At 64.0% G+C, this 54,122-nt stretch carries 61 protein-coding genes and 1 tRNA gene (2 of these 62 running past the window's edge); 37 read left to right on the forward strand and 25 right to left on the reverse strand.

Features of this window, described 5'->3' with window-relative positions; all coding sequences use genetic code 11:
* On the forward strand, window positions 1-57 hold the 3' portion of the coding sequence (locus F812_RS24000) for an SH3 domain-containing protein (RefSeq protein ID WP_198011206.1). 534 nt of this gene lie to the left of the window's left edge; only the last 57 of its 591 coding nucleotides appear in the window; the start codon falls outside the window, past its left edge; it ends in the stop codon at window positions 55-57.
* A gap of 76 nt (window positions 58-133) precedes the next feature.
* Here F812_RS24000 and F812_RS0114540 read toward each other — a convergent pair whose 3' ends face one another.
* A complete protein-coding gene (locus F812_RS0114540) occupies window positions 134-2,224 on the reverse strand; it encodes an elongation factor G (RefSeq protein ID WP_026868143.1) in 2,091 nt (696 codons plus the stop codon).
* A 497-nt stretch (window positions 2,225-2,721) separates the two neighbouring features.
* On the opposite strand from F812_RS0114540, the gene F812_RS0114545 reads away from it, so the two are divergent.
* The 3 genes from F812_RS0114545 (at window position 2,722) to F812_RS0114555 (ending at window position 4,405) form a co-directional block, all read left to right on the forward strand.
* Window positions 2,722-2,982, forward strand: coding sequence for a hypothetical protein (locus F812_RS0114545; protein WP_156827437.1), 261 nt, complete (start codon window positions 2,722-2,724; stop codon window positions 2,980-2,982).
* A gap of 209 nt (window positions 2,983-3,191) precedes the next feature.
* Entirely contained in the window at window positions 3,192-3,632 is a 441-nt protein-coding gene (locus tag F812_RS0114550; protein WP_020086714.1) for a c-type cytochrome, read from the forward strand.
* A gap of 44 nt (window positions 3,633-3,676) precedes the next feature.
* Complete coding sequence (locus F812_RS0114555) at window positions 3,677-4,405, forward strand: cytochrome b/b6 domain-containing protein (RefSeq protein ID WP_020086715.1); 729 nt, start codon at window positions 3,677-3,679, stop codon at window positions 4,403-4,405.
* Between the two features lie 450 nt (window positions 4,406-4,855).
* Here F812_RS0114555 and F812_RS0114560 read toward each other — a convergent pair whose 3' ends face one another.
* Entirely contained in the window at window positions 4,856-6,064 is a 1,209-nt protein-coding gene (locus tag F812_RS0114560) for a pyridoxal phosphate-dependent aminotransferase (protein ID WP_020086716.1), read from the reverse strand.
* A 370-nt stretch (window positions 6,065-6,434) separates the two neighbouring features.
* Between F812_RS0114560 and F812_RS0114565 the strand changes: the two genes are divergently transcribed.
* The 3 genes from F812_RS0114565 to F812_RS0114575 all read left to right on the forward strand — a co-directional run bounded on the left by F812_RS0114565 (window position 6,435) and on the right by F812_RS0114575 (window position 7,726).
* Window positions 6,435-6,737, forward strand: a complete 303-nt coding sequence (locus F812_RS0114565) for a hypothetical protein (RefSeq protein WP_020086717.1) — start codon at window positions 6,435-6,437, stop codon at window positions 6,735-6,737.
* Window positions 6,738-6,847: 110 nt separating this feature from the next.
* Window positions 6,848-7,372, forward strand: coding sequence for a hypothetical protein (locus F812_RS0114570; RefSeq protein ID WP_020086718.1), 525 nt, complete (start codon window positions 6,848-6,850; stop codon window positions 7,370-7,372).
* Window positions 7,373-7,546: 174 nt separating this feature from the next.
* A complete protein-coding gene (locus F812_RS0114575) occupies window positions 7,547-7,726 on the forward strand; it encodes a hypothetical protein (protein ID WP_020086719.1) in 180 nt (59 codons plus the stop codon).
* A 30-nt stretch (window positions 7,727-7,756) separates the two neighbouring features.
* Here F812_RS0114575 and F812_RS0114580 read toward each other — a convergent pair whose 3' ends face one another.
* From F812_RS0114580 to F812_RS24005, 3 genes are all read right to left on the reverse strand, one after another.
* Window positions 7,757-8,473 (reverse strand): SDR family oxidoreductase, encoded by a 717-nt coding sequence (locus F812_RS0114580; protein WP_020086720.1) that lies wholly within the window; start codon window positions 8,471-8,473, stop codon window positions 7,757-7,759.
* Between the two features lie 222 nt (window positions 8,474-8,695).
* The gene (locus F812_RS0114585) at window positions 8,696-8,986 is read right to left on the reverse strand and encodes a hypothetical protein (RefSeq protein WP_156827438.1); all 291 of its coding nucleotides are present in this window, start codon (window positions 8,984-8,986) and stop codon (window positions 8,696-8,698) included.
* A gap of 179 nt (window positions 8,987-9,165) precedes the next feature.
* Window positions 9,166-9,480 (reverse strand): hypothetical protein, encoded by a 315-nt coding sequence (locus tag F812_RS24005; protein ID WP_020086722.1) that lies wholly within the window; start codon window positions 9,478-9,480, stop codon window positions 9,166-9,168.
* Between the two features lie 149 nt (window positions 9,481-9,629).
* On the opposite strand from F812_RS24005, the gene uvrB reads away from it, so the two are divergent.
* From uvrB to F812_RS0114610, 3 genes are all read left to right on the forward strand, one after another.
* A complete protein-coding gene (gene uvrB, locus F812_RS24010; protein ID WP_020086723.1) occupies window positions 9,630-12,590 on the forward strand; it encodes an excinuclease ABC subunit UvrB in 2,961 nt (986 codons plus the stop codon).
* Between the two features lie 332 nt (window positions 12,591-12,922).
* Window positions 12,923-13,516, forward strand: a complete 594-nt coding sequence (locus F812_RS0114605) for a hypothetical protein (RefSeq protein ID WP_156827439.1) — start codon at window positions 12,923-12,925, stop codon at window positions 13,514-13,516.
* A 109-nt stretch (window positions 13,517-13,625) separates the two neighbouring features.
* Window positions 13,626-13,838: a hypothetical protein gene (locus F812_RS0114610; protein WP_026868145.1), complete on the forward strand. Its 213-nt coding sequence runs from the start codon at window positions 13,626-13,628 to the stop codon at window positions 13,836-13,838.
* A 19-nt stretch (window positions 13,839-13,857) separates the two neighbouring features.
* On the opposite strand, the gene F812_RS0114615 is transcribed toward F812_RS0114610, so the two are convergent.
* Complete coding sequence (locus F812_RS0114615; protein WP_020086727.1) at window positions 13,858-14,244, reverse strand: hypothetical protein; 387 nt, start codon at window positions 14,242-14,244, stop codon at window positions 13,858-13,860.
* Between the two features lie 106 nt (window positions 14,245-14,350).
* Window positions 14,351-14,605, reverse strand: a complete 255-nt coding sequence (locus tag F812_RS0114620; protein WP_020086728.1) for a hypothetical protein — start codon at window positions 14,603-14,605, stop codon at window positions 14,351-14,353.
* A gap of 269 nt (window positions 14,606-14,874) precedes the next feature.
* Here F812_RS0114620 and F812_RS0114625 point away from each other — a divergent pair, with 269 nt between their 5' ends.
* Together F812_RS0114625 and F812_RS0114630 are read left to right on the forward strand one after the other, a co-directional pair.
* Entirely contained in the window at window positions 14,875-15,528 is a 654-nt protein-coding gene (locus F812_RS0114625) for a DUF502 domain-containing protein (protein WP_020086729.1), read from the forward strand.
* Window positions 15,529-15,631: 103 nt separating this feature from the next.
* On the forward strand, window positions 15,632-16,210 hold the full coding sequence (locus tag F812_RS0114630) for a type 1 glutamine amidotransferase domain-containing protein (protein WP_020086730.1): 579 nt from the start codon (window positions 15,632-15,634) through the stop codon (window positions 16,208-16,210).
* Between the two features lie 85 nt (window positions 16,211-16,295).
* Here F812_RS0114630 and F812_RS0114635 read toward each other — a convergent pair whose 3' ends face one another.
* Window positions 16,296-16,706: a hypothetical protein gene (locus F812_RS0114635; protein WP_020086731.1), complete on the reverse strand. Its 411-nt coding sequence runs from the start codon at window positions 16,704-16,706 to the stop codon at window positions 16,296-16,298.
* 193 nt (window positions 16,707-16,899) lie between these two features.
* Here F812_RS0114635 and F812_RS0114640 point away from each other — a divergent pair, with 193 nt between their 5' ends.
* Both F812_RS0114640 and F812_RS26605 read left to right on the forward strand, forming a co-directional pair.
* Window positions 16,900-17,208, forward strand: coding sequence for a hypothetical protein (locus F812_RS0114640; protein ID WP_026868146.1), 309 nt, complete (start codon window positions 16,900-16,902; stop codon window positions 17,206-17,208).
* Window positions 17,209-17,343: 135 nt separating this feature from the next.
* A complete protein-coding gene (locus tag F812_RS26605) occupies window positions 17,344-18,036 on the forward strand; it encodes a hypothetical protein (RefSeq protein WP_156827440.1) in 693 nt (230 codons plus the stop codon).
* 27 nt (window positions 18,037-18,063) lie between these two features.
* Here the strand turns inward: F812_RS26605 and F812_RS0114650 are convergent, their stop codons facing one another.
* The 4 genes from F812_RS0114650 to F812_RS0114665 all read right to left on the reverse strand — a co-directional run bounded on the left by F812_RS0114650 (window position 18,064) and on the right by F812_RS0114665 (window position 20,167).
* Complete coding sequence (locus F812_RS0114650) at window positions 18,064-18,936, reverse strand: aldo/keto reductase (RefSeq protein ID WP_020086734.1); 873 nt, start codon at window positions 18,934-18,936, stop codon at window positions 18,064-18,066.
* A 177-nt stretch (window positions 18,937-19,113) separates the two neighbouring features.
* Window positions 19,114-19,386, reverse strand: coding sequence for a PepSY domain-containing protein (locus tag F812_RS24015; protein ID WP_020086735.1), 273 nt, complete (start codon window positions 19,384-19,386; stop codon window positions 19,114-19,116).
* Between the two features lie 84 nt (window positions 19,387-19,470).
* Window positions 19,471-19,560 (reverse strand): pyrroloquinoline quinone precursor peptide PqqA, encoded by a 90-nt coding sequence (pqqA, locus tag F812_RS24020; protein WP_020086736.1) that lies wholly within the window; start codon window positions 19,558-19,560, stop codon window positions 19,471-19,473.
* Between the two features lie 136 nt (window positions 19,561-19,696).
* A complete protein-coding gene (locus F812_RS0114665; RefSeq protein WP_020086737.1) occupies window positions 19,697-20,167 on the reverse strand; it encodes a DoxX family protein in 471 nt (156 codons plus the stop codon).
* Between the two features lie 226 nt (window positions 20,168-20,393).
* Here F812_RS0114665 and F812_RS24025 point away from each other — a divergent pair, with 226 nt between their 5' ends.
* The 3 genes from F812_RS24025 (at window position 20,394) to F812_RS0114680 (ending at window position 22,635) form a co-directional block, all read left to right on the forward strand.
* Window positions 20,394-21,803: a phenylacetate--CoA ligase family protein gene (locus F812_RS24025; RefSeq protein ID WP_020086738.1), complete on the forward strand. Its 1,410-nt coding sequence runs from the start codon at window positions 20,394-20,396 to the stop codon at window positions 21,801-21,803.
* A 78-nt stretch (window positions 21,804-21,881) separates the two neighbouring features.
* Window positions 21,882-22,211: a ribosomal protein L7/L12 gene (locus F812_RS24030; protein WP_020086739.1), complete on the forward strand. Its 330-nt coding sequence runs from the start codon at window positions 21,882-21,884 to the stop codon at window positions 22,209-22,211.
* Between the two features lie 157 nt (window positions 22,212-22,368).
* Window positions 22,369-22,635: a hypothetical protein gene (locus F812_RS0114680; RefSeq protein WP_020086740.1), complete on the forward strand. Its 267-nt coding sequence runs from the start codon at window positions 22,369-22,371 to the stop codon at window positions 22,633-22,635.
* Window positions 22,636-22,716: 81 nt separating this feature from the next.
* Here the strand turns inward: F812_RS0114680 and F812_RS0114685 are convergent, their stop codons facing one another.
* Window positions 22,717-23,232: a DUF3617 domain-containing protein gene (locus tag F812_RS0114685; RefSeq protein ID WP_020086741.1), complete on the reverse strand. Its 516-nt coding sequence runs from the start codon at window positions 23,230-23,232 to the stop codon at window positions 22,717-22,719.
* A gap of 237 nt (window positions 23,233-23,469) precedes the next feature.
* On the opposite strand from F812_RS0114685, the gene F812_RS26610 reads away from it, so the two are divergent.
* The 3 genes from F812_RS26610 to F812_RS0114700 all read left to right on the forward strand — a co-directional run bounded on the left by F812_RS26610 (window position 23,470) and on the right by F812_RS0114700 (window position 24,985).
* Window positions 23,470-23,859, forward strand: a complete 390-nt coding sequence (locus F812_RS26610) for a hypothetical protein (protein WP_156827441.1) — start codon at window positions 23,470-23,472, stop codon at window positions 23,857-23,859.
* 227 nt (window positions 23,860-24,086) lie between these two features.
* Window positions 24,087-24,572 (forward strand): hypothetical protein, encoded by a 486-nt coding sequence (locus tag F812_RS0114695; RefSeq protein WP_020086743.1) that lies wholly within the window; start codon window positions 24,087-24,089, stop codon window positions 24,570-24,572.
* A 50-nt stretch (window positions 24,573-24,622) separates the two neighbouring features.
* Complete coding sequence (locus tag F812_RS0114700; protein ID WP_020086744.1) at window positions 24,623-24,985, forward strand: hypothetical protein; 363 nt, start codon at window positions 24,623-24,625, stop codon at window positions 24,983-24,985.
* A 29-nt stretch (window positions 24,986-25,014) separates the two neighbouring features.
* Here F812_RS0114700 and F812_RS0114705 read toward each other — a convergent pair whose 3' ends face one another.
* A complete protein-coding gene (locus tag F812_RS0114705) occupies window positions 25,015-25,671 on the reverse strand; it encodes an MBL fold metallo-hydrolase (RefSeq protein ID WP_020086745.1) in 657 nt (218 codons plus the stop codon).
* Window positions 25,672-25,854: 183 nt separating this feature from the next.
* Between F812_RS0114705 and F812_RS0114710 the strand changes: the two genes are divergently transcribed.
* The 3 genes from F812_RS0114710 (at window position 25,855) to F812_RS0114720 (ending at window position 27,713) form a co-directional block, all read left to right on the forward strand.
* On the forward strand, window positions 25,855-26,229 hold the full coding sequence (locus F812_RS0114710) for a hypothetical protein (protein WP_156827442.1): 375 nt from the start codon (window positions 25,855-25,857) through the stop codon (window positions 26,227-26,229).
* Window positions 26,230-26,338: 109 nt separating this feature from the next.
* Window positions 26,339-26,872: an RNA polymerase sigma factor gene (locus F812_RS24040; protein WP_020086747.1), complete on the forward strand. Its 534-nt coding sequence runs from the start codon at window positions 26,339-26,341 to the stop codon at window positions 26,870-26,872.
* Window position 26,873: 1 nt separating this feature from the next.
* On the forward strand, window positions 26,874-27,713 hold the full coding sequence (locus F812_RS0114720) for an anti-sigma factor (RefSeq protein ID WP_020086748.1): 840 nt from the start codon (window positions 26,874-26,876) through the stop codon (window positions 27,711-27,713).
* Window positions 27,714-27,821: 108 nt separating this feature from the next.
* Here F812_RS0114720 and F812_RS25570 read toward each other — a convergent pair whose 3' ends face one another.
* Window positions 27,822-30,323, reverse strand: a complete 2,502-nt coding sequence (locus F812_RS25570) for a S8 family serine peptidase (protein WP_156827443.1) — start codon at window positions 30,321-30,323, stop codon at window positions 27,822-27,824.
* A gap of 478 nt (window positions 30,324-30,801) precedes the next feature.
* Window positions 30,802-31,497: a response regulator transcription factor CtrA gene (gene ctrA / locus F812_RS0114730; protein ID WP_020086750.1), complete on the reverse strand. Its 696-nt coding sequence runs from the start codon at window positions 31,495-31,497 to the stop codon at window positions 30,802-30,804.
* 631 nt (window positions 31,498-32,128) lie between these two features.
* Here ctrA and F812_RS0114735 point away from each other — a divergent pair.
* Entirely contained in the window at window positions 32,129-32,509 is a 381-nt protein-coding gene (locus tag F812_RS0114735; protein ID WP_020086751.1) for a hypothetical protein, read from the forward strand.
* Window positions 32,510-32,862: 353 nt separating this feature from the next.
* A complete protein-coding gene (locus F812_RS0114745) occupies window positions 32,863-33,486 on the forward strand; it encodes a hypothetical protein (protein WP_156827444.1) in 624 nt (207 codons plus the stop codon).
* Window positions 33,487-33,610: 124 nt separating this feature from the next.
* Here F812_RS0114745 and sciP read toward each other — a convergent pair whose 3' ends face one another.
* Window positions 33,611-33,889, reverse strand: a complete 279-nt coding sequence (sciP, locus tag F812_RS0114750) for a CtrA inhibitor SciP (protein WP_026868147.1) — start codon at window positions 33,887-33,889, stop codon at window positions 33,611-33,613.
* Window positions 33,890-34,162: 273 nt separating this feature from the next.
* Here sciP and mnmA point away from each other — a divergent pair, with 273 nt between their 5' ends.
* The 3 genes from mnmA (at window position 34,163) to F812_RS0114765 (ending at window position 36,376) form a co-directional block, all read left to right on the forward strand.
* Window positions 34,163-35,338 carry a tRNA 2-thiouridine(34) synthase MnmA gene (gene mnmA / locus F812_RS0114755; RefSeq protein WP_020086755.1) on the forward strand — a complete coding sequence of 392 codons (1,176 nt, stop codon included), beginning with the start codon at window positions 34,163-34,165 and terminating at the stop codon, window positions 35,336-35,338.
* Window positions 35,339-35,409: 71 nt separating this feature from the next.
* The gene (locus tag F812_RS0114760) at window positions 35,410-36,141 is read left to right on the forward strand and encodes a class I SAM-dependent methyltransferase (protein ID WP_156827473.1); all 732 of its coding nucleotides are present in this window, start codon (window positions 35,410-35,412) and stop codon (window positions 36,139-36,141) included.
* Between the two features lie 158 nt (window positions 36,142-36,299).
* A tRNA-Met gene (locus F812_RS0114765) sits at window positions 36,300-36,376 on the forward strand.
* A gap of 42 nt (window positions 36,377-36,418) precedes the next feature.
* Here F812_RS0114765 and F812_RS0114770 read toward each other — a convergent pair.
* Together F812_RS0114770 and F812_RS25575 are read right to left on the reverse strand one after the other, a co-directional pair.
* Window positions 36,419-37,246: an SDH family Clp fold serine proteinase gene (locus F812_RS0114770; RefSeq protein ID WP_020086757.1), complete on the reverse strand. Its 828-nt coding sequence runs from the start codon at window positions 37,244-37,246 to the stop codon at window positions 36,419-36,421.
* Window positions 37,247-37,333: 87 nt separating this feature from the next.
* Window positions 37,334-38,104 carry a hypothetical protein gene (locus F812_RS25575; protein ID WP_020086758.1) on the reverse strand — a complete coding sequence of 257 codons (771 nt, stop codon included), beginning with the start codon at window positions 38,102-38,104 and terminating at the stop codon, window positions 37,334-37,336.
* Window positions 38,105-38,573: 469 nt separating this feature from the next.
* Between F812_RS25575 and F812_RS0114780 the strand changes: the two genes are divergently transcribed.
* Genes F812_RS0114780 through F812_RS0114795 form a run of 4 tightly spaced genes read left to right on the forward strand, consistent with a single transcriptional unit; the run spans window position 38,574 to window position 43,353 of the window.
* The gene (locus F812_RS0114780; protein WP_020086759.1) at window positions 38,574-39,524 is read left to right on the forward strand and encodes an ABC transporter ATP-binding protein; all 951 of its coding nucleotides are present in this window, start codon (window positions 38,574-38,576) and stop codon (window positions 39,522-39,524) included.
* Between the two features lie 3 nt (window positions 39,525-39,527).
* Complete coding sequence (locus tag F812_RS0114785; protein WP_020086760.1) at window positions 39,528-40,274, forward strand: ABC transporter permease; 747 nt, start codon at window positions 39,528-39,530, stop codon at window positions 40,272-40,274.
* An 11-nt stretch (window positions 40,275-40,285) separates the two neighbouring features.
* Entirely contained in the window at window positions 40,286-42,298 is a 2,013-nt protein-coding gene (locus F812_RS0114790; protein WP_020086761.1) for a GldG family protein, read from the forward strand.
* 32 nt (window positions 42,299-42,330) lie between these two features.
* Window positions 42,331-43,353 (forward strand): DUF4340 domain-containing protein, encoded by a 1,023-nt coding sequence (locus F812_RS0114795; RefSeq protein ID WP_020086762.1) that lies wholly within the window; start codon window positions 42,331-42,333, stop codon window positions 43,351-43,353.
* Between the two features lie 27 nt (window positions 43,354-43,380).
* Here the strand turns inward: F812_RS0114795 and F812_RS0114800 are convergent, their stop codons facing one another.
* A complete protein-coding gene (locus F812_RS0114800; protein WP_020086763.1) occupies window positions 43,381-44,313 on the reverse strand; it encodes a LysR family transcriptional regulator in 933 nt (310 codons plus the stop codon).
* Between the two features lie 53 nt (window positions 44,314-44,366).
* On the reverse strand, window positions 44,367-45,077 hold the full coding sequence (locus tag F812_RS0114805) for a type 1 glutamine amidotransferase (RefSeq protein ID WP_020086764.1): 711 nt from the start codon (window positions 45,075-45,077) through the stop codon (window positions 44,367-44,369).
* A gap of 679 nt (window positions 45,078-45,756) precedes the next feature.
* On the opposite strand from F812_RS0114805, the gene F812_RS0114810 reads away from it, so the two are divergent.
* The 3 genes from F812_RS0114810 to F812_RS0114820 all read left to right on the forward strand — a co-directional run bounded on the left by F812_RS0114810 (window position 45,757) and on the right by F812_RS0114820 (window position 48,908).
* The gene (locus F812_RS0114810) at window positions 45,757-47,169 is read left to right on the forward strand and encodes an ammonium transporter (RefSeq protein ID WP_020086765.1); all 1,413 of its coding nucleotides are present in this window, start codon (window positions 45,757-45,759) and stop codon (window positions 47,167-47,169) included.
* Between the two features lie 126 nt (window positions 47,170-47,295).
* Window positions 47,296-47,487: a hypothetical protein gene (locus F812_RS0114815; protein ID WP_020086766.1), complete on the forward strand. Its 192-nt coding sequence runs from the start codon at window positions 47,296-47,298 to the stop codon at window positions 47,485-47,487.
* 218 nt (window positions 47,488-47,705) lie between these two features.
* Window positions 47,706-48,908 (forward strand): hypothetical protein, encoded by a 1,203-nt coding sequence (locus tag F812_RS0114820; protein ID WP_020086767.1) that lies wholly within the window; start codon window positions 47,706-47,708, stop codon window positions 48,906-48,908.
* Window positions 48,909-48,917: 9 nt separating this feature from the next.
* On the opposite strand, the gene F812_RS0114825 is transcribed toward F812_RS0114820, so the two are convergent.
* The 4 genes from F812_RS0114825 to F812_RS0114840 form a co-directional block, all read right to left on the reverse strand.
* On the reverse strand, window positions 48,918-49,247 hold the full coding sequence (locus F812_RS0114825; RefSeq protein WP_020086768.1) for a MoaD/ThiS family protein: 330 nt from the start codon (window positions 49,245-49,247) through the stop codon (window positions 48,918-48,920).
* Between the two features lie 10 nt (window positions 49,248-49,257).
* Window positions 49,258-50,334: a WD40/YVTN/BNR-like repeat-containing protein gene (locus F812_RS0114830; RefSeq protein WP_026868150.1), complete on the reverse strand. Its 1,077-nt coding sequence runs from the start codon at window positions 50,332-50,334 to the stop codon at window positions 49,258-49,260.
* Window positions 50,335-50,479: 145 nt separating this feature from the next.
* Window positions 50,480-51,751: an RNA polymerase sigma factor gene (locus F812_RS0114835; protein WP_020086770.1), complete on the reverse strand. Its 1,272-nt coding sequence runs from the start codon at window positions 51,749-51,751 to the stop codon at window positions 50,480-50,482.
* Complete coding sequence (locus tag F812_RS0114840) at window positions 51,748-52,119, reverse strand: YciI family protein (RefSeq protein ID WP_020086771.1); 372 nt, start codon at window positions 52,117-52,119, stop codon at window positions 51,748-51,750. The genes F812_RS0114835 and F812_RS0114840 overlap by 4 nt, the downstream gene beginning before the upstream one ends.
* 179 nt (window positions 52,120-52,298) lie before the next feature.
* On the opposite strand from F812_RS0114840, the gene F812_RS0114845 reads away from it, so the two are divergent.
* Window positions 52,299-52,586, forward strand: coding sequence for a hypothetical protein (locus F812_RS0114845; RefSeq protein ID WP_020086554.1), 288 nt, complete (start codon window positions 52,299-52,301; stop codon window positions 52,584-52,586).
* Between the two features lie 242 nt (window positions 52,587-52,828).
* A protein-coding gene (locus F812_RS24060; protein WP_051113849.1) for a putative bifunctional diguanylate cyclase/phosphodiesterase crosses the window boundary here: on the forward strand, window positions 52,829-54,122 show its 5' portion. It continues 629 nt past the right edge of the window; only the first 1,294 of its 1,923 coding nucleotides appear in the window; its start codon is at window positions 52,829-52,831; its stop codon lies beyond the right edge, outside the window.

A 54,122-nucleotide genomic window follows, 5' to 3' on the forward strand; every position in this document is an offset into this window, starting at 1 on the left:
GGCGGCCCCGGCGGCCCGCCGCCGCCCAACCGCTTCGACGATCGCGGCCGCCGCTGATCGCAACGACCATAAAAAAGAGCGGGCCTTCGTGGGCCCGCTCTTCGTTTTTGCTATCAAGACGGCGCGCCGCGCCTCACTCCGCCGCCTCACCATGGCTGACGAGAACCTGGTCCGCGAGGCGTCCGGTCAGCTCGGCAAGGTGATCGAAGCGCGCCGTGTAGGTGCCGACACCCGACGTCGCCGAACGCAGCTCCACGATCAGGTCCTCGATCTCCGCTTCCGGAATGTGGGCCGAGACGACATCCCAGCCCGGCCAGCCCTTGCGGCTGTCGAAGCCCAGGATCTGCCCGCGCCGTTGCGGGATCATGCCGTTCACGCGCGCCGTCGCCTCCGAGGGAACGGAGATCTCGACCGCCATCACCGGCTCCAGCAGCACCGGCTGACACTTCGGCATCCCCTCGCTCATGGCGAGGCGCCCGGCCTGCCGGAACGCCATGTCCGAGCTGTCGACGGTGTGGAACGAGCCGTCCGTCAGCGTCACCGCGATATCGACCACCGGGAACCCGAGCGGACCGTGCTTCATGTAGTCCGACACGCCGATCTCGACCGACGGGATGAACTGCTTCGGCACGACGCCTCCCGTGATGGTGTCGTTGAACGCGAAGCCCGCCCCGCGCGTCTGCGGCCGGATCGACAGCACCACGTCGCCAAACTGGCCGTGTCCGCCCGACTGCTTCTTGTGACGGCCGCGGATCTCCGTCGGCTTGCGGATCGTCTCCTTGTAGGGAACGTGCCGCTTCTGCCTCTCGACCACCACGCCGTATTTGCGCTGCAGCCGCTCGAACGACACGCGAAGATGCATCTCGCCCTGCCCTTTGAGCAGAACCTGATGCGTCTCGGCGTTGTGCTCGATGACGAGCGAGGGATCTTCCTCGATCAGCTTCGCCAGCGCCGACGAAAGTTTCACCTCGTCCTTGCGGTCCTTGAGGCCGATGCCGGAAGCGAGCACGGGCTCCGGAATGTCGGCGCCGCCGATCTGCACGATACCGGCCTTCTCGGTCGTGATCGTGTCTCCTGTGCGCACGTGATCGAGGCGGCCCAGCGCCACGGTATCGCCCGCATGCGCCATTTGCCGCTTCTGCGTCTCCTCGCCCTTGAGCGAGAACACGCCCGCCACGCGCTCCTCGTTGGCATCTCCACCGGTCACGCTCGCGCCATCCGCGAGGTCGCCGGTGAGAATGCGCGCGATCGAGAGTTTGCCGCCGTGCCCCGTGTAGAGCGTCTTCATCACGTAAGCGGCGCTCTTCGCGTTCTCCACCTTGAGGCGCTTGGCCGTGGCGGTCACGAACGGCGCCTCGTGACGCAGCGCTTTCAGAAGCCGCAGGATCCCGTTGCCGTTCTGCGCGCTGCCGAGCAGCACGGGGCAGATGAGCCCGTCCTCGAACTCCCGCGAGAGATCGGAGAACACGAGCTCCTTCTCGGGCGCGAGATCGGAGAGCAGCTTCTCCATCAGCGCGTCGTCGTAGTCGGCGAGTTGCTCCAGCATGTGGAAGCGCGCTTCCTTCTCGTGATCGAGATCGGACGCCCGGATCTCGACCATCTCCGAAGGCGCGTTCTTGCGGAACAGGAAGGCCCGTTCGAGCGCGAGATCGATGAAGCCGGTCGCGACGCCGTTTTCCCAGATCGGGATCTGCCGCAGCACGAGCGGTTTGGTGGAGGCGGGCTGCAAGGCCGGAATGATTTCGCGGATCGGCGTCTCGCAGGCGTCGATCTTGTTGAGGAACAGAAGGTGCGGAATGCCCCGGTCCTCGAGCTGCTTCAGGATCACCTGCAGCGCAGGGACACGTTTGGGATCGGGCTCGGAAACCACCACCGCGGCATCGCAAGCCGTCAGCGCCTCCGCTCCCTCGTACTGGAATTCGATGGAGCCCGGGCAGTCGATGAAGGTGAACGTGTCGCCGAGGAAGCTCACATCGGCGATGTTGAGCGCAACGCTCATGCCGTGTGCGCGCGCTTCGGGGGAAGCGTCACCCACGGACGTCTTCTCGGCGACCGACCCCGGCCGCACGACGCCGCCCGTCCGGGCAATGATGGATTCGAGGAGAGATGTCTTACCTGAGAGAAATGGGCCGATCAGTGCGATGCAGCGGGTGCTGCGGCCCGAAGATTGCCCAGAGCCGGCACCCGTTGGTGATGTGCCCCTTGGGCCGTCGGATTGCCCCATGGTGTCCTCCTTCCCGCTCCCCGGATTTTGAGCCCGGGTTGAGCGCTACGAGGCGCAGAGGGATGCGCACGTCGCGCACCTCCCGCGCCTCTCGAAGGAGCGCGACGAGCTGATGGTCGCGCCGGCGAAGGAAAGACGCAAGAGGCTTCCTGCTTAATCTTGCTCTAATCATTGCCATCCAAACTCGAAGGCATGAGTCGTGAGGAGGGGAAGCACACGAGAGCCTCAAGTTGTTGCGTCGCAATAAGTATTCGCAGATGCGCAATGGGGTTTCGTGAAGAATGTTTCCAAAAATTACTTGAATTAAGGCGATCCTCGCCGCATCATGAAAGTGTCAGCTTGGGCGCGTAAATGCTTCAAGATGACGGTTCGAACGGTGCTGGCAGGCAACAAGAAACCGCCCGGGAGAGGCAAAGGCTAGGCGACAAGGCGCGGGCAAGGTTCATGGAACCAAATGCCTACATGTGACGCTTACCCTTCAAGGAAGGACGTGCCTCATGAGTAGAGAATCTCTGAACAGATCGCTGGTGAAGGCCGCCGATGCGGCGGGCTACGCCATGGCATCGAGAGAAGAGGATCTGACGGACTGGACCCTGCGCCAGCCGGAAGTCGCTCTTCGCAATGGACACGCCGCTGCGGCCAACGCCGCGCGCCGCATGTCGTTGCCGTTTGCCCGCTTCGAGCACTGGATCGCACACATGCTCTCGTTCCCGGAATTCCGGGCGCACACTCCGCGCGCTCTGCTCCCGAGCCGCTGAGCACTGAACTCTACCCTCAAACTCTACCCGCATGTCGACATCACGAGCCCTGCCTCCAAACAAGGCGGGGCTTTTTACGTGGACGTCCCCGTATTGATCTGGTCCGCGCGTTTGTTGACACCCCCGGGGCCTGATGCAAGCCTCCACGACGGAAAGTGCGAACCCGCGCCGTTCACTGTCGACGGGTTGGATAGGAGGAGAGATTGCCGATGCGCCGAGTTCTTTGTGCGGTTCTTGCCGTCACCCTGGGTACGACCATTGCCGCGGCTCAGAACACAACGATCATCAAGGAGCGGAAAGAGCACTTCAAGAAGATGGGCGACACGGCCAAGCCGGCTAACGCCATGTTCAAGGGTGAGGCGGATTTCGATCTCGCAGCCGTCCAAGCCGCCCTCAAGGTCATGCAGGAGAAGGCAGCGATCCTGCCGACCCTGTTCCCCGACGACGCAAAGACCGGAGGAGAGACGGAAGCTCTTCCCGTGATCTGGGAGAAGAAGGCGGACTTCGAAGCGCGCTTCAAGAAACTCGGCGAGAGCGCGAAAGCGGCTGAAGCGGCGATCATGGACGAGATCACCTTCGCCGACACCTGGAAAAGCGTAATGGGCAATTGCAGCGGCTGCCATAAGGAATTCCGCAAGCCGAAATCCTGAGCCGCACGCTTCGCCTGACACCACCCGGGGAACGCCGAGCCACGATGCCAGAGACGTCCAGTGAACCGCGCACCGTACACGTCTGGGACCTTCCCACGCGACTGTTTCACTGGACGCTCGTCGTGCTCATCGTCAGCGCGTGGGTGAGCTACGAATTCGCCGAAGCCATCGGCGACGAGACGCTGGTCTGGCACCGTGCCAACGGGCTCGCCATCCTGACGCTCATCGTGTGGCGGCTGATATGGGGCGTATGGGGCTCGTCCACCTCGCGCTTCTCGGCCTTCGTGCGATCCCCAACCGCCGTCCTCGCCTACGCCGCCTCGCTGCCCGGCGGCCGCAGTATGCGCTATCTCGGGCATAACCCGCTCGGTGCGCTGATGGTGCTCACCCTGCTCGCCACCCTCGCGGCCATTGGCGGCTTCGGACTGTTCGCCACCGACGACAACGATCTCGTCGGAGGGCCGCTCTATCGCCTGGTCAGCGAAAGCCAGAACGTGCGGGCCGCGCGCCTGCACGACCAGATCTTCAACTTCGTTCTGCTTCCGCTGGCGGCGCTCCACATCGCCGTGAACGTGCTCTACACGTTCGCGAAGAAGGACCCGTTGATCCAAGCGATGGTAACCGGAAAGAAGCCGGCCGCGCCCTATGCGGACGCCTCAGAAGCGGCGGTCGTGACGAACCCGCTCGCACGCGCCGCGATCTCTCTGGTGCTCGCCGCCGCGATCGTGCTGGGCGGCATCCTCGCCGCTGGCGGCCGACTCGCGTTCTATTGAAAACGGCCCCGAGTGAACACGGCTTCGCGCCGGCCTCAACGCCGTGCAGACCAGCCGCCTCTTGCCCTGCGCACCTTAACGTCAAGCGCATCCGCACCCCGACCTCCATCGGCGTTCCCCCAACCGCAGCAGACCGCCCTTGAGGCGGGGCAGCTTGCCTGAACGCCAGAGCGCATGGCCCTGGATGGCCGGGTCAAGCCCGGCCATGGATTTGGGGGGGCGCGCAACGTGAAACGTGCCCTGTGTGAGAGGTGTCTGGATCCCGGCCTGCACCGGGATGACGTCGAAGGAAGGCATACGGCGCAGACAAAAACAACGTCACCCCGACGGAGGTCGGGGTCCAGCCACCGTGGAGGAGGCGATCCGCTTCCACGGGCGCGGCCTCCCGGCGCCATGCCTCGCATGACAGCCGGGACCACCACGCGCCTGCCACGTCTCACGCGGATGTCGCTACTTGAGGTTCCCGCAGAAGCGCTGGATGCGCGTGCAGGCTTCCTTCAGCGCCTCGGTGGAGGTCGCATACGAGATGCGGAACGCCGGAGAGCCTTCGAACGCCGCGCCATGCACCACCGCGACGCCCTCGTCCTCGAGCAGCGCGGTGACAAAATCCTCGTCGTTCTTGATCGTGACACCCTTGGGCGTGGTCTTGCCGATCGCACCCGCGCAACTCGGATAGACGTAGAATGCGCCTTCCGGCTTCGGACACATGAGGCCGTTGGCCTGGTTCAGCATGCTGACCACGAGATCGCGCCGCCCCACGAACACCTGGTTGTTGCGCGCGATGAAATCCTGCGGCCCGTTGAGCGCCTCGACGCCCGCCCACTGTGTGATCGAGGTGGGGTTCGAGGTGGACTGCGACTGCAGCTTGCGCATGGCGTTGATCAGCGGCTCGGGGCCTGCGGCATACCCGAGACGCCAGCCCGTCATGCAGTAGGCCTTGGAGAGGCCGTTCATGGTCAGCGTGCGATCGAAAAGCTGGGGCTCGACCTGCGCGGCCGTGAAGAACTTGAGGCCGTCGTAGAGCAGGTGCTCGTACATATCGTCGGTCAGAACCCACACGTGCCGGTTCTTGGGCAGCAGCAGCACGTCCGTCAGCGCCTTGAGATCGGCATGCGAGTAGGCCGCGCCCGTCGGGTTCGACGGCGAATTGAGAATGAGCCACTTGGTCTGCGGGGTGATCGCACGGTCGAGCGCTTCGGCCTTGAGCCGGTAGCCGTCCTCGAGCTTCGTCTCGACGAACACCGGCTTGCCGCCGCCGAGCAGCACGATATCGGCATAGGAAACCCAGCACGGCGCCGGAATCACCACCTCGTCACCCGGGTTGAGCGTCGCCAGCAGCGCGTTGTAGAGCACCTGCTTACCGCCAGTGCCGACCGACACCTGCGCGGCGGTGTAGGTCAGATCGTTGTCCCGCTTGAACTTGGCGACGATGGCAGCCTTGAGCTCGGGGATGCCGTCCACGTCCGTGTACTTGGTCCGCCCGTCCTTAAGAGCCTTGATCGCCGCGAGCTTGATGTTCTCCGGCGTGTCGAAATCCGGCTCGCCTGCCGAGAGCGAGATGATGTCCCGGCCCTGCGCTTTGAGCTGGCGGGCCTTCATGGAGACGGCAATGGTCGCGGACGGTTGAATACGGTTCAGGCTGTCGGCAAAAAAGCCCATATCGGCGATCTCTCGTTCCTCGGTTGACCTGGAGTGCTTCGGAGAGGGGATCTCCGGGGCGCGGCGCGGCGCACCTGGCACACATTCGGCGCGGCGCTCGCTAAGGCGTGCGAGCGGCGCGGACGCTACGCTTCGCGTCTGCGAAGTCAATATGCCCAACGTCTAGTGCGGATCATTTGTCGCCCCGGCCCGCGAGCCCGCCACAGGGGTGGCCAACGTGTCGCGACAGGCACAAAGGAAATATAAAATTTTACCGCCCATGGAATAGCTTGCCTTTGCCACATTCCGGGCAAACCCCCGCCACAGCGCAGGGTTGTCATTCCCTCGGATCACGCTGGTGATGGATTCGCCGGAAAGGAGTGTCGCAAGGATGACGCGCTTCAAGAAATCCCCGATTTATCGCAAGCACTTGCCCGATCTCGTGGCCGGCCTCGCCGTGTTCGCTCTGATGATCGGCCTGACTGGCTGGCACATCGGAATCGCCGTGGCGTCCGATGGGGGCGCGGCCGCGAGCCTCGACCGCAACGCCTCCGCCCTCCTCCTGGCCGGCGCCTTCGCCGCCATGGCGGTGTTCAATATGGCCTTCTTCCGCCACCTCTGCCGGGCCTATGCCACCCCCCGAAAGGCTGCCGCCCGCCGGGCCTTGAGATCCGGCCAGCCTCCCCGCACGTAAGCTCAACCAAACGGGGAATTAACGCTTTAGCCGGGCTCGCACACGAACTATGTCCACGCTATAAGCGTTGTAAGGTACCGTGAGTTAGGGTTCGCCAAAGGGCTGCAATCATGACGCTCCGCCGCTTCGCTCTCGCCTCGAAACCATCCGCCCGCACCGGCGCGGTGCTCGCGCTGCTTGCGCTCACCGGCGTGGGGATTGGCTCTGCCAACACCGACGCAGTGGTCGCCGAACGCTTCACCGCCGCCCTCGAGGCCGCACCCCAGCAGATTGCGACGGCCGAGGCGGCCAACCACACCCTGGTCTCCGGCAGCGAGGCCTTCTGGCTGGCCGAGAAGCGCCGCCACGAGACCGACGGCGCCGCCCTCGAACCTGCGGCCTGGTCGCCACCGCTCGCCGCTGGCTTGGCCATCGGCGACCGCATCACCATCTCGACTGGAAAATCGGAGCGCGTCCTTCAGGTGGTCGCCATCTCCGACGTGGAGCCGGGCACCATGCCCGCGAGCGCCACCGCCGGCGGAACGCGTCACGTCGCGGTCACCTGCCGCGAGCTTGGCGCGCCCGATGGAAAGCTGACGACATTCCTGGCCCCGGCTGACACGGGTCACGCCCAAAAGTCCGCCCGCGCACTCTAAGCCGTCGGCTATCAGGTTATAGGTTGAACGCCGGGCGGGAGACTCTGCCTGGTCCTGTTGTGGCCGGATGATCTCACCGCGCTCCACACTTCCCGCGTCCCGTGCTTCCCCCCGTTGCACGCGCCGCCTGTCTCCCTATTATGCGGCCACCGGACAGCCAAGGGAGTTCGCGGCATGAGGCTCAATCCCCCGACAATCGTGATCTTTCTGATCTCGTTTGTGCTCGCGACTCTGGCGCTGATCACCAAGCTCGGGTTCATCCCGGTGCCGCGCTACTTGCCCCATCAGGAATTCTGGCTGTCGATCACCGCCTACCTGACGCTGATGGTGGGCAACCTCGTGCGCGGCCTCTGACCGGCGAACACCCGGAACTGGCCGATCCGCCTACCAGGCGATCGGCTTGCGATCCCTGAAGAAGCCGCCGGTCGGCCCCTCGTCCGGCAGCGTGGCGAGCCAGACCGCCGTATCCGCCCCCTGTTCCGGCGACCTATCGGCGTTGGCCCCGCCCATCTCGGTCCGCACCCAGCCGGGGCACATCGCGTTGACCTTGATGTTGCCTTCGCTGAGCTCCGCCGCCGCGATGCGCGTCAGCGCGTTGAGCGCCGTCTTCGACATACGATAAGCCGGATAGCCGCGCCCCATCTCCGCGAGCTGTCCCGCGCTGGACGACACGTTCACGATCCGCCCGTATCCCTGCTCCCGCATCAGCGGCGCTGCGGCCTGGATCAAACGTAACGGGCCGAGCAAATTGGTCTCGAACGTCTGGCGCGCAATGTCACCCGTGAGATCGAACAGGCTCGCCTTGAAGCCGCCGGGACTGTCGATCAGGACCGCCGCGTTGTTCACGAGCACATCGAGGCGCCCATAGAGCCGCTTGACCTCCGCCACGGCCTCAGCCGCGCTGCCTTCCCGGTCCACATCGAGCGCCACGACCGGCACATCGAGCCCTTCGGATTGCAGCTTTTCGGCCGCCGAAAGGCCGTCCTTGGGATCGCGAGAGCCGATGACGGCCAGCACCCCCAGCCGCGCGAGCTGGCGCACGATCTCGAAGCCGATCCCTCTGTTCGCCCCTGAGACGAGTGCGGTCCGTGTGGCGGTCATGATGCTCCGAGCCTCTGCGCGCTGCCGTGAGTCCGGCCGTGAGTGTAGCGCCTCTTGTGCGACAGGAAACGCCCAACGCGCGGAAAAAGTCCCGCTTTAGCCCGCTTCGCCGCACCGGCCAGACAGTTGCGGATGCACACATCGAACGAGAACGGACGAAAAACGAAAAAAGCGCGCCGGGAGGGCGCGCTTTCTAAGATCTTGCTCTGTATTCGGACGCGGTCAGCGGGGCGGGTAGAGCCAGCTCGGGCCGACAGAGTCGTTACGGGTCGGCTGCGAGGCCAAGCCGTTGTTGAACGCGCCGGGGCCGAAATCGTAACCAGAGTTCGGAATCGACTGGCCGATCGGCGGCATCAGCGAGCCCGGATCGGTGTCGAGAAAACCAGCCTTGCCCTGCGGCGCATTCGCCGACGGCTGGGTGGTTCCCTGGTTTTCGAACGAGAACGCCAACGCCGCCTGCGAGCCGAGAAGCGTCGCGGCGCCGAGCGCGACAGCGGAAATCAATGATCTCATTGCCAATCCATCCAGAGTCATCAAGCCTTTGGGCAGAGATGGTACAGGAATCGAGGCAATCAAAGGGCGGCGAAGGAGCTTTTTGGGGCTGGAGCGGTGCAAAATCCGAGACTGTGACCCTCGCGCAACGCTACGTCAGCCAGACCCAGCCTCGCTCAACGCCGCCGGGGCGAGCCGCCTCAACGGCCGCTGTCGCCTATATCCTCGTCCGGGCAATAGCTGGAAGCCGCCGGACTGCTGCCGATGAAACGGCAAACCTCGTACTTCTTTGCCGGGTTGTTGCGCACCTCAGCGGCGGAAACCCGCACACCGTGCTCCCGCGCAATCCGCGCGAGATCGGCGTCGTTGCAGTAAGGCGTCGAAATCCAGTTGCCGCCCGAGTACTGGAAACCATCCCGGCATACGATAGCGGCCTCCGCGGCAGGTGCTGAAAGCGCGAGCCCCGCTGCCGTCAGACCGCAAGCGGAAAGTGCGATGATAACTGCGTTGCGCATGTCGTCTCTCCTCGAAATCCGACCCCTTTCCCGCCTTTCCACGTGGTCCGCGCCGCAAGCATCTGCAAGCCGGCCTACGAATTTGTATGCTCGCCGGCCATCTCCCGGCCCCTCTTCCCTCGAACCGCCGGGCACGCCATATTCCGCCCATGGCCAAGTCCCCGAAAACTCCAGGCGCTGCCAAGCCGCCGCGCCCGTCGCGCGGCCGCTCCGGCAAGCCCACGGCCCCCCCTGTCGAGACATCGGCGGGAACGCCGGGTTTTGGGGAGGCGCCTCAGTCGGCCTTCACCGCGTCTGGGCCGCTCGGCGAGTTCGCACCCGCCTACTTTGCCGAGCAGGCGAGGATTGAAGCCGAGACGTCGTCGAAGAAGCAGCTTCCTGCGCTCCGCCAGCAGGGGCCCCTGCCTCCGCGCGGCGCAGTCGGGGAAAGCCTCGGCGACAGCCTGACCGCCATCCTCACCCGGCCGCATGAGCGCACCGATCGCGCTAAGGAAATCCTGGCGCGCCAGCCGATGATCGCGCAGCACCCGCTGGTATCGGGCGCGATGCCGATGTTCATGCCGCACCGGCCCGAGCGCCCGGAGAAGAGCGAAGGCGGACGGCCTTTCGAGATCGTCTCGGAGTTCGAGCCCAGGGGCGACCAGCCGACCGCCATCGCGGACCTCGTCGCAGGCATCAACGAGAACGAGCAAACGCAGGTGCTGCTCGGCGTCACCGGCTCCGGCAAGACGTTCACCATGGCGCAGGTGATCCAGGCGACCCAGCGCCCCGCGCTGATCCTTGCGCCCAATAAGACTCTTGCCGCCCAGCTCTACGGCGAGATGAAAAGCTTCTTTCCGGAGAACGCGGTCGAATACTTCGTCTCCTACTACGACTACTACCAGCCGGAGGCCTACGTCCCGCGCACGGACACCTATATCGAGAAGGAAGCCGACATCAACGAGCAGATCGACCGCATGCGCCACGCGGCCACGCGCGCCCTGCTCGAGCGCGACGACGTCATCATCGTCGCCTCGGTCTCGTGCATCTACGGTATCGGATCGGTCGAGACCTATACCGCCATGACGTTCGCGGTGAAGGTCGGCGAGCGGCTCTCGCGCGATCAGCTTCTCGCCGACCTCGTGGCGCTGCACTACCGGCGGAACGATGCCGCCTTCACGCGCGGCAATTTCCGGGTGCGTGGCGACACCGTGGAGGTGTTCCCCGCTCACTACGAGGACCGCGCCTGGCGCATCTCGCTGTTCGGTGACGAGGTGGAGAGCATTACGGAGTTCGATCCTCTCACCGGCCAGAAGACCGACGACCTCGCCCTCATCAAGCTCTACGCAAACTCGCACTACGTCACGCCGAAGCCGACGCTGCAGCAGGCCATCAAGAGCATCAAGGCCGAGCTGAAGCAGCGCCTCAACGAACTCTACGACACCGGCAAGCTGCTCGAAGCCCAACGGCTGGAGCAGCGAACCGTGTTCGACATGGAGATGATGGAAGCCACCGGCTCCTGCGCCGGCATCGAGAACTACTCGCGCTATCTCACCGGCCGCAATCCGGGAGATCCGCCGCCGACGCTGTTCGAGTATCTGCCGGACAACGCGCTCGTGTTCGTCGACGAGAGCCACGTCACCATACCGCAGATCGGCGGCATGTTCCGGGGCGACTACCGGCGCAAGGCAACGCTCGCCGAATACGGCTTCCGCCTCCCCTCCTGCATGGACAACCGCCCGCTCCGCTTCGAGGAGTGGAATGCCATGCGTCCGCAGACCGTCGCTGTCTCCGCGACGCCCGGCGAATGGGAGCTCAACGAGACCGGCGGCAGCTTCGCCGAGCAGGTCATCCGCCCCACCGGTCTCATCGATCCGCCGGTCCTCGTTCGCCCCGCCAAGAACCAGGTCGACGACCTCCTGGACGAAGTGCGCCAGGTGGCCAAGCGCGGCTATCGCTCGCTCGTCACCACGCTCACCAAGCGCATGGCCGAGGACCTCACCGAGTACATGCACGAAGCGGGTATCCGCGTGCGCTATATGCACTCCGACATCGAGACGCTGGAGCGCATCGAGATCATCCGCGACCTGCGCCTCGGCGCCTTCGACGTGCTGATCGGCATCAACTTGCTCAGAGAGGGCCTCGACATTCCGGAGTGCGCGCTCGTCGCGATCCTCGACGCCGACAAGGAGGGCTTCCTGCGTAGCGAGACCTCGCTGGTGCAGACCATCGGCCGCGCCGCGCGCAACGTGGACGGCCGGGTGATCCTCTACGCCGATACGGTGACGGGCTCGATGGAGCGCGCCATGGCGGAGACCGAGCGCCGCCGCGAGAAGCAGCTCGCCTACAATGTCGAGCACGGTATCACGCCCGAGAGCGTCAAGAAGAACATCGCCGACGTTCTCTCCTCGGTCTACGAGCAGGATCACGTGACGGTGGACTCGGGCCTCGCAGACAGCCCAGCCGTGGGCCACAACCTGGCGGCCGTCATCGAGGACATGGAGCGGCGCATGAAGGAAGCCGCCGCCGACCTCGAGTTCGAAACGGCAGCGCGGTTGCGCGACGAGATCAAGCGCCTGCGCGAGACGGAGCTCGCCATCGCCGACGATCCGCTCGCTCGCCAGTCATCGGTCGAGGATCAAGCCGGCAGCTACAAGGGCGACCGCAAGTTTGCCGGCAACGCCAACATGCTCACCGAGTCCAAGAAAGGCGGCAAAGGCGGCTCTCGCATCTCGACCGAGTACGAGCCCGTTCAGCCCACCCATGCGCAATCCGCATCGCGGCCCGCATCGGGATCGCGCGTCCGCAAGCCCTCGCTCGACGACATGGGCCCAGGCACCGACCGCGCCATTCCGCGACGCGACACGCCGCCTCCGTCGCGAATGACCGAGGTCGATCCGCGCACCAAGGCCGGTGCATTCGGTGAAGGCGTGCGCGGTCCGCACAAGCCCACGCTCGACGAGATGGGGCCACACGCCTCGCTGGCCGTGAAGAAGGCATCGGGTCCGCTCCCCAAAAAACCGGATCTCGCCGCGCCGCCCAAACCGACGATCACGCGCGACATCGAAACCGACACCGAGAAAAAAGCCCGCCGCGGCCGCGCGAAGAAAACCGGAAGGCCGGGGCGATAATTCCCAACTGTGGATAGCGAATGCCTTATTGCCCTTCTGAAACGCTGAATGGGCTAAAACACCGCATGTCGCAAAAAAAATCTGCCATCGACGACGCTCCACCGGCAGGACAACGCTTCTCCCACGTGTATTCAGCGCGTGGAGAACCCACAGCCGATAGCCCCCGCATGCGGAGGCGGCTGTCTTCCCTAATCTACGGAACAAAGGGACTGAGCGATTTTGAGTACGAAATCCCATGCGAGTTGGGACTACCGGTATCTGGCGGTCTTCACCAATTTCTCGAACGCTGCGATCTTCGGGATGCTCTTGATATCGTAACGCTGGCGTACCGAATGCTCGTCAGAAATGAGCGTCGAGATCATTATCACCAAATCTACCCTTACGAATGGATCAAAACCATCCGTAGAATATTTGCGGAAGAGAACTTGCATTACTCTGTCGACGACGAAGGTGGCGTTCATTTTGCCTTCGACAAGGAGTTCATGAGGGGCCAAACCGCTACCGTCAGCATGCTGGGCCGCACCCGATATTCCAATGTGCGAAAGGAATTTGAAGGCGTTGACGCCGCGCTTTCCGAGATCCCACCTAATGGAAAAGCCGCGATCAGAAGTGTATTCACCGCGGCAGAAGGCCTATTCCGTCTGATGTATCCGTCTGCACCCCGGCTCGGCGCGGCAGAAATCGCCAAACACCTGCTGATAACGCTACAGACCGTCTACTCGAACGATAATACAGCCCTACGGGCAGCCTCTAAGACACTGACCTCATTCCAAGCATGGACTGATGCTGCGCATTTTTACCGCCATGAGGTTGGCAAGCAGGACGTTGCCCAACCTCCACTTGGGCTTACCCTAAACATCGTAAGTCAGGGCGCAACCTTTATTAGGTGGCTCGCAGAAATCGACGACGCTCAGAGTGGCACATAGAGATCGCCGCGGCCGCGCGAAGAAGACGGGAAGGCCGGGGCGATAGGATCATCCCAAGCTGCGGACGCCTATTGTGATCCCGCGCACCAAACCCGCAAAAGGACGTTGAATGTCAGAACCTGTGATCGACCGCGCGGCGATGGGGCGGCTCGCCAAGGCCCTCGCCTTCATCTGCAGCCCAGACCATCCGACGACCGTCGCATTGCGCAAAGCGTCCGAAAGCGGCACCGAGAAGGACATCAAGGCCGCGCGCGCAGCGTTCCTAAAGCTGAAGCCGTCCGATCGCCGCGCCGCCTTCTCGATGCTCGCTGACAACGAATAGCCCCGCGAACGCGGCGACGTTACCGTCCCCGCCTCCCGGCGAGCCACACGACGATCAGAAGCACCGCCAGCCCCGCGGCGAGCCACATCGATACGAGCAAAAACAGGAGCGGGGCCATCCCCTCTGCGCTCCGAAGCACCGACACGAACGTCGCCGCAAACAATACGAGCGCAACGGTCTGGCCAATTGCCAGCAGCCAAAGCGCCACGCCAGAGCGCGCGAGCCGCAATCCCATCCAGGCCGACATCACGGGCAGCAGCGCCATCCCGCACATCACGGCCAGCTCCCTGGCAGAGATCTCGGACAACGCGACGTCGTTGTTCACGCGCGTCGTATAGTAGACGGCCGCCCCGACCAGCAGAACGTGAAGGCCCGCAGCTGTCGTGGCGATCCAAGCAGGGCCCATGCGATTGCGCCCTCCCGTGGCGCCGTCGCGAGGCTACCATCCTTTTCCGTGAAGTCCGAACGCAGGCCGGAGCGGACTGTCCGCCCGCTCCGTTACCGATGCGAGATCAACCGCAGGCCGGGCGCGACGCCTTGCAATAAGTCGTGAAGGTGTCTTCGCGGCACGTCAGCTTGATCTCACCCGAGGGCTTGAGACCGTGCGCCGCGATGGCATTCTTGAGCGCCGCATTGGCCATGAACTTGGCGAGGTCGGTCGTGACCATATCGGCCGAGCCGACCACCGTGCGGCAGCCTGCGTGAGCGCCTGCACAGCTCACGGCCAGTGAGGCAACCGCAAGTAAAGACAAGCGAAAAACGCCCATGGAAAACCCTCCGTATTTGTACCTAGGTCGCGCAATCTAGCGCATATGCGCCCCGGTGGGAGTTTTCCATCCCCTGAGACCTGCAGCGAAAGTGCGAATACCGGCCCGGCGTGGCCCTCGCACCACGGCCTGGACGCTCATCGCGTCGCGCCCCTGCCAAATGGACGGTGCTCCCTGAGATCGCATCGCCGCGCCTTGACGGCACACAGCCAGTCGCAGACGCTCCCTCCGTATGCGATGAATCGAGACCGGCCAATGGAGCACTCCACATGAGCAGAATCGGACGCGTCTTTCTGGCGGGCCTCCTGGCTGCGCTGCCGCTGATGCTCACCATCTTCATCACCGGCTGGCTGCTGTCGCTGATCAATCAGTATCTCGGGCCGAGCAGCGGCTTCGGCCGTTTCCTGCGATCTCTCGGATTCGGAGCAGACGCATCCGAGCTCGCGCCTTATCTCATCGGCCTCGCCATCATTATCGCAGGCATCTATGCGCTCGGCCTGGTTGTCCACTCGCGCTTCGGATCGCTGGTCTCGACGCTGTTCGACAGGCTCATCCGCCGCGTGCCGCTGATCTCTAACGTCTACGATATCTCGAGCCGCTTCGTTTCGATCGTCGACTCCGGCAACGGTGACAGCATCAAGAGCATGAGCCCCGTCTGGTGCTTTTTCGGCGGCAAACCGGGCGCCGCCGTTCTGGCGCTGCTGCCGTCCAAAACACCGCTCCGCCTCGGCACCGAGGACTACATCGCAGTGCTCGTTCCCTCCGCGCCGGTTCCCGTCGGCGGCGCGCTGATCTACGTCCCCGCGTCATGGATCGAGCCTGCGGACTGCGGGATCGACGATCTCATGAGCGTATACGTGTCCATGGGTATCACGCCGCCGACCCCCGGCACGCGCAAGGAGATCAGCGCGAAGGCGGGCTGAACGCCCGTCTGGTCGCGGCGATCGCACGCGGCACGGCAGCGGAACCTCTGCCGCATCGCAACCGTTTCCCTCCTGTCCCCCAAAGGCAATGACAGGAGGCCCTATGCCTAAGATATCGAAAGCAAAAATCCTGATCCTCGCCACCGACGGCTTCGAGCAGTCGGAGCTGGAGGTGCCGCTCACCAAGCTCAAGGAAGCGGGCGCCCTCGTTCACGTGGCCGCACCGAAGGAGCGCAAGGACAAGAAGGAAATCCGGGGCTGGAAGGACAAGGACTGGGGCAACGGCGTCCCAGTTGACCGCGAGCTCGCCGACGCATCCGAAAGCTTCTACGACGCCCTCGTGCTGCCCGGCGGGCAGATGAACCCGGACAGCCTGCGCGCAAACGCGGAGGCGATGGCGCTGATCAAGGCGTTCGTCAATTCCGGCAAACCCGTGGCCGCCATCTGCCACGCGCCGTGGCTGCTGGTCGAAGCGAACGCCGTGCGCGGACGCAAAGCCACGTCCTACAAGTCCATCAAGACCGATCTCATGAATGCCGGCGCCGATTGGCGCGACGAGCCCGTCGTCACCGATCAAGGCCTGATCACAAGCCGCAATCCCGGCGACCTCGATGCGTTCGTCGCCAAGATCATTGAGGAGGTCGAGGAAGGAAAGCACGATCGCGCGCCCTTGGCCGCCTGATCGCCCTGCACATCGAACGAGCGCAAAAAAGCCGGAGCACTGCCTCCGGCTTCCTTCTTTTCGCACCATCGAAGGCGTTGAGAAATCACGAACTAACCTCGCGAGCCGACTTGCTGCCGTATCGTCCGGCCAACCAAACGGCGATCAGCAAAAGCGCGAAGCCGCCCGCGAGCCACAACGTGGCGAGCACCAGCAGCAGAGGCGCCAACGGCTCGTCGCTTCCGAGAACCAGCGCGAACGCCACCGCAAAAATGGTTGCCGCGAGCGCCTGCCCAAAGGCTAGCAGCCGCTCTGCCACCGCCCCGCGCGCGAGACGCAAACCAAGCCACGCCGCGACCGCGGGCGGCGCCGCCAATGCGGAGAACACCAGGAAATCGGTATTCGGCAGATCCGAAACCGGCGTGAAATTGTGAATGCGGAGCGCGTAATAGAGCCCCGCGAGAGCGAGCGCGACATGCAGCGAGGCGGCAATCCTGACGATCTGACGGAGGGACATGGCAAATCCTAGTCGCCGCCTGCTGAAGGCAGGCTGGCGATCAACACTGCCACACTCCCGGAGCCGATCCTGTCACCGGGGAAACCGCGCGGCGGTCCCGATTAGCTCTCCCCATCGTCAGACCTTGATCAGAATTCGGCGCGGAAGCACGCTCACTCCCGTCGCGAAACGATGGGAAACGAGGCAGGCTATGATCCCCGAAGTCGACCCTCTCCTGGCAATCGGCGTCACGATCGCCACAGCCGCAACCGACGCGGTCTACGTGCTGTTCACATCCTCTGTCATTGCCCGGCGACGCATATGGGCCGCAAACTGGAGCAGCCTCTGGTATCTGCTCTCCTCGTTCGCCGTCATCTCCTACACCAGCAACTGGGTCTACATCGCCTTCGCCGCCATCGGCTCCTGGGCGGGCGCCTTCCTCACCATGACGTTCCTTCACAAGCCGCCCGGAAGCCCGCCGGGACCGCTCGCGCCTGCCATTCCAAACCCGCGCGGCGAGTAGGCCGGGAGCATCCGCTGGCCAAAAGTTCAATACCGGCCAGACCGCAATTGCAGTCTGATCCCCGAAAAGTCACGGCGCGGAGCAGTTCACGAGGCTGCCAGGACAAGCCGAGACACAAAAAGGGGAACCAAGGTTATGGGACAGTACAGCCCGGAGCAGACACTCGCCTTTCTCATTGCGGTGGTCGCGGCCATTGCGTTCGCGGCCATAGTTATCCGGCGTCTTACGCCAGCAAAACAGCCGACAGCCGCCGCCCCACACCAGCCCGCTTTCACCGCCCAAACGCAGCCATCCGCACCGAAACCTGCCGCGCCCGCGCCATCATCGGCACCGGCACCGGTTGCAGCCCCAGCGCCTCAATCCGTCCAGCCGCCTCGCACCCAGCCCTCTCCGGCACCCGCCGTGTCTTCGCAGGCCGCCTCGCAACCCTCTTACACGCTCATTGCCGCCGTCGAAGCGGCGAAGGCCGGGCCACGCCCTGCACCGCCCGCAACCGCAGAACAGCAGCGCATCGACTATTCCAGCGAAGCGACGAGCGTTTCGCCGGGCGCCTCCTATGCAGCCATCGCCGTCGCAACGGCCGCACGCGCGGCGCAAGGGCTCGCGGGTGAGCCGTTCACGCCGTGCGCCGCCGGTAGCGTCAACGAGAGAAAACCCGAGGCTGCCACGTCCTACGCAGCCATCGCCGCCGCCTCCGCGCACGCACCGCAACCTCAATCCGGCGCGCCGCAGCAGCGCATCCGCATCGACTATTCGGACATGCCGGCGGATCTTCCGCCGAACGCCTCGTACACGGCCATCGCCGTTGCGGCAGCACGGGCATCGTGACCCGCACCCCGGCGCGGCGGCACCTGCCTAGACCTGCGCGCTCTTCTTACCGAGTGCATTGAGCTCGGCGAAATCCGTATCGCCGAGCTTGATGGCGGCCGCCGCGACATTCTCCTCGAGGTGCTTGACCTTGCTCGTGCCCGGAATGGGCAGCATCACCCGGCTGCGCCGCAGAAGCCACGCGAGCGCGATCTGGCTCGGCGCCGCGCCATGCCGCTCGGAAATGCGCGCAAGTGCCGACGACTTGGCGAGCGAGCCGGACGCCAGCGGAAACCACGGAATGAATCCGATCCCCTGCGCCTCGCAATAGTCGAGCACGTCCTCGCTGCTGCGGTCGGCGAGGTTGTAGAGGTTCTGAACGGTCGCGATCTTCAGCACTTTCTGCGCCGCCGCGATATCCCCGACGCTCACCTGGCTGAGCCCCACGTGCCGGATCAGCCCCTCCTTCTGCATGTCGCGGATCACCTCGAACTGCTCCTCGCGCGGCACCTTGGGATCGATGCGATGAAGCTGCCAGAGATCGATACGCTCCACGCCGAGGCGGCGCAGGCTCAGATGAACCTGCTGGCGCAGATACTCGGGGCGCCCCACGGGAATCCATTGACCCGGCGCGGGGCGCACGAGCCCGCCCTTCGTCGCGACGACGATGCGCGGGTAGGGATGCAGCGCCTCCCGGATCAACCGCTCGCTCACCTCCGGGCCATAGCTGTCCGCCGTGTCGATGAAATCGACATCGAGCTCGGGAAGCCGTTTTAGAGTGCGCATCGCTTCCGCGGGATCGGCCGGCTCTCCCCACACGCCATCGCCCGTGATGCGCATGGCGCCGAAGCCGAGACGGCGCACAGGAAGATCGCCGCCAATCGAGAAGCGGCCGGAAAGGTCCGCGGAAGGTGTGCTCATGATGAAAGTGCCCCATTGCTCATGATGGCGGGCCGGCGGCCCCATGGACGCAACCAAATACGGCGCCACCCCGCCGGCCTGATCTAGGCAGCGCACCGCACCCATACAAGCGGGACAAAAAAAGGTGCCCGTTGGGAAACGGACACCGAGAGGAAAACGCGAGGGAAGGGAGCGAAGTTAGTTGGTCACGGCCTTGGCCGGGGCGGCGGGCCCTTTGATGTCCACGGCAACGCCGCGCACCTGCCCGTCCTTGGTGGCCGTACCCACCCACTTGCCGCCCTGGTCTTTGGTCAGCTCGGAAACGTTGGTGTAGCCGAGATGGATCAGATGCTGACGAGCCTGAACCTCGGTGAAGAGGTTGTGCGCCACGGGACCGGAGGTCTCAGCGGCAAGCGCAGGAAAGCTCAGGCCGGCGGCGAGTGCCGCGGCCAACGAAAGAGTGCGGATCATTGGATTACCTCTTGGGGACTTTGCGGTTGCGCGAGAAACGGCGCCGGCCAGGGAGACACGGCCGGTCGCCAGAGAGAGGCTCGCTTAGATGATGTCGATGTCTGCGGGCAGGTAGCTCGTGACTTCGAGGCCGACGTTCTGCTCGCGCACTTCGGGAGCGGTCCAGATCTTCATTGGGTTCTCCTTCATATCCTGGACGGCGGATCGCTTGCGTCGCCGTCACTTCGATGACTGATATGTAGGAAACTTTCCCGCCGAGGACCAATCACTCCCATTCACAGGACGGTGCGGGGAAACACGCGGATCGTGATCACGCGTGAGGAACCAGTTTACCGCGCGGCACACTGCGTTGGAGCAGCGCGTCAAGCGACACCGCGCCCGGCCCTGCCACCGCCAGCCAGCCGAAAAGCGCCATGTACGCCACCTCCTCGAAGCCGAGCAGCGTCTCGAGCGAGTCGATCTGATCGAGCTTCGCGCTGATGATGGCGACGACCATCACGATCACCAAGGGCGTCGCGGCGAGGCGCGTGAAAAGCCCGAGCAGAAGCAAAAGTCCGCCGATGAACTCGACGCCGGAGACGAACGGCGTCATGATCTCCGGATAGGGAATACCCCACTCGGTGAAGTTCTGGATCATCTGCGGAAGATTGTTCAGCTTTGCCCAACCCGTCCACATGAACACCCAGCCGACGACGAGGCGCGCGAACAGAGGTGGCAACCAGTGGAACACGGACGACAGCCTTTCCGGCATATCGATCAGCCATTCGACAATCGTCCGCATGGGAGCCTCCAGTCCGCGTTTGCGTTGCATGACAGGCGGTCCGTAGTCCGCCTGTCATGCAGGCATACGGACCGCGAAGCCGGAAGTTTCAGCCGCCGGACACATTAGGTCTTTGGCGCCACCCTTCACGCACGCCCGCTCCCCGCTGTGGCAAACAATCGCCACGATGCAACCAGAATGCTCGATTGAGCTTTAACCAGAGAGGGAGCCACTGAGGAGCCCGCTGATGCTGGATCTCGTTCGCTTCGTCGTCACGCTGCAGTCGCTCTACCCATTCTGGAAGGACGCCTCCCAGATCGAAGCCAAGCGCGAGGAGAGGCTTCGCGCGCTTCTCGCCTATGCGGCCCGGCACTCCCCCTTCTACCGGCGGCGGTTCGCCGGCCTCGATCTTGCCCGTTGCACGCTGACCGACCTTCCGACGCTGACCAAATCGGAGATGATGGCGCACTACGACGACGTGGTCACCGATCGCCGGATCAAGAAAGCGGACCTCTCCGCCTTCGTCGACGACCCGCGCAATCTCGGCCGGCTCTATCTCGGCCGCTACGGCGTGAGCCACACCTCGGGAAGCCAGGGCCAACCCGCCCTCATCGTGCAGGATCGCGATGCCCTCAACCTGGTGTTCGCGGTCCAGTTCGCCCGCGGCACCAAGCTCAAGCGCCGCTTCCTCCCCCACCTCGGCCGCATCCTGAACCCGGCCCGCATGGCCGTCCTCACCGTGCAGCCGGGCTTCTATCCAAGCGCCTCGGCGTTCGCCTACTTCCCAAAGTTTCTGACGCCCGTCTTCAAGGTCCTGCACCTCACCGTCTCCGACCCGATGGCGCGGAACATCCGCAAGCTGGAGCGCTTCCGCCCCGAGTTCATCACCGGATACGCGAGCGCGCTCGAAGCCTTCGGCCGCGAGGAGGCGGAGGGCCGCATGCGGCTGCGCGAGATCGGATGTCTGCAGCAGATCACCAACGTCGCCGAGCCGCTGTCCAACGAGGCGGGCGATTTCCTGGAGCGCGTGTTCGCGGCGCGCGTCACCGACGAATACGCCATGGGCGAGTGCCTCGTTCTCTCATCGGGATGCGTCGCCGGGCGCGGCTCGCACCTCAATGCGGATCTCGCGATCCTCGAGGTGGTGGACGACCAGGGACAGCCTGTTCCTCCCGGCACGGAGGGAAGCAAAGTGCTGCTCACGAACCTCTACAATCGCGTGCAGCCCATCATTCGCTACGAGATCGACGACCGCGTCACGATGAGCGCGTCGCCGTGCCGGTGCGGCAGCCCGCTGCCGCGTATCGAGAAAGTCAGCGGCCGCACCAAGGATCGTCTCTGGATCGAGACCGGCGGCAAGCGGCGCGAGGTGCCCTACTATGTCTTTCTCTCCGGCCTCCATCACGTGCTCGAGCTGGCCGAGCACCAGGTCGTTCAAACCGGCCCGAGAAACTTCGAGATCCGGGCCGTCCCCGTATCCGGCCAGCAGCTCTCGGCCGATCGCATTCGCCAGGTCGTGATGGAGCAGGTCAAGGCCGAGGGGCTGGAGAACGCCTTCGACCTCAAGATCGAGATCGTGCCGGAGATCGCCCGCGGCCCATCCGGAAAAATCGCACGGGTAAAGAACGAGTACGCCACCATGGTGCCCGAAGATTGAGCCATTACACGGCGATGCAGCCCCGCCCTCGCGGGTGCTGAGATGCGCCCTCTTCGCCACTCCCGTGGATTGTCGCTTATGTCGGAACTGAGCCCCGCCTACACGCTGCTCCCCATGCTCATGCTCTTCGTCGCAGGCTTCATTGTCGGCCGCGCGACGGCGCCGTCGCGCGCCGCGCGTCAGAGCCGGGACATCGAGACTTCGCCCGCGCCTGCGAAATCCTCGGCCGATCTTCTGGACGCACTGCCTGCTGACACGCAGGCCAACGTGCGCCTTCTGCTCGGCAGCGGTCGGAAGATCGAGGCGATCCGCGACGTGCGTCACGCCCTCGGCATCGGCCTCACCGAGGCAAAAGACCTCGTCGAGCACATTGAAGCCTCGATGAGCCGCGGCGCACGCGCCTCATGACCAGTGCACGGCGAAACCGCGCCCCGCCGGTCGAGATCAGCCAACTCCATGGCCAGATGAGTATTTATTCATCTGGGTGCCGTCATTTCGTCATCCTGAATACCGTAAAAAACTCCCACATGCCGGGGGCTCAAAGACGACCACCAGGGAGAATGAAATGAAACTGAAAGCTCTTGCCGTCGCGTCGGTTCTGGCAGCGGCAGCCACCTTCGCGCCCCATGCGGCCTCTGCCGCCTCGTTGCCCGCGCCAGCCGCGCAGCAGTCGCGCATCGCCGATGGCGGCCTGCTTCAAGACGTCGGCCACCGCCGTTGGCATCACGCCAACCGCTGCCGCATCGTGCGTCATGAGTGCGCCGACCACTTTGGCTGGGGCTCGTGGCGCTTCCGCCGCTGCGTAATGCGTCACGGATGCGCCCGCTGGTAGAAGCCCGGCGCGCAATCGCACTCAAGGAAACAGCCGCGGCACCCCGCGGCTGTTTTCATATCCACCTTCTGCCTTACTGACTTACTGCACCATCACCTTGGTGCCATCCGGTCCCTTCGCCTCGCCGCCCGTCAGATCTCCGCAGCTGGCGCCGAGATACTTGCCATTTTGCGTGATGGTGCGCTTCACGGCCACCGTCTGCCCGTTTTGATCGCCCGAGGTGGTGCTCTCGATCTTGACCGTGAGCGAAGACTGGAAATCGCCGCCCATTTCTGTGCGGCTCGTCACGTGGCGGCTCGCGAACTGGCAGGACATGTCGACAATCGTCTTGTCGCCCTCTTTCTTGATCTCGTACTTCGAGCACTGCTTGTCGTGCTCGTGGAGACTGGCCTCCACGGTGGCGCGCTCCATGTCGGCATCGACGCAAAGCTGCATGGTCTGATCCTTGGGGCCCAACCCCTCGTCCATCGTCGTGGTCAGCTCCCACAGACCGGCCTTGCGCTCGGGCAACCGCACCTCGTCCGCGACCGCCGCCCCACACAGGACGCTCAATCCGCCTGCACTCGCAAACACCAGGCGCACCCAGGCCAACCGCATCGTCTCATCCTCCCAAAACGTTATAGTGTTTCTTTTCGCGGACCATAGCCGCCGGCAGGCGCTGTGCAAGTAAAGAGTTGGAGATTGTCCCTCAAATATCGGAAGAACTGCCAAGTTACGGGAAGTATCACCCCGCAACAGACGTCCATATTTTCCCGATCCAGCACCGCCTCCCCTGCGTAGAGAAGCGAAGCAGAACAAAGGAGAGGGAAAATGAGAGCCTCACCAGCCGTCGGCTTGGTCACGGTATGGATCGCGATGGGAGCACCGGCTTTAGCCGGCGCAGAAGTGCAAAAGCCCTCACCCGCCCGGACGCAACAGAGCCTCACGCCTCGCGAGGCCGGGGCACGCTATGGCCAGGCCCTAGGCGCTGAGCACATCTGCTTCGGATTGCTGCGCACCACGGATGCGGTCGCGCGCCTCGCCGAAAAATATTCCGGCGCCGACCGCAAAGCATTCAAAGATGAGGCCGACAAGATCTTCAACGCTTGGCGCGACGCCTGCCGCCAGTCGGGCGGGCCAAACCAGTGCCGTCTCGTGCATGAATGGAATTGCCGTGCGGCCCTGCGCGAGATCGGCCCGGAGGGTAGCGCGCTCGCCGGCCTAGTCGAGCAGAAAAAACAATGAAAATCAGATAAATACCCGAAGCTCCCGGAAGCCGGACCTTGCGCGCAGGCGCCGCAGCCCCGATTTCGCCGGGGAAAGCGTTTCGCATCAGCGCGATCAATCCGTTTGCAACGCATTCCATGTGTTGCAGCGGCGCCATCGTAAAATTTATCAGCGATGATAAGACTGTTTTGACAAGCTAAGCGGACACTCCCGCCCCGTGCTGGAGATGCCCAGGGGAGGCCTACGTGTTCACTCGCTTTCGTTTTGCCGCCGTTTCTGCTGCCGCCATCGCAATGGCCGCGACCGTCGCTCAAGGCCATGCCGCCGACGCGACCTTCTCGGCACTCGATGGCGCCTGGGGCGGCTCGGGCAGTGTGCGCCTGGAGAACGGCAAAACCGAGCGCCTGAAGTGCAAGGGCTATTACAATGCCAAGGCGGGCAACGCCCTCGGCATGGCCATCAACTGCGGCAACGCCTCGTTCAAGATCAACATGCGCGCCAACCTGAAGGCCAGCGGCGGCCGCATCAGCGGCACCTGGGAGGAGCGCGAGTTCAACCAGACGGGCAACGTATCCGGCACGCAGACGGCGAGCGGCTTCAATCTGAAATTTACCGGCGCGCTTTCGGGCTCCATGTCCGTCTCCATGACCGGCAGCAACCAGACGGTATCCATTTCGACGGGCGGCCCCGGCTTCACGGGCGTCAACCTGCAGTTCGCGAAAAACGGCTGAGGCCGCGGCGGCGCGACACGCCCGTCACAACGCTTGAGGAGCACGAGATCATGACGCAGAGATCCACCTTCGCCGCCATCGCGCTGGCCCTCGTCGGCGCGGCACCGGCGGTCCTGGTCTCCACGCTTCCGGCCGAAGCCGGACGCTGGCGTTCGCCGCCCGAGCGTGACGTCGCCGTGGCGGTCAGCAGATACGGAAACGGCACCGTCACCGGCCCCGTCCGCACCACGCGCACGGGCTACGAAGTTCGTCTGCCCGGCGGCACTTGGGTCGCTTGCCGCGCAAGCTGCTCGGAGACGCTGCGCGTCGAGACCGTCGATCTCACCGAGAACGACGGGCGCTTGACCGGCTACGGCACCGCGCTCAACGAATGCGGCATCTTCGGCTGCCTCGAGCTGCGCTATCCGCGCTGAGCCGCCGCCTGCCTGACGTTCGCTGATCGTCACGTCAGAAACGGATTACTGCGGCGCTCCTCGCCGATCGTGCTGGTCGGTCCGTGCCCGCAGATGAACGCGAACTCGTCGCCGAGCGGCAGAAGCTTGGTCGTGATCGCGTTGATCAGCGCGGCGTGATCGCCATACGGAAAATCGGTCCGCCCGATGGAGCCGCGGAAGAGCACGTCTCCCATCAGGATCAGCCGGTGCGGGCGATTGACGAACACGACTGAGCCCGGCGAATGGCCGGGGCAATGCAGCACCTCGAACGTATGCCCCGCGATGGTGACGGTCTCACCCTCCTCGAGCCAGCGATCGGGCGTGACGGGATCGGCGGGAATACCGTAGGCCGCTCCCTGTTTCGCAAGATTGTCGAGCAGGAAGCGGTCGGCCACGTGCGGCCCCTCGATCTCGACACCGAGCGCCTCGCGAAGCGCCTTCGCGCCGCCGGCATGATCGATGTGCCCGTGGGTAAGAACGATTTTCTCGATCTTGATGCCGAGCTCGGCGATAGCCTTCTGCACATCGTCCAGATCACCGCCCGGATCGACCACCGCTCCCACCTTGGTGACGTCGTCCCACAACAGCGTGCAATTCTGCTGGAACGCCGTCACCGGCAGGATCGCCGCTCGAAGCGTCTTTGTTTCACCGGTGGACTGCGTCATGTGGAAATAGGCCGCCTTGCGAGTTGGGATCGAACATCCGTAGAACCTTTAGAGCGCTTCCGGAAAAGTGGGAACCGGTTTTCGGTCGCCTCGTCCGGGGCCGCAATGCAGGGATGCTGACGTGCCAACCGGCAACGTGTAGGGTCCGCCGCATGGTATCTGAGGGGGACACCAGGCAATCCCATGCAATTGAGAGAGATGCGTTTCGCCCGTATCGACGGGACCGAAGTGCTGGTCGAGGTGAAGTCCGAGGCGGAGGCCAAAGCCGCCATCAAGGAGCTCCGACACAAGAAGAAGGAGCTGGCGCTCCTGAAGCGCAGGATCCTCAAGCAGGAAGCCAGTGCCCGCCGCACCATCGAGCGGGCTGAAGCCGCCGCGGAGCGCGAAGCCAGAAAGCGCGGCCTTTTCGCCACCCTGAGGCGTGTCTCCCGCGCGTTCAGCAAGCGGGAAACCCTGCCCGACGTCGACGCGCTCGAGCGTGAAGTCGAAAAAGCCGACGAAATTCTTCACAATATCGAAAGCTGCATCATCCAGCTCGAAGGGCGGCTTTTAGGGTGAAACAGGGGAGAGCGCGCTCCCAGGGCAACACTCGCCCCAAAATCACCTCTGTCAGGAATAACCTATGGGAGGTTGCGTTGTATCCAACAGTCGCGGAAGGGGGGCCGTGATGGATGAGATCCAGTCGCGGATGATCGAACTTCTGCCGCGTCTGCGCCGGTTTGCACTCGCGCTGACAGGCGACAAAGACAAGGCTGATGACCTCGTACAGGACACGTGCGAGCGCGCCCTCGCGCACCTGGATCAATGGAAACCCGGAACGAGTCTCGATAGTTGGATGTACCGTATCGCACAGAACATTTGGGTAGACCATCATCGCAGCCGCAAGAGCAGGGGCGAGCAGCACCAGCTGGATGAGGTCGAGAACGTAGTCGGCGAAGACGGCCGCAACGTCACCGAAAGCCGGCTCACGCTCAGAGCCGTCTCAGAGGGAATCTCACGCCTTCCGGCCGATCAGCAGGTTTTGGTCGCCATGGTCTGCGTCGAGGGAATTTCCTACAAGGAGGCCGCTGGAATCTTGGATATTCCCATCGGCACCGTCATGAGCCGCCTCTCTCGCGCGCGGCAGGCTCTCTATGCCGCACTCACCGAGGGGCCGATGCCGGCCCCAGTTCCCATTCCCGCAACAACCCGGGAGCGCTGACATGATCCCGGTACCCGACGAAATGCTGATGGCCTACGCCGACGGCGAGTTGACGCCGGAGGAGACGAAGGCCCTCGAAAATCTCATCAATCAGGATGGGGAGCTGCGCTCGCGGCTGGAGCCGTTCGTGCAGACCCGCACGCGCCTCGCGACCGCATTCCAGCATACGCTGCACGAGCCGGTTCCAGATCGGCTGATCGCAGCCATTGCGCGCGCCCCCATTCCCAAGGCGCAGCCGCGGGCCGTGTCGCTCGGAGATCGCATCCGCAGCGCCATGGATACGGCTGCGGCCGCCCTATTCCCGCACGGATTTTCCTACGCGACGGCCATGAGTGCCGCTCTCTTGCTCACGGCTGGCGCCACGGCAGGATGGCTCGCGGGACACACCGGCAAACCGTCCTCCTCGCTGGTTGCAGCCTCTGACAAAGGGCTCGGCCTCGACGCTTCCGGCGCGCTGGCCCACGCCCTCGAGACGAGCGCGAGCGGAACCGTCTCGCAAACCAGCGCATCCGGCGCTTCCATCGTGCCGGTGCTGTCGTTCCGCACGCAAAACAACGGCGTGTGCCGGGAATATCGCATCGCGGGCGCCACGTCGGGGCCGGACTTCGCGGGCCTCGCCTGCCGCACTGTCGACGGCACGTGGCGCGTCGCGATCCATGTGGAGACGCCGAAGCAGACCGGCACGACGACGTCCGGCTCGTACCAGACGGCAACCGCCGGAAATGTCCCGGCCGTGGATGCGCTGGTCGAAACGCTGATTGCGGGCGACGCCTTTGGTTCGGACGAGGAGAGCAAGCTTCTCAAGAACGGCTGGCACGTGTCGAGCACGGGCGCACCATAGGCTCCCTCACCCTAGGCCAGAGGGGCCCCGCGCCTTTCGGACCTCACTGGCCGGCGCGCGCCACTGCTTGCCATCGCGTCGAAGATCGGAAAAGCCTAGCCCACGCCCTCACGGGCCCGCGCCCGCGCGCACGAACGTCGTCGACCAGCTATCGTGAGAGGGAACGGCCGGAACGTTGCGCGCGACCGCACCGGCGCCGCCCTCGCAGCGCTGAGGCGCGAGCGCGAGACCCGAGCCGTAGATGGGATCGCGTCCAGGCGGCCCGAGATCGCGTGTCGAAACCTGCTGCAGAAGCTGCGCCTTCGCCCCAGCCGCCGTCGCATCGCCACCACGCGTCGCGAAGATCGCCGTCACGAACGGCACAGCGAACGACGTGCCCGTGCGGTAGCCCTGCTTCGCCTCCGGCAACGCCGTCAGAATGTCGACTCCAGGCGCCGAGACATCGATGTAGTTGCCGCGATTGGCGCTGCGGTAGTTGTCCCCGTTGCGGTTGACCGCCGTCACCGCAACCACGCTCGGATAAGCAGCGGGATAGCTCGGCGCAGCCGTTGGGCCCATGTTGCCTGCGGCCGCGATGAACACCACACCCTTCTTGCTCATCCGCTCGATAGCGCGCGAGAAGGCCGGATCCTGCGGACCGGAGAAGCTCATGTTGACAATGTCCACGTCGAGCTGCTCGAGCCAAGAGAGCGCAGCGAGCAGGCGCACGGTGTCCGTCGAAGCATTGCCGGCGGCATCGCTGCGGAACGCAGTCGCAAGCAGGAACGTGGCATCCGGCACCAGTCCCGGCGTTCCACTACCCGGATCGCCTGCGAGCAGAGAGAGCACTGCCGTTCCGTGCCAGTCGTAGGGCGACGGCTGCTGACCGTCCAGGAACTCCCCTTGCTCTGCCTTGATGTTCTTCAATGCGGGATGGCTGAGATCGAACGACGTGTCGATGACGCCGATCCTCACACCCTTCGCGCATGAGCCGAGCGTGCTCTTCCACTTGATGAGATCGCTTCCGAAGCAGGTGTTGTGCGGGCACGGCTGCGGCGACGCCGGAGCCACCTTGCGCCTGTCGATGCCGGGGCCAAGCCCAGCCGCGCTGTCGGTCTCACCCAGCGAGCCAACGAAGATGTTGTAGGCAAAGTTCGGAGTAACCGAGACAAACGGCAAAACCTTGTGAAGCTCGCGCTCCGCCTCGTCGCGATTGAAACCCGTGGGACCTCTGAGACGCTGCACCTTGGTGCCCGTTCCGTTGAGCACCGTCGGCGTATCGAGCACGAAGCCGTGCTCCTTCGCCTTCTCCACGTCGGCGGGCGAGATCTCGGTGACGAGCAACTCCTCCTCACGCGCCTTCTCGAACACCTCAGGGGGCATTTCAGCGCCGCGATCCTTGCCGGCGAACGTACCGCCCGGCGACGGCATGGCAACGTCATTCGCACCTGTAGCCTTGTCGGCATCCCGCCGGCCCGGGCCGCGGTCCGTTGCCGGCTTGGCCGGGCCATGACCGCCGGCGTCCGGTACGACGGTCGCACCGTCGGCTTTATTGGCTCCACCCTTCGGATCGAGCGTCCCCTTGATCGCGCCCGGCCCCATGCCGAGACCAGACGACCGGCGCTGATATTCGTCGAGCCATTTGTCCCGGTGGCGCGCCACGCGAGAAGAAAGGTCTTCCGTCTTGACACCATCACCCGGCAAAGCAACCGGCACAGGCTTCGCCGGCTTATCGTTACCGGCTGTGACGGGTGGCGGCGGCGGAGCGCTGTCCGGCTTCGGGAGCGCCTTCACGGGAATGGGCGGCGGCGCGGGCGGGGGCGGCTTCAAGTCCGGACGATTGATGGATCGTTCCCGAATGCGCTGCGCACGCTCGGCTTCGCGACGCAGCCGCGCCTGCTGTTGCTGCGCTGCGCGCATCAACTCGCGCTGATGCGCCTTTTCCATCTCGCGAACGTGACGCTGCGCATCGTTAAGATCGGGGTCGAAGTCGTCGAGGTCGCTGTCGCCGTTATCCATCCCGTCATCGATGTCGGCCTCGCGCACGGCTTTGTTGCTGCTGGGCACGTTGCTACCCGAGCCGCTGTCACCTTGCTGCTGCTGTTGTTGCGGCTGCGTGGCTCTGATCGAGGCGCTGCTGCTCTGAGATGCAGCGGCCTTCTGCGCGGCGAGCGCGTTGGCTTTCTGAATGGCCAGTTGCTGTTGCTGCTGCTGCTTCGCTTCCCGCGCCGCCTGCTGCGCAGCGCGCTCGGCTTCCTTGATCGCGGCCTGGCGCGCCTGCTCGGCCTCCCGCATGGCGCGCTCCTGCGCAATGCGCTGCTGGCGCTCGAGTTCCGCCTGCATCTTTTGCGCGGCGCGTTCGGCAGCCTTCTGTGCTTCCTGTGCGGCCTTGATCGCAGCCTGCTGCGCGCGTTCGTACTCCTTGCGCTGGCGCTCGAAATCGGCTTGCCAGGAATTGTCACGCTGCCAAGAGTTGTCACGGCTCTTGGCGATAACGCCGGGACTGAACAGCATCGCCGTCACGACGGCGCAGAGCGCGATCAGACGCACGCCTCCCCGGCGCGCGATCGGAAGAGGGTGCCTCCGAACCGCAGCCACGGATGCCCGCCAAGCGAACGCGAAAATTGTCATCTTGAACAGATCCCGACGCACACGCCCCCATCAGGGAGTGTGGCGGGAGACCTCAAAGCAGAAAAGAAGGTCATCATGGGTTGTCCACATCTAACTGCCCCTCAAACGTTCGCCGCTAAAAACGACGCCCATGCGGCCACACCCGAAAAACATAAAAATTTAACTGCATGAATCGCGGCTCGAACAAAAGCCCGAAAACGCAGGCTCACCACGTTCACAACCGCAGGAAGTTGGAGGCGCGCGCTATGCTCCAACGTGTGAAAAGTGCGAAGCACCGATGAGCGGTAACATGCGAACGCGCGCACGCATACCAAATGGCGCTATCACGAGACGCAAAGACCCGGGGATGATTTCAAACGGACACACGCTTTGCGGAGCCGATAGAACGAAAGTATGAAAACAAAAATGGGGCCCCACAAAGGCCCCATCTTTAAAATTTTCGAAAATCTTTCGGCGAGGAGGCATACGCCTCTTCAAATCAGGCGGCGGCAATCTCGTCGCCCGGGTTGCGCAGCACGTAGCCGCGTCCCCAGACCGTCTCGATGTAGTGCTGTCCGCCGGTCGCCACCTGCAGCTTCTTGCGCAGCTTGCAGATGAACACGTCGATGATCTTGAGCTCCGGCTCGTCCATGCCGCCGTAGAGATGATTGAGGAACATCTCCTTGGTGAGCGTGGTGCCCTTGCGCAGCGAGAGCAGCTCGAGCATCTGGTATTCCTTGCCGGTGAGGTGCACCCGCTGCCCGTTGACCTCGACCGTCTTGGTATCGAGATTGACCCGTAGGTCGCCCGTCTCGATGACCGACTGTGCGTGTCCTTTCGAACGACGCACGATGGCGTGAATGCGTGCGACGAGTTCGTCCTTGTGGAACGGCTTCGTCATGTAGTCGTCAGCACCGAAGCCGAGACCGCGAACCTTATCCTCGATCTGTGCCAGGCCAGAGAGAATGAGGATCGGCGTCTGCACCTTCGCGACACGGAGCATCTTCAAGACCTCATAGCCGCTCATGTCCGGCAAGTTGAGATCGAGAAGGATGATGTCGTAGTCGTAGAGCTTGCCGAGATCGACGCCCTCTTCGCCGAGATCGGTCGTATAAATATTAAAACCTTCGGACTGAAGCATCAGTTCGATGCTCTGCGCAGTCGCGCTATCGTCCTCGATCAGAAGGACCCGCATGCCAATTCCCTCTTCCTTGCCCCATCACAAGGCGCGCCGCCAATCTTAAAAGAACGCTACCGCGATCCGAACAACCTAACGCTAACTTTCATTACAAAAGTAACAATGACAGGTTAACAAATCCTAATTTCCGTTTCGAAACACGATAGCGAGCAGGTGGCTCATTTTAACCCATTTGAGACAACAAGCATCCGCTCGCTCCGAATATCTTCGGCGCGTCACTAAACCAGAAATTGCAGAACTAGATCCCCCCCTGGGTGTCCCGGGTCCGGGACCGTGAGACCGCCACCCCCGGAGGGGTGGAGAGCGTTGGCCGGAAAACTGCACCCGAATGACACGAATCAAGAGGTAACAGAATTCGCCGACTAGCCCTAGAGCCCGAAAACAACTACAGTCGCAGCGCAACCCAAAGACTTAATAAAGAACGGTAGGGCGTTGCTTTACCGCAACTTAATTAGAGTGTGGCACGGTAAACCATCCGGGGATGCGGGCCCCCGGTAATTTAAGGCTTCGTCCACCGTCGGGACGGGCAGGTTGTAAGGGACACGAGGGCCGTTTTCAGAGGGGCAAGCCGGATGGCATGCTTCTTGAGAAGCGAGCCCCAGGTGTTCTTGAGTAGGGGTAACGGACGATGAAGGCACGCGAAACGGCGCTCAGGCTGAAGCGCTTCGAGATGGATGAAAGGGCCCGTAAGGTCGCCGATCTCGAGCAGATGATCCGCGAGTTCGAAAATATCGCCTCCGACCTGGACCGGCAGATCCAGGCCGAGGAGGACCGCACCGGCGTCAAGGACGCCAAGCATTTCGCCTATTCGACCTTCGCCAAATCCGCGAGCCAGAGACGCGATAATCTGCGCGCCTCGATTGCAGGTCTGCGCCAGAAGCTCGATGCGGCACAGCAGGATTTTGACGAGACAAAACAGCAGCTTGCCCGCGTAAGTGCGGATGAGCCGCGCGAGGTGGGCCGCTCCCGCCGTCGCCACGAGCGCTCCGCGGGGATTGCCCTCCGCTGACGCACCGACACACCTCGGACCCATGTGCCCGAGGTGAAAATTCAGGCTTGATCAAAGCCTTGGATGGAGCGCGATCTCCCCGCGACGGACCCAGTCGCGCTTGCCCCACACCCGTTTGCGAGGCGCGCTTCAGCCGGCGCGCGCCCGGCTTTCCGGCAGCCCGGCTGCGCGCCGTGGCCGCCGCCTCCATCCACACCGTCGCCGCAAGCCAGCGCGTCGCCGACTTGCGTTCGCCCTTTTCCCGTGTCAATCGCTCCGCGAAGGGCTGAGAATCTGCCCACGTCGCTTGATGCCAGGGAGCAGCAGCACACTCGCGCCGGTCGGCCCGCGAATGGTGTGCGCCGGACGAACCAATGCAGCGGAAGCACCGAATCCACGCGGTCGTCGCGCTGATGCTGGCAGGGCTAACGGGGGGCTGCTCGGGCACCGCCCCGGTCCTCAGCCTGCCGTCCCCCGGTGAGACGAGCCCACCCGCTGAAACAAGCGCGACGGCCGAGGCTATCCCGGAACAGGACAGCGCCACCTCGAAACTTAAGGCCTTCCTGATGCCTAAGGACCTGGTCGTCGGAACGCCGACCGAGGTCTACACCCGCATCGCCCGGGGCGTGCTCACATGCTGGTTCGGCGCCGCCGGGCCCCTGAAAGGCGGCTACATTTACCACGCAGACGCCGAGCCAGCCTCCAAGGGCGGCAGCTCGGAGATCAAGATCCTGACCCGCGACGCAGCAGCCGAGGATCCGCGATCCATCCGCGCCTACCGGATCGGGATTTACCCGTCTGACGGCAAGACCAAGGTCGAGATCGAGAACGTGCGGCTTTCCGAGCCCCTCGCTCTGCGCCTTAAAGAGGACGTAGAGCGCTGGTCGGCAGACGAAGCCGGATGCGGCACACCTCCCGTCACGGCGGGGTGGTCCGCCGAGCAGGTCGTCGACACAAAAGCCGATGGCAAGAAGAAGGAAAAAAGCAAAAAGCCGTAGGATCAGGCCTCTAAAGCCCTACCACGGCTTGAGCATTTCCATCGTTGCTCGATGCGCACTAGCGCCATGTAGCGCGCGCCGGCTCCCGCCGGCGAACGCAAACTGGCCAGTACCGGGCGCGCTTTTAGCTCCGGTAGTCCTGAATACGGGTCGCCCGCAGCCCGGGAAGCCCGTGCTTGTCGATCGAACGCTGCCAGGACAGGAACTCGTCCACGGTCAGTTTGTACCGCTCGCAAGCCTCCTCGATACTGAGGAGACCGCCACGCACGGCCGCCACGACCTCCGCCTTACGGCGGATGACCCAGCGCTTCGTGTCCCGCGGGGGGAGATCGGCAACGGTCAACGGACTCCCATCGGGGCCGATAACATAGCGCACACGCGCTCTCATCTGATGTTCGGTCATGATACTCAATACTGCTACTGACCAGCCTTGAAGCTAACCTATTTCTGTTAAACATGGCCTAAGCCATTGAGTAAACATACCATAAAACACTGTACGAAATCACGCAAACGCCAACTTTATGGTTGACGGCGAACACCCCTCCGGAAGCCGGCTTGCATAGGGCACGGACTGCCCGTTATCATGCCGCCGGTATGGAGGCGCCGCGGAAGACCGCGAAGCGCCGATTTTGTTGTTTGGCCCCCGAGAGCCGCCCATTTGACGAGACATACCGACGTGCCAGCGCCATCCCTTGAAACGCCAATCGGAGACGGCAAGCGCAAGCGCGTGGTCGTCGCCATGTCGGGCGGCGTGGATTCCTCTGTGGTCGCGGGCCTCCTCGCCCAGTCCGGACACGATGTGATCGGCATCACACTTCAATTGTACGATCATGGAGAAGCGGTCGGCCGCAAGGGCTCCTGCTGCGCGGGCCAGGACGTGGAGGACGCGCGCCGCGTCGCGCAGAAGCTCGGCATTCCCCATTATGTGCTGGACTACGAGAAGCGCTTCTCGGACGCCGTGATGAAATCGTTCGCCGAAAGCTATATCGCGGGCGAAACGCCGATCCCCTGCGTCACTTGCAATCAGAAGATCAAGTTCAACGATCTCCTGGATACTGCACGTGATCTCGGCGCGGACCTGCTTGCCACCGGCCACTACGTCCAGCGCGGCCAGGGCCGCGACGGGCCCGCCCTCTTCCGCGCAGCCGACACCGACCGCGATCAGAGCTACTTCCTTTTCGCGACCACCCGCGAGCAGCTCGCGAGCCTGTGGTTCCCCTTGGGCGGAATGGTGAAAAACGACGTGCGCGCGATCGCGCACGATCTCGGACTCCTGGTCGCCGACAAGTCGGACAGCCAGGACATCTGCTTCGTGCCGAAGGGCCGCTACAGCGACGTCATCGAGAAGCTGAAGCCGGGCGCGCTGCACGCGGGCGACATCGTTCACATCGACGGCCGCCGCCTCGGCCGCCACGAAGGCATCGTGAACTACACAATCGGCCAGCGGCGCGGCTTGAAGATCGCCTCCGCCGAGCCGCTTTACGTCTTGAGCCTGAATGCCAAACGCAACGAGGTGGTGGTGGGACCACGTGCCTTCTTGCATACGCGCACTCTTATTCTTAGAAACGTCAACTGGCTCGGCGACGGCACCTTGGATGAAGCCGTCTCCGGTCAGGGAGCGGAAGTCTATGCGCGGATCCGCTCGTCTCAGGCGCCCCAGCCGGCAACGGTCTCCAAAGGCGCTGACGGGGCTGTGAAAGTCACGTTGCGCGACGGAGAGCATGGAGCAGCGGCCGGTCAGGCCTGTGTGCTTTATGCCGATGGATCGACCGAAGCCCGTGTATTGGGCGGCGGATGGATTGCAGAGGCCGTGAAGGCCGATAATATGGATTGGCTGGAATCGTCTGCCTAAGGCGGGCGACTGAAGTTTCCGAAGTCGTTATCTTGGATATGACTTTCGGGGGAGAGAACCGCGTGCAGAAGATGAAGACCGAGGCAAAGCCCCGTTTGCGTGTAGAAGACCTCGAGCGCAGCAATGGCCGCATTGTCGGCATTGGGCGCATCGAGGAAGACGTCGTCAAGGTGGCCTATCGCAGATGGGCACCGATCTACGACCATACGTTCGGCCGCGTCTCCACCGAAGGACGCAAGCACGCCGCCGAGGTGATCAACTCCAGCCTCGATCAGGGCCGTGTTCTCGAGGTCGGCGTGGGCACCGGCCTCGCCCTCGCGGACTACGGCCGCCACCTCGAGATCGTCGGCATCGACCTCTCTCCTGATATGCTCGACAAGGCGCGCGAGCGCGTCGCCAGCGAGCGCCTCGATCACGTCACCGGCCTTCATGAAATGGACGCCGGCGACCTCAAATTCCCCGACAACTCCTTCGACATCGTCACAGCCATGTTCGTGATGACGGTCGTGCCCGAGCCCGAGAAAGTCATGCGGGAGCTGGCGCGCGTCACCAAGCCGGGCGGCGAGGTGCTGATCGTCAACCACTTCAGCCAGACCGAAGGCGTGCGCGGCTGGGTCGAGCGCCGCATGGCACCCTTCGCAGAGATCATCGGCTGGCGCTCCGTCTTCGATCAGTCGCGCGTCATGGTTTGCGACGACTTGGTCCTGAGCGAGCGCAAGGCGCTGCGTCCGTGGGGTATCTTCACGATGATGCGCTTCAAGAAAAAGGCCGAGCACAGCCTTCAGCCGGTCGCGGCGGAGTAAAAATCCGCCTCTCGACGGCCCAAAGACCCAAGAAATAATGATACGGCGCGGGTGGCGCTTGACGCCGAGCCCGCCGATTCCTATAGACCAGCATCGCTTCGGCTCCTCGGGTCCGAAGCGGAACGCATCGCCCTCCCCGAACGGAGGCGCGCATGTCCGGCGGGATAGCTCAGGTGGTTAGAGCGACGGTCTCATAATCCGTAGGTCGGCGGTTCAAGTCCGCCTCCCGCTACCAACTTCATCCGAAAATCCGATCGAAGGCTCCGGCCAGCCCGCATCACACCCGCGGCCGCCGCGGAAGCTCGATCGGCAGGAACTCGACGCCCGACTGCTGGATGGGCTGCGGGTAGAGCTTCATCAGATCCATCACCACGGTCGGCATGGCGACCTTGACCGGCAGGCCGAGAGACTGCGCCTCTGTAGCCGTCAGCGCATAGTCGTGCGTCCAATGCCCGCCTGCCAGCTTGTCGGCGATGGCTTCCGCCGCCGCCTGGTCGAGGCGCGGCGTCAAGATCTCCACCGCGCCACGCTTCACCTGCGCGAGAGCCTTCTCGCTCACGTCCGCGAGCACGAGCGTGAGGTCCATCACGTCCGAGACCGGCTTCGAATCCCGTGCCTTGACGATGCTCGCCGCCGGAAGTCCCAGGATCTGCGGATCGATCGGCCCCAGCACGGAAAATTCCCCCAGCACGATCTCGTCCGCCGCGAGCGCGATCAGCGTGCCGCCCGACATCGCATAGACCGGAACGTAAACCGTGACCTTCGCGGGATGGGCTTCGACCGCCCGCGCGATCTGCATCGCCGCGAGCACCAGACCGCCCGGCGTATGGAGCACAAGGTCGATCGGCACCGTATCCGGCGTTTCCTTGATAGCCGCGATGATGGTCTGCGCGTCCTCGAGATCGATATGGCGCGCAACGGAGAAGCCGAACAGACGCCGCTGCTCCTGGCGATGTATCATCGTAATGACGCGCGTGCCGTGCGCCTTCTCGATGGCGGCGATGGCCTGCGCGCGGCGCACCGCGAACCAGCGCCCCATAAACAGAGGCTGGAGCGCCATGACGATGATGGCCACCCAGATCAGGGATGAGAAATCGAACGTCATGGAGCCCTCGCGCGGCGTGATGCGGCCGGCGGAACAACGTCCCGTGCCCGGTTCCGTTCCGCGAGCTTAGCCCCGCTCCAGGCTCGATTAAAGCGTCACGCGCTTCACGCCCGCCGCATCGAGCGCGAGGAGGCGCCGCCTGAGCACGAGGACGTAGTAGAACATGTAGAGATACTGGAACGTCTCCACCACCTCGCTCGGCCGCGTGAACAGCGGCGTGCCGAGAACATCCTTGCCGAGATCATCCACGACCTTGAAGGAAAGCGCGATGAGAGCTGCGGGCGCAATGGCGAGCGGCGGCGTCAGAAGTGCGAGCAGCGGCTGGCGGAAAGTGCCCGTCCACTGCTGAACGAAAGGAATGAGAAGACCGCCGATGAACATGGCGTTGTCGAACAGCAGCTTCGGCCGCTGGTTGAACCAGGGCGAGGTGTTGTGGAGATTAGTCTCCTGCTGCCGGTTGATCTCCGACCAGTATGCGGGCGTGTTCCAGTTGAAGAAGTGCTGGCCCCAGCTGTGCTCCTCACCCGCGATGTAGAAAGCCGCGAGCGCGAAGAAAAATACCGCGATCCAAAGAAGCCGGCTGCCCTTCACGACATCGAACCGCAACGCGAGCGCGCACAACACCGACGCCGCGGCAGCCAGCACGAATTGCGACAACTCGAGAAAGCCGAAGCCCTCCGGCAGCACGTGGTTCACGTAGAACTCTGGCGCCACCGCCCAGATCGCCACCACCGCCACGACGAGCGTAATCGGAAGGTAGGTCGACCACCACGCATCCGAGCGATCCGGCGCCCACGAGCGAGCAGGGATCACGTTCAGGGGCGGCGTGAGGACACCCGCGGAAGAAGCAGCGGCCATGGCTCGATCCAATGAAAAGCCGGGATGGAAACGCACCCCGAACGCATTGCATGGGATGGCAAATTTGTGACAGGGGAACAAGCCTGCTTTCGCCCCTTCCACGCATTCCGCACAGGATCGGCGCAGGCCGGCAACACGCGCGTCTTTCGCACGGCGCAAGCCGCACCGAAGCCGCATCGGCGCGGCCCAACCTTACGAAAATGAACTTTTCTTAAGGCGAGCATTTTCAGCGTCTTCCCTCTTGAATCGAGCGAGCGGCAAATTAATTTCGCGCTCGCATGTGACAGCGTGACCCGAGGGCCGCACACCGCTGCCCTAGGGGACGGCCCGCCCGTGACCGCGGCGCGCGGCCTTGGCGCGCGAGCATGCTAAGTGCAGGCCGCAATCGAAGACGGCCGGACGACAAAAACGAACAGACACGACCTGATCTCGGTCGGCTTTGGACATGCCTTCGGGGAGGCTTGCAGACATGGCAGCGCTCATAGAAGCGACGGCTCTCAGAAAGACATTTGGCGCGATCACCGCGGTCGACGGAATCTCGCTGAGCGTGCGGAAAGGCGAGGTGCTGGGTTTTCTGGGTCCCAACGGCGCCGGCAAATCGACCACCATGAAGATGATCACGGGCTTCCTGGAGCCCGACGCGGGCTCAGCCCGCATCTGCGGGCACGACGTGCTCGAAGAGCCGAAGGCCGCTAAGGCCAAGCTCGGCTATCTGCCGGAAGGCGCTCCCGCCTACGGCGACATGACGCCCGCCACATTCCTGCGCTTCATCGCCGAGATTCGGGGCTTCGAAGGCAACGACATCAAGAGCCGCGTGATCGCGGCCATCTCCCGCGCCGGCCTCGACTCCGTCGTCGACCAGCGCATCGAAACCCTCTCCAAAGGCTACAAGCGCCGCGTCGGCATCGCGCAGGCCATTCTGCACGATCCCCCCGTCCTCATCATGGACGAGCCCACCGACGGCCTCGATCCCAATCAGAAGCATCACGTCCGCGAGTTGATCCGCGAGATGGCACCGCATAAGGCCATCATCGTCTCGACGCACATCCTGGAGGAGGTGGAAGCAGTCTGCACACGCGCGGTGGTTATCGCAAAAGGCCGCATCGTCGCTGACGGAACGGCCGAGGATCTGCTGCGCCGCGCACCCACCCACGGCGCTGTCACCCTACGCGTGCTGCAAGCAGATGCCGAGCGCATCGCCAAGACGCTTGCCGATCTCGCCTCCGTCGCGCGGGTCGAGACCACGGCCGAGCCGGACGGGCGCAGCCTCATCCGCGCGCTGCCCAAGGCCGATGCCGCGCCCGCCAAAGCCATCGGCGACCTGCTTCGCCGCGAATCCTTGTCCTTCGAGGAAATCTACGTCGAGCGCGGCAAGCTCGACGACGTCTTCCGCGAGATCACAACGTCCACGCAGGCTTGAAACATGCGCGATACCCTGAAAACCGCCTACATCATTGCCAGGCGTGAGTTCGCGGCCTATTTCGCGACACCGCTGGCAGCCGTGTTCCTCACCATCTTCGTCGCCGCGACGGGCGCCTTCGCCTTCTACATCGGCGGCTTCTTCGAGCGCGGGCAGGCAAACCTCTTCGCCTTCTTCGCTTACCACCCCTGGCTTTACCTTCTGCTCGTGCCGGCCGTCGCCATGCGGCTGTGGGCGGAGGAGCGCAAGAGCGGCACCATCGAGTTGCTGATGACCCTCCCCGTCTCTCCAACTGAAGCAATCCTTGGCAAGTTCGCCGCCGCCTGGGCCTTCATCGGCCTCGCCCTGATCCTCACCTTCCCGATGTGGATCACCGTGAACATTCTGGGCAACCCGGACAACGGCGTGATCCTCACGAGCTACATCGGAAGCTTCCTGGTCGCGGGTGCGTTCCTCGCCATCGGTTCGTTCATCTCGGCCCTCACCAAGAACCAGGTGATCGCCTTCATTCTCTCCGCCACCATCTGCTTCCTGTTCCTCACCAGCGGCATGGAGCTGGTGCAGAACGTCTTGCGGAGCTGGACACCACGCATCGTCTCCGACGCCGTGGCGAGCATGAGCTTTCTCTCCCACTACGAGGAGATCACGCGCGGCGTGATCGGGCTCGACTCGATCGTCTTCTTCGCCTCCCTCATCGTCTTCGCGTTGTTCGCCAACGCGATCGCCGTCAGCCAGAAGAAATCCGCCTGAGGGCTCGCTCCATGAAAGATTTTCTCGCCTCCGCCTTCAACGGCCTCGTGGCCTACGCCTCGAAACTCAGCACCTCCCGCCTCGCCTGGGGCGGCCTCGCGCTTGCTGCCGTGACGCTGCTGTCGGTCAACCTGATCGCCTCGCAAACCCTGGGCGCCTGGAAAGCCGATCTCACCGAGGACAAACTCTACACTATCGCACCGGGCTCGGTCGCCGTGCTCCAGTCCATGGATGAGCCGGTGAAAGTGCGTCTCTACTTCTCGAAGAAGCTCGGCGAGCGAGGCTCCTCCATCACCCGCTATTTCGATCGTGTCCGCACGCTCCTCGATGAGTTCAGGCGCATCTCGGGCGGCAAGCTGCAGCTCGAGGTTCTCGATCCCGAGCCCTTCTCCGACGCCGAGGAGCGCGCCGTCGCGGCCGGCCTGATCGGAAAGCGCATCAACGCGGAAGGCGAGCTCGGCTACTTCGGGCTTGCCGCCACCAACTCCACCGACGACCAGGAGGTGATCGGCTTCCTCTCGCCGGATCGCGAAAGCTTCGTCGAGTACGACATCACCAAGCTGATCCACACGCTCTCCAATCCGAAGAAGCGCCGTGTAGGCATCATGACGTCGCTGCCCCTCGAAGGCGGCCAGTCTCCGATGGGCAATCAGCCAACTCCGCCGTGGCTCATCATGGGCCAGATCCGCGAGTTCTTTGACGTCGAGAACATCGAGCAGACCGTCAAGGAGATCCCGTCCCGCATCGACGTCCTGCTCGTCGCGCAGCCCACCCAGCTCACGCCCCAGGCGGCCTATGCGGTCGACCAGTATGCGCTGAAGGGCGGCAAGCTGCTGGTGCTCATCGATCCCGTGGCGGAGGCCGCGCAATTGGAGTTGCTGCAGAAGCAGGGTAAAGGGCGCGCGGAGCTCGCCAAGCTGCTCAAGACCTGGGGCGTCGAGTTCGACCCGAACAAGGTCGCAGCCGACATCAAGCACGCGCGCCGCGTTCAGTTCGGCCGCAGCGAGCAAGGCATGGTGACGGAGTACGTCGCCTGGCTCGGGCTCGATCAATCCAACATCGACCAGAACGACGTACTCTCGAGCGGCATCAAGGTTTTGAACCTCGCATCCGCTGGCGTCCTGACCCCGGTCGCAGGGGCGAAGACCAAGGTCACGCCCATCGTCTCGACCTCGCCGGACGGCATGGAGATCGCGAGCAGCAAGGTCGGCATGGCCGCAGACCCCGTCGGCCTGATCCGCGCCTACAAACCGGGCGGGAAGCCCTTGACGCTCGCGGCGCGCATCTCCGGCGACGCGGCGACCTCGTTCCCCGACGGCGTGCCAGAGCCCGGCGACGAGAACGCGGACGCCAAGAAGGAAGTCGAGAACAAGCCTGATGGCACCGCCGCGGCGAAGCCCGAGGAGAAACCAGCCGAGACGAAGCCCGCCGTTGCGAAGAAACCCGGGCCCGGCCATGTCGCGAGCGGACACGTCAACGCCATCGTCATCGCCGACACCGACCTTCTCGCCGATCAGTTCTGGGTCGAGAACCGCCAGATGCTCGGACAGGAGCTCGTGGTGCCCTCCGCCCACAACGCCGCCTTCATCGTCAGCGCGCTCGAGAACCTGACCGGCAGCGACGCACTGATCGCACTGCGTGGCCGCGGCGTCCGCGAGCGCACTTTCACCCTCGTCGAGGATCTGCGCCGCGACGCCGAGCGCAAGTTTCGCGAGAAGGAGGAAGCCCTCACGGCAAAGCTGAAGTCGGTGGAGCAAGAGCTGGAGAAGCTGCAGAGCCCCGCCGCCCGCGGCACCATGATCGTCTCCGAGAAGGAGAACGCGGCCATCGAGAGCTTCAAGACCCAGATGCTCGAAACCCGCCGCGAGCTTCGTCAGGTCAAGCTGGAGTTGGGCCGCAACATCAAGACTCTCGACGGCCTGCTCCAGTTCGCGAACATCGCGCTGGTGCCGCTGCTGATCATTGCCGGCGGCGTGGGCTGGTCGTTCTGGCGCACCCGCCGAAAATCGGCCTCGAAATCCTGACCCCGACAGAAATGATGCTGGAGTGTTGAGCAATGACACCGAAACAGTTCGCAGGCCTCGCCGCCGCGGCAGCTCTCTCCTTGCTCGCCGCCATCCTCGTTTATGGATCCCGCACTGATTGGGCATCCGATGCGGCGGGGACAGGGCTTCTCTTCCCCGGCCTCAAGGCGGACGCCGAGAAGGTCTCTCGCATATCGGTCACCCAGGGAGACAAGACCGTCGCGATCGAGAAGGCGGGCGATCACTGGCTCATAAAGAGCCGCGATGGATACCCCGCGAGCGACGAGAAGGTGCGCGCGCTCCTCATCGCACTCTCCGATGCAACGCTGATCGATGCGAAGACAAAGAACCCCGAACGCTACTCCGTGCTGGAGGTCGAGGAGCCTGACGGAAAGAATGCCAGCTCCCGCCTGATCGAGCTCGAGGACGCGAGCGGCAAAAGCCTCGCCAAGGTCATCGCCGGAAAGGTGAAGCCATCCCCCACCGGCAATCGTCAGGCGAGCGGGGGAACCTATGTGCGCCGCCCGGGCGACCCCCAGAGCTGGCTCGCCAGCACCGGCATCGCTGGCGGCACCGGCCTCAAGGACTGGGCGAACGCGCGGGTGTTCGAGACCGCGACCGAGAAGGTGAAAACGCTCACCGTCGAGATCCCCGGCGAGGCCGCCTACGACATCAAGCGCGCAGCCGACGGAACGCACGAACTCGACGCCGTCCCCCCCGGCAAGAAGATCAAGTACGTGAACATGATCGACAACATCATCGAGGCGGCCTCCTTCCTCGATCTCGAAAACGTGCGCAAGGCAACCGGCGCCACGGGAGGAGATGCCGGCACTGTGAAATTCGAAACCGACGACGGGCTCAAGATCGCTCTCAAGGTGCGCCGCGAGAAGGATGGAGCCTGGGCCACGATCGAGGCGGCCGGCGAAGGCAACGCGAAGAAGGCGGCGGACGACATCGCGCTCAAGGCCAAAGGCTGGGAGTTCGAGATCCTGCCCTCCAAGGCCGACACCATGCTGAAGCGCCGCGACGATCTCCTGGAGGACGCCGCATCCTGACGTGCGGGCGCGCAGGAAGCCCGTTCGTCAGGACTTCACGGTCTCCGCCTTCATGACGTCGAACTGCTCCCACACCGGCTTTCCGAACCGCTCCACCAGGAAGTCGATGAAGAGCCGCGTCTTCGTGGCCAGGAACCTGTTGGGCGCATAGAGGGCGTGGATGGTTACGTTCTGCGGCGGATAGCTTGGCAGGATCACCACCAGGCGGCCTGCCGAGATATCCGAGCCCACGAGGAAGCTCGGCAGCCGCGCGATCCCGACACCCTTGAGCGCCGCGTCGCGCAACGTATCGCCGTTGTTGGAGCTGAGGCAGGCCGAGATCGGCACCGTGAGCGGCACCTCGTTGTCGGTGAGATGCCAGCGCGGAACCGTCGTCGAGTGGCCATAGTGCAGGCAGCGATGACTGATCAGATCCTGGGGGATCTCGGGCATCCCATGCCGTGCGATGTAGTCGGGGCTCGCCACCAGAACCACCCGCGCGCTCGAGATGCGCCGGGCGATCAGGCTCGAATCGACCATGGCTCCGATGCGCACGGTCAGATCCACGCCCTCCTCCAGCGGGTCGATCATACGGTCCGTAAGCGTCAGCTCCACCTTGAGCTCCGCGTAGCGCTTCATGAAATCAGCAACCGCCGTGCCGAGATAAAGCGTGCCGAACGACATCGGGCCGTTCACCTTCAGCACGCCCTTGGGCTCGTCATGCAGCCGCGAAACCTGCGCTTCGGTCTCGGAGATCTGAGCGAGGATGGCGAGACAGCGCTCGTAGTAGGCGAGGCCCGCTTCCGTCGGCGTCACCCGCCGCGTGGTTCTGTCCAGAAGTCTGGCCCCGAGTGCGTGCTCGAGCTGCGTAATGGCCTTGCTGATCGCAGACCGCGTGACCCCGAGACGGCGTGCCGCCTCCGAGAAGCTCCCGCTCGCCACCACTTTGGCGAGCACGTTCATTGCATCCAGCTTGTCCATCGCGCTCGTTGATTACCCCCCGCAGGTCGGAGACCGGGCCATAGCGGCGTGCCTCAGAGCAATGTTTTGAAATTCGAGTAGAGCGTACGGGCGACCGACGTATAGGCGGGCAGCCGCTGGGCGACATCGCCAGCCAGCCGGTCCACGATGCCGGCGCCGAGCGTGGCTTCGAGCGCCCGCGCGTACTCCGGAATGGCCGCCCAGTCCGCCACCGTCTCGTCGGTCACTTCCACGTGACACTGCAAACCGTAGGCATACTTTCCGTAGCGGAACGCCTGCATCTCACAGACGTCCGACCGCGCGAGCTGCACCGCGCCGTCGGGAAGGCTCTGCACTTCCGCTCCGTGCCACTGCAGAACCTCGATGGGATCGGGCACACCGGCGAATAAAGGATCGCGCCGCCCCTCCTCGGTCTGCCGGATAGTAAGCGTACCGACCTCCGCACGGCGTCCCGGCCCCACGCGCCCGCCCAGCGCATCCGCGAGGAGCTGATGACCGAGGCAGATGCCGAGATAAGGCCGGCCGAGATCGGCGACAAAACGGCGGATCGCGGCCTTCTCGGCCTTGAGCCAAGGGAAGGTGTCCTCCTGCCAGACGTCCTGAGGCCCCCCCATCACCATCATCACGTCGAAGGGCTCGAGATCGGGAATGGCCTCGCCCTGATCGAGCTCCACCGTGTGCCACGCAACCCCATCCTCACGGAGAAAGTCGCGGAACACGCCGGGATGCTCCACCGCGAGATGTTGCAGGACCAGGACCTTCATAGGTGCCACCCTCCTCGACCCGCCCGCGACTGGAAAAACCCCGCAGGAAAAGCCGTTTGCCTACCCCTTGAACCGAACGCCCGCGCTTTGCGTGGTGCGCACTTTCGCTTAGTTTTGAGAGAGACCGGTTGTCTCTCCACGGCCGCAAAGCGAACCCTCAACCGGCACGGACATTAACGTAGGCGGCACGTCGCCTACCTAACCGCACTTTCACCGCTGGCACAATAGTTGCCTCATAGGAAAATACATGAGGATGAATTAGACCGCAATTTTTTGTTCCATAGACTAAAGAGTTGGCGCCTCCGGGCCGCGTTTGGGCGGCCACCGGAGATTCCCGGAACTGCCTGGCGAACACGCGGCAACCGCAACTACCCCTCGATCTCAAACCTCCCGCCAGTCGTGGCGCTGCCTACGCACCGGGCCGGACGCACACCGATTGAGCATCGAAGCGAGCGGGCAAAACACCCCTCCTGACCGTCCCGCAGGTCAGCGCAGACATTCAGAAAACCCAGGTTTCACCGCTGCTTGCGCGGCCATCCCCTGCGATGGCCGGGGACACTTTCATGTCTGGCACAAGAGTTGCCTCAAGGGAAAACGAGGCACCAGGCGGTCACGGGATCGGGCGTGGCGTGCGCCTGCGGAGCTGGGGCTGGCACTGCTGGTAGCAGGGGAGATTCAAATGGCTGACCAAGCGACAGCGATGACGACGCTGTTCACAGAGTTCTACTTCTTTCTATGTATCGTCCTGATGTTCTTCATCCACATCGGCTTCTGCATGTACGAAGTCGGCGTGGCGCGCACCAAGAACGTCCAACACACGCTGCTCAAGAACGCGATGGCGATCCCGACGATCGGCATCGCGTTTTATCTTTTCGGAATGTGGATCTACATCGCGCTTCAGAGCTGGCCGATCGGCTCGTCCGAGGTGAGCTTCTCCACCGGCTTCGAGCCCTGGTCCAAGACCCTTGCGCCGAACCTCGCCGACCGCATCTCGGGCGTCTTCCTCGGCGCTTTCATGCTGTTCGGAATGACGGCAGGCTCGATCGTCTCGGGCTCCATCATCGAGCGCTCGAAGACCATCGGCTTCCTCATCATCGCCGTCTACATCGGCGCGATCGCCTGGGTCGTGCCGGCCGCATGGGCCTGGGCAGGCAACGGCTGGATGGTCCAGTACCTCGGATATCACGACCAGTACTGCTCGGCGATCCTGCACAGCGTCGCCGGCTTCGGTGCGCTGGCCGTGCTTCTGAACCTCGGACCGCGCATCGGCAAGTTCGACGCCAACGGCGAGCCTCGCGAGATCCCGGCCCACAACCCCTGGATGGTCACGCTCGGCCTCTTCATGATCTACGTGGGCTTCTTCGGCTTCTACGCCGCCTGCCACATCCCGATCGTCAACATCGCGGCCGAAGGCCAGCCCGAGTACTGGACGGCCACCAACATCTACGGCTTCCCGATCACGCTCTCGGGCGTCACCATGAACTTCCTGCTGGCGCTGCTCGCGGGCATGATGACGGCCTACATGGTCTCGGGTGGCAACGCGTTCTGGACCTTCTCCGGCGGCCTCACCGGCCTCATCAGCGCGAGCTCCGGCAACGACCTCTACCATCCCGTTGTCGCGGCCACGCTCGCCGTCGTCGGCACCGCCTTCGGCTACTACATGCACAACTGGGTCGAGAAGAAGTACAAGCTCGACGACGCGGTTGGCGCGGTTGCCGTCCACGGCTACTGCGGCGTGTTCGGCGGCATCGCGGCCGGCTTCCTGCTGTGGGGCTATCCCGCCATCAACCCCAGCGCAGGCACGCTCGTGGCGCTGTCCGAGGGCGCGGGCTGGTTCGGCACCAACGCCGAAGGCATCCCGATCATCACGCCGATCGGCAATACCATCGGCACGCTCGTGTTCGCGATCGGCTTCGGCTTCATCCCGACCTACGTCATCGCCAAGGTGCTGAAGTCGTTCGGCATGCTCCGCGTCGATCCGAAAGTCGAGCTGACCGGCCTCGACGGCGACAGCAAGTCCACCACCTACCCGAACCTCTCGGGCGCGGAAGCCGCTTTCGAAGCGCTTCAGCGCAAGGAAGCGAAGGCCTGAAAAGCTCTCGGAATGGCCGCGCGCCGTTCCGCACTATCGGCCGAAGCAGAATTCTAGGGCGCCGCGTACGCGGACTGCGCCGAGGCGCCCCGGATCTCACCACCCAACTTGAAAGGAGAGCACACCATGTCGACCGGCATCTCATCTCTCAACAAGCTCAGCGAAGTCACCACCGTCTATCCGTTCGCCGGAATGGAGGTCCCGTTCGCCATCGCCACCCTGGGCTTCTTCGTCGTCTTCCTCGGATGGCAGTTCGTGATGGAGGCCAAGCACCACAAGGCGATCATCGGCAGCTTCACCGCAAGCCCAGCCGAGTGACGCACTAATACACACGGACAGGTTTCCGCCGGCTGGCCGAGCACCCTGGCCGGCGGAGGCGTACTCGAGGCCCCGAGACCACCTCGGCTTGAGGCCTCGAGGTTTTTTTGCCATCGCGGATATGACGGCCCCGCCCTGCGCCAGGCCAGCACGACGGCGATGGACTTCCCGGGCCCGCCGCGCTCTAGTATCGAGGCAGACTTTCACCCGCCCGCCGCATGACGCTCTCGTTCCCCTCCATTCCGGTCGAGCTCTGGATGTTCGCGGCGATTCTCGCTGCGATCGCCCTGTTTCATCGCTTTACGCTCGTGGTCTCTCTCGCGGGCCTCGCCAGCATCGTGGCCTACAAGCTCGCGGTCACGGGCTTCAAGGCGGGCCCTGGCCTCGCGGGCCTCGGCATCCACTTCGCCCACGAAGCGGTGCTGCTCGCCAATTTGTTCATGCTGCTCACCGGCTTCGCGATCCTCGCACGCCATTTCGAGGAGTCGCAGGTGCCCGCCATCATGCCCAACCTGCTGCCGGATACCTGGATGGGCGGCGTGGTGCTGCTTGGGCTCATCTTCGTCATCTCCGCATTCCTCGACAACATCGCGGCCGCCATCATCGGCGGCACCGTCGCGCGCACCGTTTTCCAAGGACGCGTGCACATCGGATATCTGGCCGCCATCGTCGCCGCCTCCAACGCGGGCGGCTCGGGCAGCGTCGTCGGCGACACCACGACGACCATGCTCTGGATCTCGGGCGTGAGCCCTATGTCGGTGCTGGAAGCTTATGTGGCCGCAGGCCTCGCCTTCGCCGTGTTCGCCATCCCGGCCGCGCTCAGCCAGCACCGGTTCCAGCCCATCATGAAGGACGCCCCACTCGGAACGGCCATCGTGCCGGGGTGCATCGCCATCGTGGTCTTCATCCTCGTGAGCGCGATCGCGGCCAACGTGCTCGCCACGCTCTATGCACCCGAGATCCTGGATCGCGTCCCCCTCGTCGGCCTCGCCGTCTGGGCGGCGATCGGGCTCGCGGCTCCCCTGCACCGGCCGGACTGGAGCATCCTGCCGGACGCCGTGAAGGGCACGGTCTTCCTGCTCGCCCTCGTGAGCGCCGCGTCACTGATGCCGATCGAGGCCCTGCCCGCGGCGTCCGTGCCGACCGCCCTCATGCTGGGTTTCGTATCCGCCGTTTTCGACAACATTCCCCTCACGGCTCTCGCCATCAAGCAGGGAGGCTACGATTGGGGCTATCTCGCTTACGCGGTAGGCTTCGGCGGATCGATGATCTGGTTCGGCTCCTCCGCGGGCGTGGCGTTGACCAACCTTTTTCCCGAGGCCCGCTCAGTCGCCGCCTGGCTCCAGGCCGGATGGTACATCCCGATCGCCTACGTCGCGGGCTTTCTCGCTATGCTGGCGCTGCTCGGCTGGTCGCCCTGACCGCTAAGGTTAGCCGCCCGAGATCGCCGTCAACACATACACCTTGCCGCCATCGCGAAGCGCCGTATCGAGCGATGCGCGCTGCCCTTCGACGAAGATATTGATGTGACGGCGAACGCGCGGCGTTGAATCGCAAAGCCTGTCGCGCATGCCGGGCCAGCGGCGATCGAGCACGTCGATCATCGCGCGCACGGTCTCTGCCGAAACCGCAACCTCGCGCTGCGCCTCTGGATAGAGATCCAGCAACGCACGCGGCAACAGAACCGAGACGCGGCACGTTGCGTCCGCGGCCCCTACGCCGTCGCCTTGCTCGATTTCCGTCACCGCCTCACCCTTCATGGCTCCCGCTTCAGTCGACGACCAGCGTTTCTACGGACGAGATGGCCGGCAGATGCTGCGCAAGGCAGGCCCAGCTCTCGCCCTCGTCGGCACTGGCGTACAGACAGCCGCCGCCCGTTCCGAAGTAGACGCCCGCAGGCTCCAGCTTGTCTGTCGCGAGCGCCTGGCGCAACACGCCGAAATAAGCGTCTTGTTGCGGCAGCCCATTGCGAAGCGCCGTCCACGACGAACCCCCGTCGCGCGTGCGCCAGACGGCAGCCCTCGCGTCCGGCATATAGCGGCCATTTACATCGCCGTTGAGCGGAAGCAGGAACAGCGTATCCGGATCGCGCGGATGCACGGCGGCCGGGAATCCGAATGTCGAGGGAAGCCCCGCCTCGATGCTCTTCCACACCTTGCCGCCGTCGTCGCTGCGATACATGCCGCAGTGGTTCTGCTGGTAGAGCCTGTCCGATCCATCGGGAGCCAGCGCGAGACTATGCACGCACTGGCCATATTCGGGATAGCGCTGGTCTTCCGGCATGTAGTCGGCCCGGGTACCCTTGTTGCGAGGCTCCCACGTCTCCCCTCCATCCGCCGAATGAAACACGCCGGCGGAAGAGATTCCGACCCAGAGCTTCCTCTCGTCTTTCGGATGCTGCACGATCACGTGCAGGATGAGCCCACCGCCACCCGGCTGCCAGTGCGGGCGCGAAGGGTGGTCGCGCAGGCCGCCGACGTGTGACCACGTCTCGCCGCCATCTGCGCTCTTGAAGAGTCCCGCCGGCTCGACGCCCGCATAAAGCGCGTCCGTCCCTTGAGCGAGGCTCCATGCCGCCGCGATCGGGGTCTCGCCCTCCGCGTAGGAAAGGCCGGCGCTCGAATGGGTCCAGGTCTCTCCGAGATCGGTCGATTTCCACACCGCCGGGCCGAACCACGCATTGCCGCCCGCCGCATAGATGTTGCCCGTGCCGGGGTCGCCGATCACGTGCTGGATCGGCCACGTGTTGCAAAAGGGGCCGCGTAACGACCACGAACGGCGCCCTGCATCGCTTTCGAGGATGAACGTCCCCTTTTTCGTTCCGATGAGAACGAGCACCTTCGCCATGGCGTCCTCCTGCCTTCCGATGTTGCCGTCACCCGTACGCGACGGAAGCTGCATAAATCGAGACTAGGACGGAACTGGGTCTTTCGATCCGACAGTCCGGCCGAAATAATCCTCAGAAGCCATCTAGCCCGGGAATGCCGCCGTCTTAGCGCGGCGGCGACGCCCCCTCCTTCCGGCTGTCGCGGGCGAGCCGGTCGAGATGACCGCGAATGTGCTGCGCCTCCTGTGCGGTCCGCGCGAGCGCGATGGCCCGGTCGAAAGCCTCGCGGGCTTCGTCCGCCCGCCCGATCTCCGAAAGCAACGCGCCCTTGAGCCCGAAAAAGTGGAAGTAGCCGGAAAGCTTGGGCGCCAGCGGCTCGATCATGGCGAGCGCGGCCTCCGCACCCCGCACCTTGCTGACGGCCACCGCGCGATTGAGCGTCACCACCGGCGACGGCTGCAAGCGCTCGAGCGTGCTGTAGAGAAGATCGATCTGCGTCCAGTCCGTGTCCTCGAAGCGCTCCGCCGTCGAGTGGAGCGAGGCTATGGCCGCCTGGATCTGATAGGGCCCCGGCTGCCGGTGGCGCATTGCCTTGTCGATGAGCGCACTGCCCTCCGCGATCAGGGCCTTGTTCCAGAGACCCCTATCCTGGTTCTCGAGCAGCACGATCGCTCCATCGCCATCGAGCCGGGCCGCGCACCGCGCATGTTGAAAGAGAAGCAGCGACGCGAGCCCCAGGATTTCGGGCTCCGAGGGAAACAGCCGCAACAGAAGCCGCGCCAGACGGATGGCCTCCTCGCAAAGCGGAAGCCTCACGTGCACGTCGCCCCCGCTCGCCGAGTAACCCTCGTTGAAGATCAGGTAGATCATCGCCGCGACGGTGCCGAGCCGTTCGCTCCGCTCGATAGGCCCCGGCGTCTCGAAGGGAACCTGCGCCTCCGCCACGCGGCGCTTCGCGCGGGTGATGCGCTGCTCCATGGCGGCTTCGCTGACGAGAAACGCCCGCGCGATCTCACCGACCGTGAGACCGGAGACGACGCGCAGCGCGAGCGCGATCTGCTGTGTGGATGGAAGATCGGGATGACAGCAGATGAAGAGCAGCCGCAGGATGTCGTCGCGGTAATGCCCGTCGTCCAAGCGCTCGACCAGCGCCCCTTCCGCATCGTCGAGATCCGACAGCGACGCCTCGTCCGGCAGCGTCTCCGACTTCTGCTCCCGCCTCAGGGCGTCGATCGCAACGTTTCGCCCGACCATGATCAGCCAAGCCACCGGATCGCGCGGAGGTCCGTTCTGCGGCCACGACTTGAGCGCACGGAGAGAGGCTTCCTGAAACGCCTCCTCAGCGCGGTCGAGATCGCGGAAGTAGCGGAGCAGCGCCGCCATCACCTGAGGACGCGCTCCGGTCACAGCCGCATCGAGCCAGGCGAGATCGGTCACGAGTTGGCGCTCCAATCCACGAAGTAGCCGATGGGACGCACTTCGTAGGCCCCGCCTGGGTTGACCTCGGCAAGCTCCTTTGCGAACGCCAGCGCCTCCTCGAGCCCGGACGCTTCGATGACGAAGAACCCGAGCAGTTGCTCCTTCGTTTCCGCGAAGGGACCGTCGAGCACCACGGAGGGCTCGTGGTCTTTCCGCAAAGTCGTGGCCGCCGTCGTCGGCATCAGGCGGGCGACCGGCCCGAGCTTGCCCGCCTTGGCCCACCGCTCCTGCACCACCGCGAGTTTGGCCATCACCTCGTCGTCGTGGTCCTTGCTCCAGGCGCAAACCACATTTTCCGAATGATAACAAAGAACTGCGTACTTCATACCGGTCCTTCCCTTGCCGTCGTGCTCACCAAGGACGTTCGAGACTAGTCGATCCCGACCGCATGGCGCAGGATCCCGACGCGAAATTCGAAATGTTTTCATCTCGTTCCGCCGGGAACAGCGTGCGGGGCGGTTTTGAGCGAAATTTCTCCCATCAACCCCTGGCGATGGAGAGAGCCATGACCCCGATCACCACCATCCTGACGGCCCGCGCAGCCCTCGCAGCCGCTCTCGCACTCGGCAGCCTCGCCGCCTCCGGCCACGCCAATGCCACCAGCCTCGCCGTGAAGATGGCCTGCGCCTCCGACTACTACGCCCACTGCAGCCAGCACGATCCGGACAGCTCCGGCGTCCGCCAGTGCATGCGCGCCGTCGGCAAGAACCTCTCCTCGCGTTGCATCAACGCGCTCGTCGCCGCCGGCGAGGTTTCCAAGTCGGTCGTCGAAAAGAAGGTCGCCTCCAAGTAAGCGTGGCCGCTTTCGCAAAAATCAGCGTCTTTCCCGGTCGCACGATCGGATGAGAAAAGGCCGGGGCGTCTCTCCACGCTCCGGCCTTTCCATTTGCAGGGCGTTTACAGTTGCATGGGGAATTATCAATCGGAGCAATACTAGAAAAATATTAGAAGGTATTGGCTATAAGTACGCACCCTCGGGCCAGCCGAGACGGAGCGTCTCTCGTGAATTCCGTTTTAACGAGTGCAGTGCAGTTCATGTCCGTGCCCACGGACAATCCTGCGCTGCTGAAAGCGCAGCATCGGGCGATCTCGCGCCAGATGCCCATGATGTATTTCATCCTCATGGCGAACACGTGGGCCGTCGCCGTCACGCATATGTCTTTCGCGCCGTTCTGGCTGACGGCTGTCATTCCGAGCGTCTTCACCGTGGTGTGCGCCGTTCGTGCTGCCCATTGGGTGAAATCCCATAAGATCGCCCCCGATCCCGAGACGGCCTGGCACGAGCTGAACCGCACCAATCGCCTCGCGGCGGTCATCGCCATCGTGTTCACGGCCTGGTCGTTCACCCTCTTCCCCTACGGCGATGCCTATACGAAATCGCACGTTGCCTTCTACATGGCGATCACCGTCATCGCCTGCATCTTCTGCCTGATGTATCTGCGATCGGCCGCCTTCGCCGTGACCGCGATCGTCAACGGCGCCTTCATCGCCTTCTTCGTCTCCACCGGCCAGCCGACGTTCATCGCCATCGCCATCAACATCGTGCTCGTTTGCGCGGGCATGTTGGCGATCCTGCTGATCAACTACCAAAACTTCGCCCGCATGATCGGCGCCCAGGAGGAAACCCAGGCGCTGAGCAACGAAAATCTGCGCTTGGCGAACCTGGACAGCCTGACCGGCCTGCCGAACCGGCGCGCCTTCTTCACCCATCTCAACACAGAGCTCGAAGAGGCGAGAGAAAAGGGCACGCGCCTCGCGGTCGGCATCATCGATCTCGATGGGTTCAAGCCCGTGAACGACCTCTACGGCCATTCGACGGGCGACAGGCTGCTGACCGCCGTTGGCGAGCGGCTATCCGCCTTCTGCATGACGGGAAGCATGTTCTTCTCCCGTCTCGGCGGGGACGAGTTTGCGTTCGTGCTGTCCGGCGCGCCCGACGACCAGGGCATCGTCGCGAAGGCAGACGAGATCTGCGCCGCCCTCCAAACGCCGTTCGAGCTATCGGAAGGCACCGTCTTCATTTCGGGCTCCATCGGCATCTCGGTATTTCCGCAGACAGCCTCCACCTTCGAGCAGCTCTTCGACCGGGCCGACTACGCTCTCTATCACGGCAAGCGCGCGAAACGCGGCTGCAGCACGCTCTTCACCACGACCCACCACGCCCAGATTCATCGCGATGCGCGCATCGAGCAGACGCTGAAGCAGGCCGATCTCGACGGGGAGTTGGCGGTCGTATTCCAGCCGATCGTCGACATTCGCACCCAGCGCGCGATCAGCTTCGAGGCGCTTGCACGCTGGACGAGCCCGGTGCTCGGACAGGTCTCGCCGG

It is taken from the genome of Hyphomicrobium zavarzinii ATCC 27496 (assembly GCF_000383415.1).
Taxonomy (GTDB): domain Bacteria; phylum Pseudomonadota; class Alphaproteobacteria; order Rhizobiales; family Hyphomicrobiaceae; genus Hyphomicrobium_C; species Hyphomicrobium_C zavarzinii.

Bases quoted from the DNA above. Each gene is read 5' to 3' on its own strand.
- F812_RS0114800 (WP_020086763.1), bottom strand. From the start codon at position 44,313: ATGGACAAGCTGGATGCAATGAACGTGCTCGCCAAAGTGGTGGCGAGC.
- F812_RS0114665 (WP_020086737.1), bottom strand. From the start codon at position 20,167: ATGCGGACGATTGTCGAATGGCTGATCGATATGCCGGAAAGGCTGTCG.
- F812_RS24005 (WP_020086722.1), bottom strand. From the start codon at position 9,480: ATGCGCAACGCAGTTATCATCGCACTTTCCGCTTGCGGTCTGACGGCA.
- ctrA (WP_020086750.1), bottom strand. From the start codon at position 31,497: ATGCGGGTCCTTCTGATCGAGGACGATAGCGCGACTGCGCAGAGCATC.
- F812_RS0114820 (WP_020086767.1), top strand. From the start codon at position 47,706: ATGACGCTCTCGTTCCCCTCCATTCCGGTCGAGCTCTGGATGTTCGCG.
- uvrB (WP_020086723.1), top strand. From the start codon at position 9,630: ATGGCCAAGTCCCCGAAAACTCCAGGCGCTGCCAAGCCGCCGCGCCCG.
- F812_RS0114805 (WP_020086764.1), bottom strand. From the start codon at position 45,077: ATGAAGGTCCTGGTCCTGCAACATCTCGCGGTGGAGCATCCCGGCGTG.
- F812_RS0114540 (WP_026868143.1), bottom strand. From the start codon at position 2,224: ATGGGGCAATCCGACGGCCCAAGGGGCACATCACCAACGGGTGCCGGC.
- F812_RS24025 (WP_020086738.1), top strand. From the start codon at position 20,394: ATGCTGGATCTCGTTCGCTTCGTCGTCACGCTGCAGTCGCTCTACCCA.
- F812_RS0114630 (WP_020086730.1), top strand. From the start codon at position 15,632: ATGCCTAAGATATCGAAAGCAAAAATCCTGATCCTCGCCACCGACGGC.
- F812_RS0114825 (WP_020086768.1), bottom strand. From the start codon at position 49,247: ATGAAGGGTGAGGCGGTGACGGAAATCGAGCAAGGCGACGGCGTAGGG.
- F812_RS0114710 (WP_156827442.1), top strand. From the start codon at position 25,855: ATGCAATTGAGAGAGATGCGTTTCGCCCGTATCGACGGGACCGAAGTG.
- F812_RS0114770 (WP_020086757.1), bottom strand. From the start codon at position 37,246: ATGACGTTCGATTTCTCATCCCTGATCTGGGTGGCCATCATCGTCATG.
- F812_RS0114585 (WP_156827438.1), bottom strand. From the start codon at position 8,986: ATGAGATCATTGATTTCCGCTGTCGCGCTCGGCGCCGCGACGCTTCTC.
- F812_RS0114785 (WP_020086760.1), top strand. From the start codon at position 39,528: ATGCGCGATACCCTGAAAACCGCCTACATCATTGCCAGGCGTGAGTTC.
- F812_RS26605 (WP_156827440.1), top strand. From the start codon at position 17,344: ATGGGACAGTACAGCCCGGAGCAGACACTCGCCTTTCTCATTGCGGTG.
- F812_RS25570 (WP_156827443.1), bottom strand. From the start codon at position 30,323: ATGACAATTTTCGCGTTCGCTTGGCGGGCATCCGTGGCTGCGGTTCGG.
- F812_RS0114780 (WP_020086759.1), top strand. From the start codon at position 38,574: ATGGCAGCGCTCATAGAAGCGACGGCTCTCAGAAAGACATTTGGCGCG.
- F812_RS0114575 (WP_020086719.1), top strand. From the start codon at position 7,547: ATGAGGCTCAATCCCCCGACAATCGTGATCTTTCTGATCTCGTTTGTG.
- F812_RS0114580 (WP_020086720.1), bottom strand. From the start codon at position 8,473: ATGACCGCCACACGGACCGCACTCGTCTCAGGGGCGAACAGAGGGATC.
- F812_RS0114650 (WP_020086734.1), bottom strand. From the start codon at position 18,936: ATGAGCACACCTTCCGCGGACCTTTCCGGCCGCTTCTCGATTGGCGGC.
- F812_RS0114620 (WP_020086728.1), bottom strand. From the start codon at position 14,605: ATGGGCGTTTTTCGCTTGTCTTTACTTGCGGTTGCCTCACTGGCCGTG.
- F812_RS0114745 (WP_156827444.1), top strand. From the start codon at position 32,863: ATGCAGCGGAAGCACCGAATCCACGCGGTCGTCGCGCTGATGCTGGCA.
- F812_RS0114615 (WP_020086727.1), bottom strand. From the start codon at position 14,244: ATGGGCCCTGCTTGGATCGCCACGACAGCTGCGGGCCTTCACGTTCTG.
- F812_RS0114705 (WP_020086745.1), bottom strand. From the start codon at position 25,671: ATGACGCAGTCCACCGGTGAAACAAAGACGCTTCGAGCGGCGATCCTG.
- F812_RS24015 (WP_020086735.1), bottom strand. From the start codon at position 19,386: ATGATCCGCACTCTTTCGTTGGCCGCGGCACTCGCCGCCGGCCTGAGC.
- F812_RS0114840 (WP_020086771.1), bottom strand. From the start codon at position 52,119: ATGAAGTACGCAGTTCTTTGTTATCATTCGGAAAATGTGGTTTGCGCC.
- F812_RS0114830 (WP_026868150.1), bottom strand. From the start codon at position 50,334: ATGGCGAAGGTGCTCGTTCTCATCGGAACGAAAAAGGGGACGTTCATC.
- F812_RS0114555 (WP_020086715.1), top strand. From the start codon at position 3,677: ATGCCAGAGACGTCCAGTGAACCGCGCACCGTACACGTCTGGGACCTT.
- F812_RS0114815 (WP_020086766.1), top strand. From the start codon at position 47,296: ATGTCGACCGGCATCTCATCTCTCAACAAGCTCAGCGAAGTCACCACC.
- F812_RS0114610 (WP_026868145.1), top strand. From the start codon at position 13,626: ATGTCAGAACCTGTGATCGACCGCGCGGCGATGGGGCGGCTCGCCAAG.
- F812_RS24040 (WP_020086747.1), top strand. From the start codon at position 26,339: ATGGATGAGATCCAGTCGCGGATGATCGAACTTCTGCCGCGTCTGCGC.
- pqqA (WP_020086736.1), bottom strand. From the start codon at position 19,560: ATGAAGATCTGGACCGCTCCCGAAGTGCGCGAGCAGAACGTCGGCCTC.
- F812_RS0114605 (WP_156827439.1), top strand. From the start codon at position 12,923: ATGCTCGTCAGAAATGAGCGTCGAGATCATTATCACCAAATCTACCCT.
- F812_RS0114545 (WP_156827437.1), top strand. From the start codon at position 2,722: ATGAGTAGAGAATCTCTGAACAGATCGCTGGTGAAGGCCGCCGATGCG.
- F812_RS0114560 (WP_020086716.1), bottom strand. From the start codon at position 6,064: ATGGGCTTTTTTGCCGACAGCCTGAACCGTATTCAACCGTCCGCGACC.
- F812_RS0114845 (WP_020086554.1), top strand. From the start codon at position 52,299: ATGACCCCGATCACCACCATCCTGACGGCCCGCGCAGCCCTCGCAGCC.
- F812_RS0114635 (WP_020086731.1), bottom strand. From the start codon at position 16,706: ATGTCCCTCCGTCAGATCGTCAGGATTGCCGCCTCGCTGCATGTCGCG.
- F812_RS0114685 (WP_020086741.1), bottom strand. From the start codon at position 23,232: ATGCGGTTGGCCTGGGTGCGCCTGGTGTTTGCGAGTGCAGGCGGATTG.
- F812_RS0114550 (WP_020086714.1), top strand. From the start codon at position 3,192: ATGCGCCGAGTTCTTTGTGCGGTTCTTGCCGTCACCCTGGGTACGACC.
- F812_RS0114565 (WP_020086717.1), top strand. From the start codon at position 6,435: ATGACGCGCTTCAAGAAATCCCCGATTTATCGCAAGCACTTGCCCGAT.
- F812_RS0114720 (WP_020086748.1), top strand. From the start codon at position 26,874: ATGATCCCGGTACCCGACGAAATGCTGATGGCCTACGCCGACGGCGAG.
- F812_RS0114790 (WP_020086761.1), top strand. From the start codon at position 40,286: ATGAAAGATTTTCTCGCCTCCGCCTTCAACGGCCTCGTGGCCTACGCC.
- F812_RS0114570 (WP_020086718.1), top strand. From the start codon at position 6,848: ATGACGCTCCGCCGCTTCGCTCTCGCCTCGAAACCATCCGCCCGCACC.
- F812_RS0114680 (WP_020086740.1), top strand. From the start codon at position 22,369: ATGAAACTGAAAGCTCTTGCCGTCGCGTCGGTTCTGGCAGCGGCAGCC.
- F812_RS25575 (WP_020086758.1), bottom strand. From the start codon at position 38,104: ATGGCCGCTGCTTCTTCCGCGGGTGTCCTCACGCCGCCCCTGAACGTG.
- F812_RS24030 (WP_020086739.1), top strand. From the start codon at position 21,882: ATGTCGGAACTGAGCCCCGCCTACACGCTGCTCCCCATGCTCATGCTC.
- F812_RS0114795 (WP_020086762.1), top strand. From the start codon at position 42,331: ATGACACCGAAACAGTTCGCAGGCCTCGCCGCCGCGGCAGCTCTCTCC.
- F812_RS0114735 (WP_020086751.1), top strand. From the start codon at position 32,129: ATGAAGGCACGCGAAACGGCGCTCAGGCTGAAGCGCTTCGAGATGGAT.
- F812_RS0114625 (WP_020086729.1), top strand. From the start codon at position 14,875: ATGAGCAGAATCGGACGCGTCTTTCTGGCGGGCCTCCTGGCTGCGCTG.
- F812_RS0114760 (WP_156827473.1), top strand. From the start codon at position 35,410: ATGAAGACCGAGGCAAAGCCCCGTTTGCGTGTAGAAGACCTCGAGCGC.
- sciP (WP_026868147.1), bottom strand. From the start codon at position 33,889: ATGACCGAACATCAGATGAGAGCGCGTGTGCGCTATGTTATCGGCCCC.
- F812_RS0114810 (WP_020086765.1), top strand. From the start codon at position 45,757: ATGGCTGACCAAGCGACAGCGATGACGACGCTGTTCACAGAGTTCTAC.
- F812_RS0114700 (WP_020086744.1), top strand. From the start codon at position 24,623: ATGACGCAGAGATCCACCTTCGCCGCCATCGCGCTGGCCCTCGTCGGC.